The 57671-nt window shown below is 41.2% G+C and carries 55 protein-coding genes and 1 pseudogene (2 of these 56 only partly in view); 21 read left to right on the top strand and 35 right to left on the bottom strand.

Translation table 11 applies throughout. From position 1 onward, the window contains the following. The 7 genes from AACU32_RS08820 to AACU32_RS08790 form a co-directional block, all read right to left on the bottom strand. Positions 1 to 699, bottom strand: the start of a protein-coding gene (locus AACU32_RS08820; protein ID WP_339377673.1) for a two-partner secretion domain-containing protein. The gene continues 2823 nt to the left of window position 1, outside the view; only the first 699 of its 3522 coding nucleotides appear in the window; its start codon is at positions 697 to 699; the stop codon falls past the left edge of the window. 220 nt (positions 700 to 919) lie between these two features. Continuing rightward, the gene (locus AACU32_RS08815) at positions 920 to 1102 is read right to left on the bottom strand and encodes a hypothetical protein (protein WP_096599232.1); all 183 of its coding nucleotides are present in this window, start codon (positions 1100 to 1102) and stop codon (positions 920 to 922) included. Between the two features lie 67 nt (positions 1103 to 1169). Then, positions 1170 to 1346, bottom strand: coding sequence for a hypothetical protein (locus AACU32_RS08810; protein WP_339377672.1), 177 nt, complete (start codon positions 1344 to 1346; stop codon positions 1170 to 1172). Between the two features lie 792 nt (positions 1347 to 2138). Then, on the bottom strand, positions 2139 to 2381 hold the full coding sequence (locus AACU32_RS08805; RefSeq protein ID WP_096599231.1) for a hypothetical protein: 243 nt from the start codon (positions 2379 to 2381) through the stop codon (positions 2139 to 2141). Between the two features lie 384 nt (positions 2382 to 2765). Continuing rightward, positions 2766 to 3107, bottom strand: coding sequence for a winged helix-turn-helix transcriptional regulator (locus AACU32_RS08800; RefSeq protein WP_096599230.1), 342 nt, complete (start codon positions 3105 to 3107; stop codon positions 2766 to 2768). Positions 3108 to 3323: 216 nt separating this feature from the next. Next, on the bottom strand, positions 3324 to 7190 hold the full coding sequence (locus AACU32_RS08795) for a CHAT domain-containing protein (RefSeq protein ID WP_096599229.1): 3867 nt from the start codon (positions 7188 to 7190) through the stop codon (positions 3324 to 3326). A 330-nt stretch (positions 7191 to 7520) separates the two neighbouring features. Then, a complete protein-coding gene (locus AACU32_RS08790; RefSeq protein WP_339377671.1) occupies positions 7521 to 8213 on the bottom strand; it encodes a hypothetical protein in 693 nt (230 codons plus the stop codon). 647 nt (positions 8214 to 8860) lie between these two features. Here AACU32_RS08790 and AACU32_RS08785 point away from each other — a divergent pair. Beyond that, a complete protein-coding gene (locus tag AACU32_RS08785; RefSeq protein ID WP_096599227.1) occupies positions 8861 to 10768 on the top strand; it encodes a DNA polymerase III subunit gamma/tau in 1908 nt (635 codons plus the stop codon). Between the two features lie 272 nt (positions 10769 to 11040). Here the strand turns inward: AACU32_RS08785 and AACU32_RS08780 are convergent, their stop codons facing one another. The 3 genes from AACU32_RS08780 to AACU32_RS08770 all read right to left on the bottom strand — a co-directional run bounded on the left by AACU32_RS08780 (position 11041) and on the right by AACU32_RS08770 (position 13615). Next, positions 11041 to 11415 carry a hypothetical protein gene (locus AACU32_RS08780; protein WP_096599226.1) on the bottom strand — a complete coding sequence of 125 codons (375 nt, stop codon included), beginning with the start codon at positions 11413 to 11415 and terminating at the stop codon, positions 11041 to 11043. Positions 11416 to 11889: 474 nt separating this feature from the next. Further along, the gene (locus AACU32_RS08775) at positions 11890 to 13299 is read right to left on the bottom strand and encodes a glycosyltransferase (RefSeq protein ID WP_096599225.1); all 1410 of its coding nucleotides are present in this window, start codon (positions 13297 to 13299) and stop codon (positions 11890 to 11892) included. A gap of 163 nt (positions 13300 to 13462) precedes the next feature. Beyond that, a complete protein-coding gene (locus tag AACU32_RS08770) occupies positions 13463 to 13615 on the bottom strand; it encodes a hypothetical protein (protein WP_339377670.1) in 153 nt (50 codons plus the stop codon). Positions 13616 to 13958: 343 nt separating this feature from the next. Here AACU32_RS08770 and ebsA point away from each other — a divergent pair, with 343 nt between their 5' ends. The 5 genes from ebsA (at position 13959) to AACU32_RS08745 (ending at position 17156) form a co-directional block, all read left to right on the top strand. Beyond that, on the top strand, positions 13959 to 14333 hold the full coding sequence (ebsA, locus tag AACU32_RS08765) for a type IV pilus biogenesis protein EbsA (RefSeq protein ID WP_096599224.1): 375 nt from the start codon (positions 13959 to 13961) through the stop codon (positions 14331 to 14333). After that, positions 14326 to 14454, top strand: coding sequence for a hypothetical protein (locus AACU32_RS08760; RefSeq protein ID WP_339377669.1), 129 nt, complete (start codon positions 14326 to 14328; stop codon positions 14452 to 14454). The genes ebsA and AACU32_RS08760 overlap by 8 nt, the downstream gene beginning before the upstream one ends. Positions 14455 to 14644: 190 nt before the next feature. Then, positions 14645 to 15739: a phosphotransacetylase family protein gene (locus AACU32_RS08755; protein WP_096599223.1), complete on the top strand. Its 1095-nt coding sequence runs from the start codon at positions 14645 to 14647 to the stop codon at positions 15737 to 15739. A gap of 158 nt (positions 15740 to 15897) precedes the next feature. Beyond that, positions 15898 to 16401: a DNA recombination-mediator protein A gene (locus AACU32_RS08750; RefSeq protein ID WP_096599222.1), complete on the top strand. Its 504-nt coding sequence runs from the start codon at positions 15898 to 15900 to the stop codon at positions 16399 to 16401. A gap of 263 nt (positions 16402 to 16664) precedes the next feature. Continuing rightward, positions 16665 to 17156, top strand: a complete 492-nt coding sequence (locus AACU32_RS08745; protein ID WP_096599221.1) for a YajQ family cyclic di-GMP-binding protein — start codon at positions 16665 to 16667, stop codon at positions 17154 to 17156. 232 nt (positions 17157 to 17388) lie between these two features. Here AACU32_RS08745 and AACU32_RS08740 read toward each other — a convergent pair whose 3' ends face one another. Together AACU32_RS08740 and AACU32_RS08735 are read right to left on the bottom strand one after the other, a co-directional pair. Beyond that, positions 17389 to 18609 carry an NAD(P)/FAD-dependent oxidoreductase gene (locus AACU32_RS08740; RefSeq protein ID WP_096599220.1) on the bottom strand — a complete coding sequence of 407 codons (1221 nt, stop codon included), beginning with the start codon at positions 18607 to 18609 and terminating at the stop codon, positions 17389 to 17391. A gap of 93 nt (positions 18610 to 18702) precedes the next feature. Next, complete coding sequence (locus AACU32_RS08735) at positions 18703 to 19167, bottom strand: hypothetical protein (protein WP_096599219.1); 465 nt, start codon at positions 19165 to 19167, stop codon at positions 18703 to 18705. Positions 19168 to 19689: 522 nt separating this feature from the next. Here AACU32_RS08735 and AACU32_RS08730 point away from each other — a divergent pair. After that, complete coding sequence (locus AACU32_RS08730) at positions 19690 to 20391, top strand: tetratricopeptide repeat protein (protein WP_096599218.1); 702 nt, start codon at positions 19690 to 19692, stop codon at positions 20389 to 20391. A gap of 172 nt (positions 20392 to 20563) precedes the next feature. Here the strand turns inward: AACU32_RS08730 and AACU32_RS08725 are convergent, their stop codons facing one another. Continuing rightward, positions 20564 to 20977 carry a slr1601 family putative cell division protein gene (locus AACU32_RS08725; protein ID WP_096599217.1) on the bottom strand — a complete coding sequence of 138 codons (414 nt, stop codon included), beginning with the start codon at positions 20975 to 20977 and terminating at the stop codon, positions 20564 to 20566. 495 nt (positions 20978 to 21472) lie between these two features. Next, complete coding sequence (gene psaM / locus AACU32_RS08720) at positions 21473 to 21580, bottom strand: photosystem I reaction center subunit XII (RefSeq protein WP_096599216.1); 108 nt, start codon at positions 21578 to 21580, stop codon at positions 21473 to 21475. Positions 21581 to 21943: 363 nt separating this feature from the next. Between psaM and AACU32_RS08715 the strand changes: the two genes are divergently transcribed. After that, the gene (locus tag AACU32_RS08715; protein WP_096599215.1) at positions 21944 to 23197 is read left to right on the top strand and encodes an FGGY family carbohydrate kinase; all 1254 of its coding nucleotides are present in this window, start codon (positions 21944 to 21946) and stop codon (positions 23195 to 23197) included. A gap of 567 nt (positions 23198 to 23764) precedes the next feature. Here the strand turns inward: AACU32_RS08715 and srmL are convergent. The 8 genes and pseudogenes from srmL to AACU32_RS08675 form a co-directional block, all read right to left on the bottom strand. Beyond that, entirely contained in the window at positions 23765 to 24790 is a 1026-nt protein-coding gene (srmL, locus tag AACU32_RS08710) for a PheS-related mystery ligase SrmL (protein ID WP_339377668.1), read from the bottom strand. A 295-nt stretch (positions 24791 to 25085) separates the two neighbouring features. Then, a complete protein-coding gene (locus AACU32_RS08705; protein ID WP_096599213.1) occupies positions 25086 to 26753 on the bottom strand; it encodes an ATP-binding protein in 1668 nt (555 codons plus the stop codon). A 230-nt stretch (positions 26754 to 26983) separates the two neighbouring features. Further along, positions 26984 to 27160 (bottom strand): annotated as a pseudogene (locus tag AACU32_RS08700) (ATPase); the annotation flags it as partial. Between the two features lie 86 nt (positions 27161 to 27246). Beyond that, positions 27247 to 28452, bottom strand: coding sequence for an McrC family protein (locus AACU32_RS08695; RefSeq protein ID WP_096599212.1), 1206 nt, complete (start codon positions 28450 to 28452; stop codon positions 27247 to 27249). After that, positions 28434 to 30038: an McrB family protein gene (locus AACU32_RS08690; RefSeq protein WP_096599211.1), complete on the bottom strand. Its 1605-nt coding sequence runs from the start codon at positions 30036 to 30038 to the stop codon at positions 28434 to 28436. The genes AACU32_RS08695 and AACU32_RS08690 overlap by 19 nt, the downstream gene beginning before the upstream one ends. 89 nt (positions 30039 to 30127) lie before the next feature. Next, a complete protein-coding gene (locus tag AACU32_RS08685) occupies positions 30128 to 31096 on the bottom strand; it encodes an N-acetylglucosamine kinase (RefSeq protein ID WP_096599210.1) in 969 nt (322 codons plus the stop codon). A 111-nt stretch (positions 31097 to 31207) separates the two neighbouring features. Then, entirely contained in the window at positions 31208 to 32473 is a 1266-nt protein-coding gene (locus AACU32_RS08680; protein WP_096599209.1) for an MFS transporter, read from the bottom strand. 44 nt (positions 32474 to 32517) lie between these two features. Further along, positions 32518 to 32994 (bottom strand): GxxExxY protein, encoded by a 477-nt coding sequence (locus tag AACU32_RS08675; RefSeq protein ID WP_096607919.1) that lies wholly within the window; start codon positions 32992 to 32994, stop codon positions 32518 to 32520. 68 nt (positions 32995 to 33062) lie between these two features. Here AACU32_RS08675 and AACU32_RS08670 point away from each other — a divergent pair, with 68 nt between their 5' ends. The 3 genes from AACU32_RS08670 (at position 33063) to AACU32_RS08660 (ending at position 37179) form a co-directional block, all read left to right on the top strand. Further along, entirely contained in the window at positions 33063 to 36068 is a 3006-nt protein-coding gene (locus tag AACU32_RS08670) for a valine--tRNA ligase (protein WP_096599208.1), read from the top strand. A gap of 145 nt (positions 36069 to 36213) precedes the next feature. Beyond that, a complete protein-coding gene (locus AACU32_RS08665; RefSeq protein ID WP_096599207.1) occupies positions 36214 to 36609 on the top strand; it encodes a hypothetical protein in 396 nt (131 codons plus the stop codon). A 90-nt stretch (positions 36610 to 36699) separates the two neighbouring features. Next, positions 36700 to 37179 (top strand): hypothetical protein, encoded by a 480-nt coding sequence (locus AACU32_RS08660; protein ID WP_096599206.1) that lies wholly within the window; start codon positions 36700 to 36702, stop codon positions 37177 to 37179. A gap of 224 nt (positions 37180 to 37403) precedes the next feature. Here AACU32_RS08660 and AACU32_RS08655 read toward each other — a convergent pair whose 3' ends face one another. Then, the gene (locus tag AACU32_RS08655; RefSeq protein WP_096599205.1) at positions 37404 to 37727 is read right to left on the bottom strand and encodes a hypothetical protein; all 324 of its coding nucleotides are present in this window, start codon (positions 37725 to 37727) and stop codon (positions 37404 to 37406) included. Positions 37728 to 37948: 221 nt separating this feature from the next. Here AACU32_RS08655 and AACU32_RS08650 point away from each other — a divergent pair, with 221 nt between their 5' ends. Beyond that, a complete protein-coding gene (locus AACU32_RS08650) occupies positions 37949 to 38320 on the top strand; it encodes a zinc ribbon domain-containing protein (protein WP_096599204.1) in 372 nt (123 codons plus the stop codon). A gap of 81 nt (positions 38321 to 38401) precedes the next feature. On the opposite strand, the gene purT is transcribed toward AACU32_RS08650, so the two are convergent. The 4 genes from purT to AACU32_RS08630 form a co-directional block, all read right to left on the bottom strand. After that, on the bottom strand, positions 38402 to 39574 hold the full coding sequence (purT, locus tag AACU32_RS08645) for a formate-dependent phosphoribosylglycinamide formyltransferase (protein WP_096599203.1): 1173 nt from the start codon (positions 39572 to 39574) through the stop codon (positions 38402 to 38404). 21 nt (positions 39575 to 39595) lie between these two features. Further along, positions 39596 to 40093, bottom strand: a complete 498-nt coding sequence (locus AACU32_RS08640; protein WP_096599202.1) for a pentapeptide repeat-containing protein — start codon at positions 40091 to 40093, stop codon at positions 39596 to 39598. Positions 40094 to 40257: 164 nt separating this feature from the next. Continuing rightward, positions 40258 to 40602: a type II toxin-antitoxin system PemK/MazF family toxin gene (locus tag AACU32_RS08635; protein WP_096599201.1), complete on the bottom strand. Its 345-nt coding sequence runs from the start codon at positions 40600 to 40602 to the stop codon at positions 40258 to 40260. Further along, positions 40596 to 40841, bottom strand: coding sequence for an AbrB/MazE/SpoVT family DNA-binding domain-containing protein (locus AACU32_RS08630; protein WP_339377665.1), 246 nt, complete (start codon positions 40839 to 40841; stop codon positions 40596 to 40598). Before AACU32_RS08630 ends, AACU32_RS08635 begins: the two co-directional genes overlap by 7 nt. Positions 40842 to 40910: 69 nt before the next feature. Between AACU32_RS08630 and AACU32_RS08625 the strand changes: the two genes are divergently transcribed. From AACU32_RS08625 to AACU32_RS08610, 4 genes are all read left to right on the top strand, one after another. Next, complete coding sequence (locus AACU32_RS08625) at positions 40911 to 41057, top strand: hypothetical protein (protein ID WP_339377664.1); 147 nt, start codon at positions 40911 to 40913, stop codon at positions 41055 to 41057. Between the two features lie 43 nt (positions 41058 to 41100). Then, positions 41101 to 41388 (top strand): type II toxin-antitoxin system TacA family antitoxin, encoded by a 288-nt coding sequence (locus AACU32_RS08620; RefSeq protein WP_096599200.1) that lies wholly within the window; start codon positions 41101 to 41103, stop codon positions 41386 to 41388. Continuing rightward, complete coding sequence (locus AACU32_RS08615) at positions 41375 to 41869, top strand: GNAT family N-acetyltransferase (protein WP_096599199.1); 495 nt, start codon at positions 41375 to 41377, stop codon at positions 41867 to 41869. The genes AACU32_RS08620 and AACU32_RS08615 overlap by 14 nt, the downstream gene beginning before the upstream one ends. 218 nt (positions 41870 to 42087) lie before the next feature. Then, entirely contained in the window at positions 42088 to 43029 is a 942-nt protein-coding gene (locus AACU32_RS08610) for a DNA cytosine methyltransferase (RefSeq protein ID WP_096599198.1), read from the top strand. Here AACU32_RS08610 and AACU32_RS08605 read toward each other — a convergent pair. The 4 genes from AACU32_RS08605 to AACU32_RS08590 form a co-directional block, all read right to left on the bottom strand. Beyond that, positions 43026 to 44954, bottom strand: coding sequence for an ABC-F family ATP-binding cassette domain-containing protein (locus AACU32_RS08605; protein WP_096599197.1), 1929 nt, complete (start codon positions 44952 to 44954; stop codon positions 43026 to 43028). The genes AACU32_RS08610 and AACU32_RS08605 overlap by 4 nt on opposite strands. Before the next feature lie 71 nt (positions 44955 to 45025). Further along, positions 45026 to 45442: a DUF1824 family protein gene (locus tag AACU32_RS08600; RefSeq protein WP_096599196.1), complete on the bottom strand. Its 417-nt coding sequence runs from the start codon at positions 45440 to 45442 to the stop codon at positions 45026 to 45028. Between the two features lie 265 nt (positions 45443 to 45707). Next, entirely contained in the window at positions 45708 to 46556 is an 849-nt protein-coding gene (locus AACU32_RS08595; protein WP_339378672.1) for a prohibitin family protein, read from the bottom strand. 84 nt (positions 46557 to 46640) lie between these two features. Next, the gene (locus AACU32_RS08590) at positions 46641 to 46904 is read right to left on the bottom strand and encodes a hypothetical protein (RefSeq protein ID WP_339377663.1); all 264 of its coding nucleotides are present in this window, start codon (positions 46902 to 46904) and stop codon (positions 46641 to 46643) included. A 120-nt stretch (positions 46905 to 47024) separates the two neighbouring features. On the opposite strand from AACU32_RS08590, the gene AACU32_RS08585 reads away from it, so the two are divergent. After that, entirely contained in the window at positions 47025 to 48833 is a 1809-nt protein-coding gene (locus tag AACU32_RS08585; RefSeq protein WP_096599193.1) for an ABC transporter ATP-binding protein, read from the top strand. A 153-nt stretch (positions 48834 to 48986) separates the two neighbouring features. Next, positions 48987 to 49415 carry a beta-carboxysome assembly chaperone CcmS gene (gene ccmS / locus AACU32_RS08580; RefSeq protein WP_096599192.1) on the top strand — a complete coding sequence of 143 codons (429 nt, stop codon included), beginning with the start codon at positions 48987 to 48989 and terminating at the stop codon, positions 49413 to 49415. Positions 49416 to 49697: 282 nt separating this feature from the next. On the opposite strand, the gene AACU32_RS08575 is transcribed toward ccmS, so the two are convergent. The 3 genes from AACU32_RS08575 to AACU32_RS08565 form a co-directional block, all read right to left on the bottom strand. Then, the gene (locus tag AACU32_RS08575) at positions 49698 to 51269 is read right to left on the bottom strand and encodes a metallophosphoesterase (protein WP_096599191.1); all 1572 of its coding nucleotides are present in this window, start codon (positions 51267 to 51269) and stop codon (positions 49698 to 49700) included. 78 nt (positions 51270 to 51347) lie between these two features. Continuing rightward, positions 51348 to 51641: a hypothetical protein gene (locus AACU32_RS08570; protein ID WP_096599190.1), complete on the bottom strand. Its 294-nt coding sequence runs from the start codon at positions 51639 to 51641 to the stop codon at positions 51348 to 51350. Positions 51642 to 51705: 64 nt separating this feature from the next. Further along, positions 51706 to 53526: an ABC transporter ATP-binding protein gene (locus AACU32_RS08565; protein WP_096599189.1), complete on the bottom strand. Its 1821-nt coding sequence runs from the start codon at positions 53524 to 53526 to the stop codon at positions 51706 to 51708. A 473-nt stretch (positions 53527 to 53999) separates the two neighbouring features. On the opposite strand from AACU32_RS08565, the gene AACU32_RS08560 reads away from it, so the two are divergent. Then, positions 54000 to 54485 carry a hypothetical protein gene (locus tag AACU32_RS08560; RefSeq protein ID WP_339377661.1) on the top strand — a complete coding sequence of 162 codons (486 nt, stop codon included), beginning with the start codon at positions 54000 to 54002 and terminating at the stop codon, positions 54483 to 54485. Here AACU32_RS08560 and AACU32_RS08555 read toward each other — a convergent pair. Then, a complete protein-coding gene (locus AACU32_RS08555; RefSeq protein ID WP_096599187.1) occupies positions 54438 to 55871 on the bottom strand; it encodes a tyrosine-type recombinase/integrase in 1434 nt (477 codons plus the stop codon). The two genes, AACU32_RS08560 and AACU32_RS08555, sit on opposite strands and share 48 nt — an antisense overlap. A gap of 384 nt (positions 55872 to 56255) precedes the next feature. On the opposite strand from AACU32_RS08555, the gene tnpA reads away from it, so the two are divergent. Both tnpA and AACU32_RS08545 read left to right on the top strand, forming a co-directional pair. After that, complete coding sequence (tnpA, locus tag AACU32_RS08550; protein WP_096599186.1) at positions 56256 to 56660, top strand: IS200/IS605 family transposase; 405 nt, start codon at positions 56256 to 56258, stop codon at positions 56658 to 56660. Positions 56661 to 57101: 441 nt separating this feature from the next. Further along, positions 57102 to 57671, top strand: the 5' portion of a protein-coding gene (locus tag AACU32_RS08545; RefSeq protein ID WP_096607917.1) for an alpha/beta fold hydrolase. Its footprint extends 294 nt past the window's final position; only the first 570 of its 864 coding nucleotides appear in the window; the start codon lies at positions 57102 to 57104; the stop codon falls past the right edge of the window.

Below are 57671 nucleotides of genomic sequence, written 5' to 3'. Positions count from 1 at the left end.
ATTACCTCCGCTCATTTCCACATTTCCACCGACCAAAGCCAAAGTTTTCTGTGACTGTACCTGGAGTCCCACTGGCCGAGAGTTTCTCATCACCGAAAAGTTATTGTTATTGACACTGAGATTGTTTCCCGCTCCATTGACCTTGATGACACCTGTATTAGTTGGCCCATATTGCAACCCTAGCGGAAGACTCACTGTTAACAAAGGTGTTGCTTGAGGACTGCTAGCACTAAACTCACTACCATCAGTAAATCGGATACTGTTGGCTGTCGAACCAATAAAAGAACCACCTATATTTAGAGAAGCATTAGCACCAAAAACAATCCCATTTGGATTGATGAGAAATAGGTTAGCTGTGCCTATAGCGCGGATTAAACCATCAATATCTGAGCTAGAGCTACCAGTAACCCGGCTAATAATATTTTGAATATCTAGAGGATTATTGAAAGCGGCTATTTGCCCTTGTACTAGAGAAAACTGTTGAAAACTATGAAATAAATTATTCCCGGCTCTAGTGCCACCATCAATGTTAAAAGTCCCACCACTGGGAGTGACAATTGTATTATTTGGCAGAGTATTATCGGGAATAATTTGTGCAGTAGCGCTCAGTCCTATATTTACCAGCGACCAGAAAACAAGAGGTAAGCCTAGCAATATTTTGAAGTTAAAAATTTTGCTCTGTTTTTTCGTCGCTGACATAGTTTTTGCTGTTCTCTTGGTAGAAGATACCATCTTAACCACGGAGTAACTAAAATGTCTTGCTATATGCCAAAGCACTGACAACATAGCTCAAATATTTAAGCCCGCTTAGGCGGGCTTGGTTTCTAAATCTTCAAGATTGACGTGTCTTCTGTTTGAATTTTGCTTTGATTTTTGATTATCCTGAAGACAAAATTTAAGTAGCCGCTAAGTCCGAGACTTATTGCCCAGTTAGGTCAACAGTTCCACCGCTACCACCGCTACCACCTCCACCACCACTAGTCCAAGCACCTACAACCAATTCAGCTTCCTGGTCAGTTAATTCAGTCAAGTCTGATAGCTGAATAATTTTGCTATCTTGCTGATGCTTTTTAGGATTATTTTCTTTGGTTTTAGCCTTCATTTTTTACTGTTTCACCTTTACAAAGGTAATTTAAACTCTGCTCATTTTGAAACTTTACCAACCAAGATTAGGAACCCGGAGTACCACCTCCAGAACCACCTCCTAGAGAACTTCCCCAAATAAACACACCACCTACCACTAGTTCAGCTTCCTTGTCATTTACTTCAGTCAAGTCTAAGATCTGGATATTTTTGCTATTTTGTTGATGTTTTTTAGGGTTATTTTCTTTGTTTTTTGTTTTCATTCGTGCTGTCCAATAAACTGAATAATTAACCAATAGCTAAACTAAAAAGTCTTGACAAGACAAGTATTTTAGATGTTGAAACTCATTGGTAATACGTTTCAATTCTATATTGTTTAAGTTAAATGTATTTTGAAAATTAGTCAATGATTGACATTTAAACTTGACACTATTTTAATATTTGCCAGCAGTTTAATAATAAGTATTAATTCTCTCCGTACAATTACTAAAACTGTTAATGATTGCTGATAATGCCATTATCAAAAATAGAAATTCAATAACTTATTGAGGATAATTAACAGTATTTTTTCGTAACTTTTAAAGTTACTTTATCTAATTCAATTGTGACAATCTGTATTTGCGTGAAAATATCTATAGTATTCCTATTTGATGCACAGATATAGCAGTCCTAAATTATTCCTGAAACTTCAGATCCCCGACTTCTTGGAGAAGTCGGGGATCTGGATATTGCGAATTTTCACAAATTGTATAGGATAACTATACTTAGGTAATACACACCTGAAAATTAAGATTAAAGAGTAAGTCATTTTTTCAATAATTCAACCGCATTCCTCTAGCATTGAGCGGGAAAAATTGACTATTTTGGTTTTGATGATATTGCAAAGTTAGCTTTGCTGATGAGTTTTTGATCTCCCCCTATTTTCTCTCCCAAAAAAATAGGGTTGGGGTGACAAAGACATGATTAATAATTGCACGGACTCAATATCAATTCATGACCAAGGTTTGAACTTAAGATGAAGTTAATGTTGATATTGCTGACGAGGTAGCACAACCTCAACCACCAGTACCACCACCAGAGCCAGAACCACCAGTGCCACCAGAACCCCAACACGTTTCAACTAAGCCAATAATTTTCTGCACTAGAGTTGTAATACTATCTATCAGCGTTTCACTAGTAGAACCACCTATCACCAGTTCAGCTTCCTGGTCACTTAATTCGGTCAAGTTTGATAACTCCATAACTTTGCTATTGTGTTTCTGTGTTTCTGTCTGATTTTGTTTGAGTTTTGTTTTCATGTGTGATTGTTTAATCTCAGCAGATATATTTGATAAATTAACTATATTTTGAGTAATCGGCAAGTGTTGTTTTAATTTCTTGCTACAAATTTAATATTAAGCAGGGATTTGATAAAAAATATATCAGCTAACCGTATAATTACTTAGGGTGTGAATTTTTGATGATTATGCATTTTCCTGCGAGTCAAAATCAATAATTAATTTAGGTATTTAGCAGAATTAACAGTATTTTTTCGTAAATATTTCGAGTAACTTTATCCTAATCTCAGGGTAAAAAAATACATCTGAGTACTAAGGTATAGTGGTCTATTTCATTCATGTTCGTGAAGGAAATAGTTGTTAATCAAGAATTATTTGACTTATCAATGATGACTATTCATTAATTCAATGGCGACGTAGTTGAGAAGAATGTTTCACAGCCCATTCATGCATGGCGTTGAGAATTGGTTGGAGGCTTTTCCCTAAAGGCGTGAGTGAATATTCTACTTTGGGGGGGATTTGGGGATAAACTTCACGATGAATAATGCCATCATCCTCCATTTCCCTGAGTTGCTGAGTGAGCATTTTTTGCGTAATTCCGGGTAAAGCCCGCTGCAATTCGCCAAAGCGTTTTATACCTACGATTAATTCTCTAATAATTAAGACTTTCCAGCGTCCACCAATTACTTCTAATGTGATTTCTACTTCGCAAGTTAGTCTGGTATCGTTTTCCGCTTTAGGTTCCATAGATTTGTCATTTGTCATTTGTCATTGGTCATTGGTCATTAGTCATTGGTCATTAGTCCCCTATGTTTTGAAAAGTGTGGATTTAAGGAAGTCTTATCTCCAACGCCAGTTGCTTTAAGCCTCTTAGCCCCGACAACGCATTCGCTTAAATTTTCGCTTTATGCTTGGGTACTTTCAGACTTCAGACTTCAGACTTCAGACTTCAGACTTCAGACTTTATACTTCAGTTGACCTACCTGTAATTGTAAATGCTGCCCAATAATAAGGATGGCAATATAGCTTTTGCTCTGGCGGAAGTTTACTGCTTCTATACATTTGTGTTGCTACATGCGTCCTAATTCTTAAATCTTCGGGATGTAGATTATTCAGTAAATCTTCATACCATTTTGTTAATTCTCTCGCAGTTAGTTGTCTTAGCCATGCTGTAACTTCAGCTAAGGTAGTGGCTGTTGATTTATTTGGCTGTAGTCGTCGATAAAACTCGACGATTGCTAAATCATTGGCAATTGATTCTACTGTCCATAGTGTACTTACAACCTGGGAGACTCCTCCACACAGAAAACCATTAACTAAACTCACATATTCGCTAGTGATGGGATGATTGCTCGTAGTTATAGTTTCACAAGCTGACAGGTTAACTAGGTTGTAACTTACTAAATATTTTTGGCTGATTTCTTCTAATGTGAGTTTGTCTGCATCTGCTAATGCCAATTCTGATTTGTTTGGTTCACTAGAATTGTGAATGATATGCCCGGTAAAGTGAAATATATTGTATTCATCCTCTAAGGCATTCTGCACCTCAATTTTATTAGCTTGTGTCCCCTGGATACGGTAATGATTGGGGAAAATTTGGCTGATAATTTCGGCTTGCAGTTTGGCAAATTTTAGTTGAGGATAATCTGTGCTATGAGGATTTTCAACGCTGAGGAATAATTGAGTGTTTTTATCGCCTATGTTGGCAGATTTTCCTGTTAATCCTGTTTGCACGTTAGGTAAATAGCTAATAGTAAAATTCGCCTCAATATTTGACAACCCTGGTGAACCAGAAGTTGGGGAAAAAAGTACATGGAGGGGCAATTTTTGCAAATCGCGGTGGGGAATTAATATTAGTTGAGTAATTCCTTCAAGTTCCTGTAGAATTGTCGATATATTGAGAATATTTTTTAGCTCTAAGAGCCTTTGTTCCATATCCACTCGCCAGGAATGGTTGCTTTGATTTTGTTTATCTGAAGCGTGGCTGCAATATTCTTGATATTGTTGATTCCAATCTTCCAACCAAGATTCAAAAGCGATCACACGTCTCACTGCTTCAGGAAGGGGAACTTCATGCAAACGCATTGGGGTTTTGCCTAAGCTGAATACCCCTGTATCTTGCATTGGTGTAAATATGAGGATGGGCGAAGGAGCCTGATCTTTGAGAACGAATGTATGTAAAGCGGCTGGGCTAATATGCCAGTAAATAATTGCTGTTTGCGGATTGAGTAGTGGCTGAACTTCAGTATAGTTCAGTGAGTTAATCTCGTTTTGCCAACCTGACAGCAGCCAGGTTAAACAAGAATTTTTAGCGTGTTCGGCAATTTCCCAGGCTTCGACTACATCACCGTAATCGACAGCTAAATCAACTACTAGTTGTCTCAAGCCAGCAAATTTTAGAGCTAGCTGTTTTTTATTATCATCAGTACGGGTGGTATCACTGAGTAATTGTTGTAATAAGTTTGTGCTGTATTGTAGGAATTCTTGTGCTTGTGCTGTTTGTCCTAAACCTACAAGGGTTTTGATCAGGGATTGCAAAACTTCCAGATGCAACTGGGGAAAATCTTCACTCGTCAAGGTTAAGAGTGCCTGATTATACTCAGCTACGGCTTTTTGCCAATGAGTGCGAGTAACTGTATTTTTCTTACCGTGATCGTAATGAGTATTGGCGATCGCTAAATGCAATCTCCCCCAACCTTCTGGGTGAGTATCTGGGCGAACATATTTCAAGCCTGCTTCGTAGCTAGCTAATTTACCTTCATAGCCACTTTGCTTTAAGGCTGCATTGTTGGCTGTGATGTTAGTAAACAAACCCGAAAGGGCTTCAGGATTAACTAAATTACCAGCAGCTGTTCCGCGTCCAATCCAAGCTTCCCAGTAGTCAAGTTTAATTTGTAAAGCACTGTCATAGGAGGCGATCGCTTCTGGATATTTTCCTAAATAAAACAACGCTACTGCCTGATTGTACCAAGCTAAATGGAAGTCGGGTTTGATGGCTATAGCTTTGCGATAGGAGTCTATTGCTTCTTGACGGCGGCCTAAATTTTCTAAAGCTACGCCTCGGTTATACCAAGCTAGATAGAAGTCGGCTTGAATTGAGAGTGCTTTGTCCCAAGAGGCGATCGCTGCTGACCATTGTCCTAAATTAAACAGGACGACACCCCGATCGATCCAAACTTCATAGTAATTGGGTTCAATTTCTAAAGCTTTATCATAAGATGCGATCGCTTCTTCATGCTGCTCGCTAACACCTAAAGCGATACCTCGGTAATACCAATTTTCTGGGTCTAGTGGTTGTAAAAGTAGGGCTTGGTCGTAACTAGCAATTGCTTCCCATAATTGCCCTAACTTCATCAGTGCTAAACCCCTGCTAGACCAAGCTTCGGGGAAATCTGGCTTGATGGCGATTACTTGCTCGAAAGAAATAACTGCTTCTTCAAATTGGCCTAATTCACCGAGAATTCCCCCCCGGTTATACCAAGCTTTGTGGAAATCGGGTTTGAATTCTAGGGCTTTATCATAAGATGCGATCGCTTCGACCAAATTTTCTAAATGAAATAGTGTCAAGGCGCGGTTGAACCAATATTCATAAGCATCGGGTTTAATTTCGATGGCGGCGTTGTAAGATGCGATCGCTCCTGATAAATCTCCATTTCTCGCTTGCTGAAGACCTTGGTAAAACCAAGCTTGGGCGCGGTCGATTTTTGGTTGAGGAATTATTTGGGAACTATGGCGTTGGATTGCTAGTTCTGAAGCCAGTTCCTGAACTAAAGATGTACTTTGATCCAACCTGACTAACAACTCATCAAAGGCTTGGGCTACACTCGGCTCTAATTTTGTTAAAGATTTATCCCATGTCCCATCTGTTGATGATTCTTCTTTAACATCTTCTGCTGGCGAAGTTGAGCTTGTCTGGTCTTTGGGCGGAGTCAGGTTTGTGTGGTTTGTGGGCGCAGTTGAGCTGGTCTGTTGTTTTGGCGGAGTCAGGTTTGTGTGGTTTGTGGGCGCAGTTGAGCTGGTCTGTTGTTTTGGCGGAGTCTGGCTTGTTTGGTTTGTGGGGGGATTGAGGTTAGTAACTGGTGTTGTGGTTTCAGTTTCTTCTGCTTCCGGCTCAGAAAACAAATCGAATAAGTTAGCAATCTCATCATCTTCTCCTGGATCGAGAAGAGTTGCCCGCGTGGGAATTTCGGTATCTTCTCCTTGATACTCCCAGATAACTTCCCCTAATTTACCTGTCCATGTTTCCTCAACAGTGTTTATTTCGGGTATTGGCAGGATTTCCGTCTCATCTTCTTCGTCATAATCCCACAAGCGATCGCCCAAATTACGGATCAACTCCTGGCCTGGAGAGTGTGGCCGATTGTTTTCCGGTCTTGTGTTTTCCATCGTCACATGATGATCTAGCTCTTCAATTTCTTCATACCTTGTGGCTGAGTTACGCTTCAGCAAGCTTAGACCTATATCATACGCCAGGTCACCGATGCTGCCGATCCCCAGTTCGCCCAGCTGGATCATCCTTGCTGCTAACTGATGGTTAGGTGCAGGTGAATTTAATAATCTTTCACCAAAGCTCAACAGCCAATCTATCCAGCGCTCATCAGAGATGCGATGTTCCATGCGTTGCAGGTACTTCAGCGCCCATTGTTTGCCTCGTGCTTGTTGCACGCCTTCTAGCAACTGTGTAAACAACAGTTCTAAATCCGCATTAGTAAGTTCGGGTGGTGAATTTACCACCCCGTATCCCTTTGCTGCATTTACAGTTCTAGCTTTCTGGCTGCTAAAAGGATGCTGAAATAACTTTTTAAGCCACTGAAATAGACGCCTGAGCATCTTTCACACTCTTGGATTTTGTTTAACCTAGATTGTAGCCATCGTTGTGTTCAAAAGATCGCCAATTACGTAAAAAGCCACGATTAACCAGATGAAAAATTTGTGAAATAAGTCATCTCTTGATTGGGTCTGGGGTACTTATACTGAGTTTCGACTACGCTCAACTACCGCAAAGCCGTTCGCGTAGCGTCTCCCCTTGGGAGAAGAGAAGTATGAGGTATTGGGCATAGGGGATGAGTCAATAGTCACTGGATGGTTTCACTCAACTTGAATGAGCGAATGAGCAAATTTTTGGTAGTGGCACTATTGTTTTGCTTTTGGGCAAGAAAGTCAAGATTCTGTCTGTTCTATAGCCCCTTGATTAGCAGCATGGTACTGATTAATCAATGCTTGGATAATCACTTGGGGGTCGTTTGTTTCCAAACCGAGTTGTTGAGCAATTTGCTCTGATAAGGTTTCATCTTGCTGCATCATCCCAAACAACTCTTCTAAGGTAATGGTTTGGTAACCTTCCTCTGGGACATTCTCTGTTGTATCTGTTGTATCTGTTGCACTTGGTAAGAAGTCTTGATCTTCGGGTGGTGAAGCCCTGACAGCATCTGTCCCTGCATATTCCCAAATTGGCTCACCTTGATTGCGGGTTAACAGTTGCATCCCAATATCGTAGGCAACGTTTCCGACTTCGCCAACACCTAATTCACCCAGTTGTAGTAACCGCGCCGCTAATTCATTATTCGGTGTGGGTGCTGCTAGCAATCTTGCTTCTAAACGCCGTAACCACTCAACCCAACGTTCAGTTGGGATGCGATGTTCAATATTATGTAGCCACTTGAGTGCCCATGCTTGTCCCCGTGCTTGATGTACTCCTTCCAAAAGTTCGTTGAACAGAATTTCTAGATCTGTATCGGTAAGTTCTGGCGGTGGTTCTTTGGGCACATCTCTCCTATTTGGGGAGCGGTTGGGTTTCCCACCAAACAATCCCTGAAAAAACTTTAAGAGCCTCTGAATTAGCCGCTTAAGCATCTGCTGCACCATTGAGTATGATTTACCCTAAGATTGTAGCGATCGCACTTTACTATAGCTTTAATATTCCAGAAAAACTTTCTCTTGCTCATGCTACAACGCAAAACTTGAAGAATACTCTCAAGTAGAGTTTGGGTCTGGGTAGTTTACCAGATATGCCACCAATAGCTAAAAACCACGCCTGATTTCCGGGCAAGGACAACATCGACAGCAACAGGAAAAAACCAAGGCTGATGCCTCTAATTGATGATTTTAATGTATCAAATGTAACTTTTTAACTTTTAAACCCCGTCCTTGTCTGATATAATTGAGCTGTGACCACAGGTGAAACCCTCTGGGGTTCTGTACGAATGTAGCTGAAATAGTGTTATAAGAAAGCAGCTAAATTGAGAATCTAGCAACTGAGTAACAAAACCAATATAAAAATAGTGTACTAACTGTGAAACAGTAGTTAACAATTTGGAAACAATAATTTGGGTTTCCAAACCATTTTCTCATGGGAAGAAGCAAGAATACTCCTTGGGAGTAGGATTTGGTTAACCCTTGTTTAGTGCTGGACTCCCCGCCTTGCCTCACCGTTGAAGGCAATTTAAACCGAAAAATACCCCCATCGTATCATCCCAAACTCGACTGGGTGCTGCAATTTTATGTCTTACGAACCCCTGCACCACAAGTATCGCCCAAAGAGTTTTGCTCAACTAGTGGGACAAGAGGCGATCGCTACCACCCTCACCAACGCGATTCGCTCAGCCAAAATCGCTCCAGCTTATTTGTTTACTGGCCCCAGAGGTACAGGTAAAACTTCTAGCGCCCGGATTCTCGCCAAATCTCTCAATTGTCTTGAGAGTGGCAAGCCGACTGCTGAACCCTGTGGCAGATGTAATGTTTGTCAAGGCATTACTAAGGGCTATTCCTTAGATGTGATTGAAATCGATGCCGCCAGCAACACAGGTGTAGATAATATCCGCGAGATTATTGAAAAAGCGCAGTTCGCCCCTGTGGAGTGTCGCTATAAAGTTTATGTGATCGACGAATGCCATATGCTCAGTACCCAGGCATTCAATGCGCTACTCAAAACGCTAGAAGAACCACCGAAACACGTAGTCTTTGTCTTAGCGACAACCGACCCCCAGCGAGTATTGCCGACAATTATTTCTCGTTGTCAAAGGTTTGATTTTAGACGCATCGACTTAGAAGCGATGGTCAAGCATTTAAGCGCGATCGCTCACAAAGAAAACATTAATATTACCTTGGACGCGGTCACCTTAGTAGCCCAACTGGCCCAGGGAGGATTACGGGATGCGGAAAGTCTACTCGACCAATTAGGGCTATCATCGGGTGAAATCACACCTGACAAAGTTTGGGATTTAGTTGGAGCAGTCAGCGAACGGGACTTATTAGCGCTGTTAGATGCGATCGCCCAAGATCGAGCAGAAGCAGTTCTCGAATCTACCCGCAACATCCTCAATCGTGGTCGAGAACCACTGACTATTCTGCAAAATCTCGCCGCTTCCTACCGCGATCTACTCATTGCGAAAACTGCACCTAACCGCCAAGATTTAGTTGCTTGTACTCAGCAAACCTGGCAAGCATTAATTGAATTAGCCCAGAAGCTAGATACAAGTATTATTTTGACGGGACAGAAGCACTTACGCGAAGCCGAACAGCAAATTAAAAACACAACTCAACCGCGTTTGTGGTTAGAGGTGACATTATTGGGATTATTACCAAGTGCAAATATTCCCGTGCAAGCCGTCGTAAGCGCACAGCCGAGAATGAGCGCACCAGCAGTATCACCAAGCCAACCTCGTATCACCCCGTTACCCCCACCTCCCCCACCTCCCCCAGACAGTGTCACCGTTTATCAGCCAGCTGAGGCACCGAAGCCATCAAATCTACCTGTAGAACCAGTAACTACCGCATCACCTGCACAGGAGATTGTGGAAACATCAACAGCGGATTTTATTCAAATATGGCAGCAAGTTCTCAGTAATATTCAGCAGATACCTAGGCGAGAGTTGCTACGGCAAATGTGCCACCTGATAGAATTTGATGGTACTTACGCCCGTGTTGGCGTGAAAGCAGCATGGCATAAAAAAGTACAATCAGACTTGCAGATGATTACAGCTGCTTTCCAGCAAACTTTCCAACGGGAAGTGAAAGTGAGCTTAGAAGTCGGAACGCCCTCAAACTCTACTTCAGCGAAGAAAGACCCTCCAGCCAACGGCTCATCGATGGTTAAGCAGCCACCGCCCCCTAGTTACGACAGGCAAACTCCACCACCTGCACCAGTACAACCACAACCCACACCAGCACCAGCACTAGCAAAAACAGAGTCAGCAGCTAAAGCTAGCAGCAGTGTGCAAACTTTGCCGCCGCCCCCAGCCCCGACACCTTCTAATAATTGGGAAACTGATGAAGTAGCGATCGCAGCTCAGCGATTAGCAGAATTTTTCCAAGGAGAAGTCATCCGCCTATCAGATGATACAGTAGGCTTTTCTGACACTATGGTTGGCTCTGATTTGCTCGATGAATCAGATCTCGATGATGAGTAAAGAAGCCAAAAAAGCCAAAGTAGCTACACTGTCATAAACCGCCATACAAACTTTGGCAATCTATATAAGATGATGCGATCTACCAAAAGATTGTGGATGTCGTGCCCGTACTACTGTCGCATTATATTTTCAAAATAGTATTAAAAATTTAGGGTGGTATTAAACCCCTACAATTCATCTGTCATTCCTACAAAATTTATATTTAATTCTGACTTTTGACTCCTGAATGATATTGAGATAAATCTTAGTTTTATTTAAGTAATTGCTCGCGATTAAATTAGGATTGCTATATACAAAGATAGGCTGGCGACTACAATTACACTTACATAGAAACTAAAAAATATTTCTTGTCCACAAACCCCTACAAAATACTTTTTCTTCTTGATTGAAATCATCAGTATCAAATCAGATAATAGTAGTGACCAGATATAAGCTTGATGCCAGCAAGTGTTAAAACCGAAAGCTTGTAAAGTGAAGATACTCGTGAAGTAACAAGGCATCCCAAGGATAAGCAAACGCATTGGTAATCTGTCTTCAGGAGTAGCATCAGCAGCAAATATGTAGCCAAAAAATGCGAAACCTCCACAGATGTGAGCGCATATTCCAGCAAGGACGAGGCTAATCAGCTGAATCGATGAGATTGTCATAGTTTTTCATCAACCTCTACATTAATACAAATCCTTATAAAGATTTATAGAAATAGGCTCGTCTAATTGCTGTGTAACCTGCTTAACTAATAATTGATGATGTTTTCACGCCATACTAAAAAGCTAATAGCGCTTTGCTACAAACGAATATTAGATATAATATTCACTTTTACTTCATGATAAGAAAAGATTGTGAGGATTGGGTGAGTAAATAAGTAAATTGCGCTCAAAACAAAAATATTCATTTCCAAATGCAAAGCACGATAAATAGCAAAAATTCAGAGCGGCGGAAGCCACTCTGAACTTTATCCTCGTTTTGCTATAGAGTTAATTAGCACTCACAACTTATTACTCAACACTGCGGAAAGCTTGACTAATTTTGTGTCAAATCACAAAAAGATAAAAGATCGGAGGGAGCAGCAAAGACAAGAAGAATAATTACTCTTGACTCTTGACTCTTGACCCTTGACTCTTTTACGCTTTCTCCACACCTGTATGCACAGTTTTCACCCATTTCAGCCGTTTTTGCCGCAAGGACATCCGGGCGGTAGTACTGCTCATGACTACCAACCAGTGCAACATATATAAAGTGCCACGTATGGTTTGCAGCAGTAACAGTAAATATGTAGAAAACTGGAATTTTTGTCCTTGATGAATCCGCCTCAGACCGGTGAACATCCCCAGTATCGATAGGCTAACAGACAAGCCAGTGAGGGGGCCTAACATTGGTGGACGATGGCGGGCGATCGCCATTAATAAATCTGGGATTGTTGCTGTTGGTAAAATGTACATAATCAGCATAAAGCTGAGTAAATCCCAGGTTTTACGCACCCCTAAGCGGTTTTTCAACAGCAAATCCCAGTAATCCAAATAACGCTGATATCCACCTTCTGCCCAACGGTTGCGCTGATGCCAAAGTGCGATCGCATTTGTCACACCCTCTTCTTGTACTGCGGGTGAGAAAACACACTCAATATCCCAGTCATCTAGATGTAGGCGCAACGTCAAATCCAAATCATCAGTGATGGTTTCTTCGTTCCAGCCACCGCAACTGGTTAAGGCGGCGCGGCGGACAAATTGACCGTTACCGCGCAGTTCGCCAATCCCACCAAGGGCAGTCCGCTGTTGCTGAAAATAGGTATCCAGCGCCATTTCTGCCATTTGACCTTTTGTCCAAAAATTCTCTTTAGCGTTGGCGATCGCTTTTCGCACCTGCACCGCCCCTACTTTTTCTCTTTGGAACAAAGGTACTACCTGTTGCAACAAGTCTGGTGATACTTGGGCATCAGCATCAAAAACGGCGATAATTTCGCCCTTAGTCAGAGGCAAAACTTGATTCAATGCTCCCGACTTACCGCCAGTAGCTTGTGCACAACGGCGGAGGATCTTGAGTTGTTTGTATTCCTTGGCTAATTCTGTGAGTAACTGCGGTGTGCTGTCACTGCTGTTATCGTCAATGATCCATAGTTCGTACTTGCCATCTGGATATTCCAGACTGCAAAGACTCTTGACTAATCTGCCAATTACTGCTTCTTCATTTTTCGCTGACACTAAAACAGATACAGAAGGTAAATCTGGCTGCATTTGTTTTGGATGACGGCGGGGTCTGGCAAATACCACCTCCAAAGCGTGAATACCCAGAATAGTGGTTAGTCCCAGTACGAATATAAAACCCCAGGAAACTAAATGCAGAGCGATTGTGCTGCTCCAGACTATAGTCAAAACTAGAGCTGCTTTGCGTCTGCGTCCTTGAAACCGGAATGGTAGAAACAAAGGTTCTGTCTCTACTACTAATTCCTCGGTTGCTGAGAGGTCAGACAACAGAGAATTGAGCCCAGCAAGCTCATCATTAGAATCTTCTTCGGGCCAGAAATTCGCTGGCATAGGTTACTTGATTCAAAAACCACTATTGTTCTACGCCGATAAAGAAGCTGAGAATCAGGTAACACCAAACTGTACAACCTTGAGCTAGCCCTGAGATTGGCAGTAATTTTTTACCTTTTCTGACTCGATTGCGAGTCAGTAGAATTGCCCTTTAAAGACAACTCTAGTTTAGGTAGAGCGATCGCCAAGTAGCAACAGCTAGTTGTTGAGAGAAGTCACAATAACAGCATCTACCTCTAGATAGAAGAGATTTTTGATTGTTATTGCTCTCAGCTTCCATAAAAGCTAATGCAGCCCCATTGTACCTGACATTCACATATTTCTTAACAGTAACTTTATGGAATGGGCAGAAAACCCTAATCCCACAGACTCTGGGGTTATCAGCATAAGTAGGTGTTGTCGGGTTTGAGCAATATTAAACCCTTATTTCTTCTTAATTACCGCTCAGACACCGTTGTATTTGTCAGGTGGGCACTGCCGGCAAGGTCAAAATCAGGTTGTCGCAATACCCACCTATGAGCTTGACAGAAAATGTGTAAACCAGAAATTTTTGGGAATACTTAGTATTGAAACCTACTTAATCCCTTGATAACAGTAGGGTCGAGGAGTTCCCTACCTCTACATTCCCAGTCACTGTACCTTATGAGGAATATTTAACAATGTCTATTGAGCAACTCCAGCCAGTCAGTGCCCAACAAGCAAGTGTTTATCTACCCTACATTCAAGGTAGCAGGCGCAACTTCTTACCTTATGCCATCAGTCTTTACCAAAAAGGTTTTTTGGAAGGACAGCGCAAAATAGAAGCCAGTGACAATATTCCCTTTGTCGCTACCTGGAATGTTGCCAGTCTACCTTCAGACTTGACCCGTTGCCGAATGCAGTTTGACGGCGATGCAGAGCTAAGTTACGAAGTGATGATGGCCAGTTCTGAGTTTATAACTTATTTAATTGAATTGATGGACAACTATAAACGCAATCGCCTCACAGATTTCTCCCAACCTTTTTATCGCAAGCTGCTGCGTGTAGATGAGTGAATCTGCGATCGCCCTAGCCATTCCTGTAGAGAATAGGATCTTACTGTTTGTAGTCAGCTTTTTCAGTAGGGCTAAAGCGCAAGGCGCTTTAGCCCTAGATATTGAGAATGCAGCACCTTAAGCAGCGGATGAGGGGGGGGAGGGAGATGAGCGGTATGAGGGAAACTATTGACTAATGACCATTGACCACTGACCACTGACAAACAAAGCGCAATCAATCGGATTGTCACAAAGCGCGATCGCTAAGTTCGACCTAAAATTAGAAAACACCAAGCTGGGTTCTACTTCCTTTTGAATTTAGGAGTGCATGTGTGCCAAAATCCGCGAAATATTTGCTGATTGGATCAACTGAGACTTATAGCGGTAAATCTGCTACAGTTTTGGGTTTGTCTCATCAGCTAAAGCAAACAGGACTGGATATCTCCTACGGCAAACCTTTAGGTACAACTTTCAATGTATCTGTTGGTAACATCTTTGAGGAAGATGTCCAGTTCATTGCCCATAGCCTCAACCTGAGCGAAAATCGGGTTGCACCCACAATGTTGGCTTTGGATGAAGTAACTGTGCAAAAACGCTTGCTTGGCGAAGATAAAACTGATTATCAGCAGTCCCTAGTACAGCAATATTTGCCAATTTCCAGGGGAGATTTGGTGTTGCTAGAAGGGCCTGGTGATTTGTCAGAAGGTAAGTTATTTGACTTATCTTTGCCGCAAGTAGCTGAGGTCTTAAATGCCAGTGTGTTGTTAGTAGCACGCTACAAATCTCTACTTTCGGTTGAAGCGCTGTTATCTGCCAAGGAACGTATAGGCGATCGCTTGATTGGTGTTGTGATCAATGATATCCCTACCGAAAAATTAGAATCTGCCAAAAATATTTTGCGGCCGTTCTTAGAGCAGCAGGGAATTACGGTGTTAGGAATGCTACCAAAAAGTGAGTTACTACGCAGTGTTAGCGTGGGGGAACTGGTGAAACAGTTAAAAGCCGAAGTTCTCTGTGGTAGCGATCGCCTTGATTTAATGGTGGAAAGTTTAGCAATTGGCGCAATGAATGTGAACGCTGCTGTCAAATACTTCCGCAAACGGCAGAATATGGCAGTGGTAACCGGAGGTGATCGCGTCGAAATTCAGCAAGCGGCATTAGAAACTTCTACCCAATGCCTAATTCTCACAGGACAACTACCACCGCCTGCGTTTATCCTCAATCGTGCTGAAGAACTAGAAATTCCCATTTTGTCTGTTGATTTAGATACCCTCACCACAGTAGAAATTGTTGATCGCACTTTTGGACAAGTGCGTGTCCACGAACCAATTAAGGTAGAGTGCATTCGTCAGTTGATGAGCGAGCATTTTGACCTAGAACGCCTGTTATCCAAACTTGGACTCAGTCCAGCCGCCGCGTTACCTTAGGCAGGGGAGCAGGGGGGGACAAGGGGGACTATTGACTATTGACCAATGACCAATGACCAATGACCAATGACTATTAACAAGATCTAACTCAAGTAAGCTTCGCACTTACACTCTGTTTGGTAAAATATCTTGGTCGTTTAATCTCATTATGTTCATCTTTGAGCCAGTCAATAGACCTCATTAACCTCGATACATTAGCGCAAGAACTGGCGACAATCCAGCAAACAGGTTCTAAACGAATTGCCTTGCTGGGTTCCCGTCACGTCCCAATTACGCACCAGAATCTCATTGAAATGATGACCTATGCCTTGGTTTTATCAGGCAATCGGGTGATCACTTCTGGAGCTACAGGTACCAATTCTGCCGCCATTAAAGGCGCAATGCGGGCTGACCCTAATTTGTTGACGGTGATTCTACCCCAAAGCTTAGAACGCCAGCCCAATGAATCACGTCAGCAGCTAGAACTGGTAATGCACCTAGTCGAAAATCCTAGTAACGATAATCTGTCCCTTGCTGAAGCGAGTTACATTTGCAATAAGGAGATTATTTCCCGCTGTCAGCAACTCATTTGCTTTGCATTTCACGACAGTCGTACTCTGCTACAAACTTGTAAAGATGCAGAAGAACAGAGAAAAGTTGTCACACTTTTCTACTTTGACTAGCGTGAGGCTGGGTCGGCGTGAGTTTAGTTATTCAGAAGAAAAACTACAAATGGTTCATGGGTGATAGGTTCTGCTAATTGCCCATAACCGACAATTAATGCTATTTATGGATTTGGTTGATGACGTCATGACATCCACCTATTTTTGCTGCGCTTTAGGCTGCGATCGCAAAGGGGGGAATAGAGGATAGGCTAGTATAAAGACCGATTTATTCATACTTCATCCCTATTTCCGATCCAACATCCAAAATTCAACGATGCGCTATGGCTTCTAATTATTCCTTTGACATTGTGAGTGATTTTGACCGACAAGAATTGGTCAACGCCGTCGATCAAGTTGTGCGAGAAATCAAAGGCCGTTACGACCTCAAAGATACTGCAACTACTGTTGAGTTAGGTGAGGAAAGTATTGACGTTAATACAGACAGTGAGTTTACTTTAGATTCTGTGCAAAACATTCTTCGAGAAAAAGCTGCTAAACGCAATCTTTCTCAGAAAATTTTTGATTTTGGCAAAGTTGAATCAGCTAGTGGTAACCGTGTGCGTCAAGAAATCAAACTCAAAAAAGGTATCAGTCAAGATATTGCTAAACAAATTTCCAAATTGATTCGAGATGAATTTAAAAAGGTGCAAGCTTCAATTCAAGGTGATGCTGTGCGGGTAACAGCTAAATCTAAAGACGAACTGCAAGCTATTATTCAGCGTTTGAAACAAGAAGATTTACCTGTAGCTTTACAATTTACAAATTATCGTTAAATCTTCTGTAGCTTGTTGTTCAGATCCCTGACTTCTTGAAGGATACTGCTGGCGAATTAGGAGTAAGACCCCTCGCTTATCCCGAAATCCCGCCGTCACCTCCGGGTGCGGCTAATCGTACAAAGCCCCAGGCTTTCAGCCTGCGGGCGTTATTTCGGGTAAGCTAGAGAACAGTATTTGTTCAAAAATCAAATAGTAATCCGATATATATATGTAGTGTAGTTATGAAAAATTAAAAACTCTTCAAACCAAAGCTTTTGCGTAAAAATTCCCAACTTTTAATAGCTAACCTAACTACAAATATCTTAGAAAATTTTTCAAATTTGTAGTTAAAAAGTAAATCCATGATTTCATTAATATTCAAAAATTTTAGATAAGTGATTGACCTGTCCACTATCTTGTCACTATCAAGCAAATATTTCTTTAGTCCTAGTTTCTCGGAAATTATCCATTTTTTATAAAATATTTTGTACATTTCTTTTTGATATTTTTTAAAGTCTGAAGCTTCACCATTTAAATATTGTTCAATATATTTAACGGCTACTTCAGCACTACACATACCATGTCTAATGCCTTCTCCGCCTAAGAAATTCACTGTCGAGACGGCATCTCCAATAGCTATAATATTGTTGCTGTAATACTTATCCTGCAATCCCTGGCTATACTTAAGTGTTGCTCCATGAATATCGATAATTTTGTAATTTTTGGGTTGAATATAATCTTTGATAATCAGGTCAATATAATATTTTATCGGTTCTGCCTTTTGAATTGATTGATGCTGTGAATTTAATAATCCTGCACCAACTTTTAATTTATATTTTTCCATAGGAAATATCCAAGAATATCCTTTGGGCATCCATTTATGACCTAGGAAAAAAGTTAAGCGATCGCAGTGTTTTTCATAATCTTCTGGTTCTACTTCTAAGAGGTACTCAATTCCTGTCCCACTGTGGAATAATGGTTGAGCTTCTCCTTTGTTATATATGACTGCTCTAGATGGGCCAGTTGCATCAACTACAACTTTTGCTGCAACTTTTATCTCTCCTTCTTTTTTCGATTTAAAAACTAGAATAGTTTGCTCTGTTTCCTCTACTTTTCTCAGGTAAAAATACCCCAGCCAAACCTCTCCACCATTGGCTTTGACTTCATTGGCTAAGAATTCTCTTAATTTACTAAAATCTAAAACCGCACCCAGAGATTTTGGCGAATCCCAAGTTTCATTTAAATTGGTGGTGACAATTTTAATTCCTTGCCAATAACTACCGATAACTTCATCAGGTAAATCAAACTTAGCCAATGTTTCTATAGGAGTTCCAGCGCTAGAGAAGCTGTTTACAGAAAAGTTTGCATATCTTTCTACTAGCAAAACCTTGCGCCCAGCTTTTGCTAACAATCTAGCACAGTGTCCCCCAGCCGGGCCTGCACCGACAACTACCACATCAAAGTTCTTCATCCAAACCTCTACTAAATAATTAGTAATTGATAATACCCTAGCCTATGGGAACTCTAGGGTATTACGAATTACGAATTACGAATTACGAATTATTTAAAGAACTTTATGGGTGTGGGAGTGCTGTTTAACGTTATCTTCTTTGGTCACTACCCTAGCAGCATTTAGCACACGCTTGCGTTCAGTAGAGTAATTCAACTCTGTGTAGGTTGTACCCAAAGGAATGAGAGATTTGCTAACTTCACGCCGCTTATAGGTACGAGCGGCTGCAAATAGCCGTGTTACAAACTCATCTGCAAATTGAGCAGACTCTGGGAAGGTGCTTGGTGCTGAGAGTTGATCCCCATCCAGGATAGAGCCTAAAGTTGTCGCCCAAGCAAACTTATATGAAGTGGGAATCCCTTTCATTATTGCTTCTAAAGCCGCAGAGGGAATGGGTTCAATCACTTCTACTTGATGTACTTCTCCATCTTCCTTGACAAAGCAGGTTGCCAAGCCGATCACAATGTAATCATCAGCAGTTAAATCCGGGGACTCGGGGTAAGAAATTGCAATTGTCATAAGAAAATTTTCTCAAAACTTAAAAGTCAGATTAAGGAACTAGAACCTGGAACCGTTAGATGCGAATCTATAAAGAGACACGGCAACGGGGATCAACCTCATAGTTCAAGCTAGGAGATTCGCGCCGGAATTGTTGTTTTTCTTGACGGCTTCAGTCATTTGCTTCTTGAATAATTGCGCCTACAGGAAAACAGGGTTGCCCATTCTGAGCATTGCCGTGTTCCTGGGTGCTTTGCGTTATCTCTCATCAACGGCTTGTTGGCATTCTACCAAGTTGTCGCTCTCACTACCTGACTAGTCTTTGAGATTGATCTTTGGTTTTTCGGGAATTTAACCTGGGGATGAGGTATCTATGATGAGATTGGATCATGAATTGTTTGTATGAGATAAAGTTTTTCTATGGTTGTGGTTGTAATTATTTAGTAATTATAGACACCTGAAGAACTGACATATCAGACAAAATGGCAGCACAATAATAACTATATTTTGAATTCAAAAACCAAGTATATACGGCAGGACAATATGAGTAATAACTCCTATGTAGCTTTTGGAGATAAGCAAAATAACTTATGCGATTCAGTATCAAATCAAACTAAAAATTTCAAAGATGATTTAGACATAGAAGATGGTGATTTACGCTCTTGTGCCTTGAGATTGGCTCAGAGAGGAGATTATGGTGAGGCGATCGCACTTTTAAGCCAACTGATCCGCCGTCATCCGCAAAACGCGATTGATTACAACAACCGTGGGCTGATTTATTTTCAAAGCGGTGAAAGCCAAAAAGCGTTTTGTGACTATAACACAGCACTGCAAATAAATCCGAGTTTGGCTAGTGCTTATAATAACCGCGCCAACTACTATGCTGCTTGTGGCAAATTAGCCGCAGCGATCGCTGATTATGATCGGGCGATTGATTTGAATCCTAGCCATGTCCGGGCACGCATTAACAGAGGCATCACCTGGCGCGAATTAGGGCAATACGAAGAGGCAATTGAGAATTTTGATGTCGCACTGCTTTTCGGGCAGCTAGAAGGTCATATCTGGGCTGAGAGAGGCAGGACTTATCATCTTTGGGGTGACTGGAATTGTGCGATCGCTGATTATCGTCGTGCGTTGACTCAAATACCCGATAGAAAAGATGTTCCTGGTTGGCGCTTGCGTAGACAACTGGAAAATTGGTTAACTGAACTGCTATCTCCTGAACATCCTGATTCTGTAGATTAGTCCCTCAAAGGACTTGCAAATCTAATTTGTGAGTAGAGGATAGCGACCCTGTATAACTAATAGCTAATAAATATTAAGTAGTGCAGCTTGGCGACAATAACTATAACAGGCAATATCTCTTCTAGCTTCAAACGGTACTATACTCTAGTTTTTAGCCCCTAGTAGCTTTTGCTTAAGGTGATGACTCGGATTGGTTAGTTGCTTCTGCTTGATCCTGATTCATCAACACGATCTGACGCTGGGACGGGTCAAATCGGTAGCTTTGTTGTTGCATAATACTTTTGGCTTGCGAGGGATCGAAGTTGCGGCTGAATTGTCCTTGCAAAACATTCACACGCCCTTCCATCTGCTTGGTTTCAGTACGCATTTCTCGCAATTTGTCTTGCTGTAACCAGTGATAAGGCAAAAGTTGCATCAGGGCGGAAACTGCTGCTGCTGAAATTGCCAGATTAACTGCTATCTTGGCTGTTACTTCCACAGCCATTACTTGATGCGATCGCTGACGCAGATGGCGCTTTGGCCGAGGAACAACCCGGCGTTTTTGTATCGGTTGTAGCGGCTCTCTAGATGGTTGAATAGCGTTCATGATGGTAAAAAAGACCTCGTAAATTCAAGCAGAACAGCGCAAAAAGCCGATTAGTGAAGAATGGTAGATAGTGAGCCACTGCAGTGGACGGGTTCCCCTTTATCAAGCAAGTGGCGAAGCCGAAGGGCAGATCACAGAAGGAAATATTGTCAAATATTATACAGAATTAATTTCTTTATGCTCTGTCATATGGTAATCGCGTCCCTGGTTTTAAGTAGGTAGGAAAATAATAGAGCGTCAACTTTATCAAATTCCTGGCATTTGCGTGCAGGTATTCCTTCTGAAGAAAGTACTTCTGCCTTCTTAAGCCTTGATTTAGCTGCCATATTACTTCATTTTTCGGAAATTGCTACAAGTGTATTCACAGCCAAAAAAGAAACCTGGCATACGTAAGTAGCCAGAGTCGAACACTTACTTGCCTAAAGCTACAAGTGTCGATCAAAGTTACTCACTCATGCCAGGCTTCTTAGCCCAACAACTGTGTCACACAGTAGCTTATTTGTAAAGTTCTGTGGCTAAACGCCAAGCCAAAACACCTGGAATCAAGGCCACAACCAAAGCGATGTACACTTGAGTATCTGAGAGAGATGTGACAGCAAACATGAGAGTGTTAGATATAGGCATGGTTGGAAACCTCCTAAACTCAATACGTTTTAAATAGTTCGTTTACTACTTTTCCCTGTTTTGCCAGGTTTGTGGAATATCTTGTTACAAGATGCAACAAAAGCCGCGATCGCTCCGTAGTCATTCGTTATTCTTTTTAAAGAAAATATATCAATCTATGGACTAACGCTGGGTGTCTGGCGATTTGTCGTTGAGGCTGTCAATGGTCAATGGTCAATGGTCATTGGTCATTGGTCATTGGTCAATAAATTCTAGACTCTGGACTCTGGACTCTTGACTCTTGACTCTGGACTCTTGAGAACCCTAACCTGGATTTATTGTGCCAGTTGTGTAACTAAATCTATGGATTTATTTCTGGGGATCGACTTTGGGACATCTGGCGCTAGGGCGACGGTGATTGACGCTGAAGCTAGCATCCAGGCAGAAATGAGGTATCCTTGGGAAATTTCCGCTGATTGGATAGATGTATGGCACAAGGCTTTATGGACGCTGTTAGCCGCCATTCCAGAACCACTGCGGCGAGGAATTAAGGCGATCGCTATTAATGGGACTTCTTCCACTGTCTTGCTGATAGACGCAGCTGGAAACCCACAAGACGCACCTTTGCTTTATAACGATTCACGGGGATCGGTGATGCTAGAGCAGTTGAAAAGTATCGCCCCGGAGAATCATACAGTAGTCAGTGCTACTTCCAGCCTTGCCAAACTTCTGTGGATGTCACAGTTACCGACATTTACAGAAGCTAGATATTTCCTGCATCAAGCAGATTGGCTAGCATTTCTGCTGCATGGACGCTTAGGTATTAGCGACTACCACAACGCCTTAAAACTGGGTTACGACGTGGAAGAGTTGAAATACCCCCAATGGCTGGAAAATTTGCCAATCCCAATTCAGCTACCTGAAGTTTTACCGCCTGGAACACCGATTGGGGAATTACGCCCAGAAATTGCAGCTAAATTTGGTTTGCGCCAGGATTGTTTAGTTTGTGCGGGGACTACAGATAGTATTGCGGCTTTTCTGGCCAGTGGCGCAAAATCACCAGGGGAAGCGGTGACTTCCTTGGGTTCGACACTGGTATTAAAACTATTGAGTCGTACTCGCGTTGAAGATGCGCGATATGGAATTTACAGCCATCGCTTAGGTGATTTGTGGCTAACTGGCGGTGCTTCTAATACTGGGGGTGCAGTGTTGCGGCAATTTTTTACTGACGCTGAGTTAAAAAGCTTGAGTAGTGAGATTGATGCTACCACAGCCAGCGAGTTAGATTATTATCCCTTGTTGAAAGCAGGCGATCGCTTTCCGATTAACGATCCCAATTTACCCCCACGCTTAGAACCACGCCCAGATAATCCTAGGGAATTTTTACATGGGTTATTAGAAAGTATTGCCCGCATAGAAGCGCGGGGGTATGAATTATTACAGCAAATGGGCACAGATAACTTACATCGCGTTTATACGGCTGGTGGTGGTGCAGCTAATAATACTTGGACTGCTATACGTGGAAGGTATTTAAAAGTCCCCGTAGTTTCCTCAGAAAATACGGAAGCAGCCTATGGAACAGCGCTTCTGGCGATGCGGGGGGTGTTTGATAAGTAGGGCGGTGCAATTAAACATAACTGGCGAGGACTGTCATTTGTCATTCTTACAAAGTTCTGATCGGAGGAAACCTCCGCTCAGACTTTGCGCTTTGTCATTTGTCATTGGTAAGGGTTTCAAGCCAATTTACGTTTCGTAACATAGTTTGGTTTTTTTCCACCGACTTACTTAGTATGAACAAAAGGGACAAGGAAGATAAGGAAGACAAGGGAGACAAGGAAGATAGGTGTTTGTAACTCCTAAACGGATTGCTATATCTGTTTTCTTTTCTCTAGGACTTACGCACACTCTACGAACTCTTGGCGTTCTTGGCATCTTCTCTGCGAGACGCTGCGCGTTGGCGGAAGCCTCTCGCAGAGAAGGCGGTTCAATAAATTAAGGTTTTTGGTAATTTTTGCGTAAGTCCTATTCTCTTCTCTGTGCCTAATAAGGTTAAATCAATTATTATTGAACCGCAGAGGACGCAAAGAGCGCAGGGGAAAAAACAGATTTTATCACTCTCCTTGAAAGAAATGGAGAAATTAGCTTTGTTACCGCCTCACCGTGTCTGTTTGTCCCCGTGTCTAATTACTCGCCTTGATGAATTTGTTGATAAACCCAATCCCGCAGAATATTGGCTTTTTGATGAGAAATAGACGCATGAAGACTCCTAAGAGTCATCCGTACCAGCAGATTTTTTTGATGGGGATTAATACCTAAACGTTGAATCGCTTTTTGTGGAAGTTGCGGGTAAAGAGTTTCGCTTAATATTTCCACAGATTCTAATAGTTCAGCTTCATTGCCTAAAACTTTTAGTATTTGTTCACAAATATCTTCTAAATCAGTATCTATCCCAGTGACAATAGACATATCTCGGCTGATACTTGGTTTATTAGATACCTGATTATAGGTTTCCAGGTTCGTCATCTGGGCAGCTATTTGGGGATGGGTGTTTCGCAATAAGCGAATATCATCTATCCCTTTTACTAACATCACCAGACGATCTAATCCCCAACCAGAAGCTAAACCTGTATAGCCTCTTTTAAGTAAATTAGGGTGAATTTCTCCACATTCTCCTACCTCAATCCAGTTACCATTAACTAACACTTCAATTTCTAAACCATTGCAGGTATATGGATGTGATGTTTCATTTAGGCGATAGGAAACACCGGGAAGAATTGAGTTGAGAATAACAGTAATTAATTGAATTAAAGCAACTCTGGCTAATTGTTGATGTTGGCTAATTAACCATACATCCATTTGATGGGGTTCCCCGACGTGACGCTTATCCACCACATCCCGGCGATAACAAATACCGGGGTGGAGAATGAGTTGTTCCCCGTGTAAGTGAGGAAGTAACTCTGGCATAATCACAGTGGTATGAGTTCTGAGTAGCCTACCGTCACTGAGGTAACGGGTGTATTTGGCGGAACGGGATAAACTTTCGCTGGGAATATACAGCTTATCGTAGTTATTGGCGATCGTCGTGATGGGAGAAGAACGCCAAATTGTTGGTTCAGGATAACCGGATGCTTGCAGAACTTCGGCTATTTTGTAGACGATTAGATTAATGGCGTGAATACCATTCGCTGGGTTCGTCAAGTCCGGCTTCAAAAGTCCAGATGGTTCATTTTTTGCCTCTTTTGAAATTACTTGTATTATACTTGTAACATAATACCGTGAATTACTCCATCACCCACTTGAGTGATGATGATAACTCTTATATAGAAAATTAGATCCCCGACTTCTTTGAGAAGTCGGGGATCTGGACAGCGCGAATTTTCACAAATAATATAGGATTGCTATATGCAAAATTAGATTAGTTAGTATTGCTGGAGATTTCTGGAACTTTCTGATTGCCAGGATTTGAATAGAAAATATAAAATCTAACACAGGTTTAACTTGTTGCTCAAACAGGTTTAACTTGTTGCTGAATGGGAATCTGAATCAAAAATTCTGTTCCTTCCCCCAGGGTAGAAAAACATTTGAGCTTACCAGCATGTTTTTCGGTGATGATTTGATAACTGATAGACATACCCATACCTGTACCTTTTCCCACAGGCTTGGTTGTAAAGAACGGATCGAAGATGCGTTGCTGAATCTGTTCGGAAATACCAATTCCGTTGTCGGCGATCGCAATTTCAACCCATTGGGTATCGATAGCTGATGTGCGAATCGTAATCTGACTGGGTTTGGCTTTAATTTCTGCAACTGTTCGCTGAGTATTATTTTCTTCCATTGCATCGATGGCATTGGATAAAATATTCATAAAAACTTGATTGAGTTGCCCAGCAGAACACTCGACTTGGGGCAAGGTACCATAGTCCTTAATTACTTCAATTGCTGGATAATGTGATTGGGCTTTCAGGCGATGTTGCAAAATCAGCAATGTACTATTGATGCCTTCATGAATATCCACAGTTTTAAAATCGGCTTCATCCATACGCGAGAAATTACGTAGCGACAACACAATCTCACGAATGCGATCAGTTCCTATCTTCATGGAATCAACAACCTTAATCAAATCTTGCTGCAAAAACTCCAGGTCAATTTCATCCGCTTCAGCTTGAATTTCTGGTGGAGCCTTGGGGTAAAACTTCTGGTAAAGTCTGATAAAGGCTAAAAGACTATGTGCATAGTCTTGAAAATGAGTCAGGTTGCCGTGGATAAAATTAACTGGGTTATTAATTTCGTGAGCAACGCCAGCTACAAGCTCTCCCAAACTCGACATTTTCTCACTTTGCACCAATTGCAACTGAGCTTTCTGGAGGTTTTCTAAGGTAAGTTGTAAATGCTGGGTTTGCTCCTTTAAGCGAGCTTCTGCTTGCTGTAGTTCTGTAATTGACTGTTCCTTCTCTTGAGCATCGGATTTCATCTTTTGGGCTAGCTGATGCCCATAAAACGTCACACCACTAACCATGAGCACCATTGCGCCTGCGATCGCCAACTCATACTGTCGAAATACATTGGCGGCTATTTGTTGTTGCTCCAAGAGATGCTGCTGAATCTGGCTCACATTCCGGCGAAATCTCGCCAGCGCTTTATTGACTTGATGATATTTACGATCCATCGTTGCCATGCGTCTGCCAGCCATTTCCGGCTGATTCTGGCGAAAATATGAAAAAATTAGTTTGGCTTCAGCAACCATTTCTGTTGTTGCTGCTTCCACCCCAGCCAAATCTTTGAGTAAATGTGTTGCTTGTGCTGGATCGACCTGAGTTTGTAGCTCTTGTCTAACGACGTTAAATTTCTTCTCAAATATATCCTGGGCAGATTCTAATCTCTTTGACTCCAACCTGACATCCTGTGAATCGAAAACATCATTTCCCGGGGCATTGACATCTGCTAGAAGTTGACCTAGATCAGAATAGGTTTCCAGTCGCGCAGCCCACTCATGATTTACCACAAGAGACTGAGTATAAATGTTCATTATCTTGTGGTTGAGGTACAGACTGCTTGAGACGGTTAGTAGATCAAAGGCTGCTAGAGCGTAGTAAACATACTGCCACTTGGCTATTGATAACCATTGAACAAAAGTGGGAAACTTTTTTTGCAGAAATATTACTGATGTTTGCATGGGAATTCCACATCTGGCTAGTCAAGAGTAGTCATAAGTAATCCCACAGAATTATTTACACAGAAGTTTCTACCCAGAATCAAAGTTTAATGTCTTAATTTTCTGTAAACGTGTGTAATAAATTGTGTTTAAATACTTACAATTAATTCTTCCCCAACTATCCATAATATGAACAGGTACGCGATCGCACTCTTCACTCCTCTCTGTGTTCTCTGCGCCTTTGCGGTTCCTTAAAAATTCTTTCCTGCTAACTTCTGCAACGCCAATAAACCCGCACCATAAGCGGGTTCATGCTTAGGAAACATCACTTTTACTTGAGGAAACTTCTTAGCCAGAGATGCGGTAAACTTGTCATGCATCTTGGATTTACCTTGCCACACACTTCCTGTAGTCACTACTTCTAAAATTGGGCGATCGCAAAGTGAATTATTGCATCACTCAACTGGGTGAGTTTGAAGGGAAATGCGGTTTTTTGGTGAAGAGTTAGAAAAACTCACCGTAAAGGCGCAGAGAAGAGTTTGTTTAAGAATGTTTGACCAGCGCGATCGAGGTTATCATCTAGTGAAAAGGTAAGACTACGGACTTGAATATCGTTACTTTTAATATTTAGTGACTGTTTCAAATCAACTGGATATACCAAGAAAGCTTGTTTACAATTGGTTGTGTTAGCGTAGCTAATCATTTGATGAATATCGCTATTTGCCGCTTTTTCAGGAGATTTATATTTTGTATCTAAAACTGCTAATGGTTTGCCAGTAGCAGCATCACAAAGTAAGATATCTAAAATAAATTGCCGATTTTGACCAACTTCTATTTGATGCTGTTGTTTAAAACAATAGCCTTGTGGCGCATTTTTCTTCAACCATTCTGCAACAAAAAGCTCATATAAATGTGCCATGTCAATGAGAAAAGGTAAAGTTTTATGATTTCCCATGTCATGACTTGGGCTACTGTTATCTAAAAAGAATCGGCAGAGAATATGTAATATTTGATAGTCTTCATTCAGGCGATTATATTGTCTGTCGATACAATCTTCTGCACGATAAGGTTGTGGTGTTACTAATCCTTGGAGAGCGTGATAAGCTTTTCTTACTGTTGGTGATACTCTATCTGAACACAAACCACTGTGACCAATAATATAAAGTGTCCAAGCCAGAATTTGGTTTTCTGCAACATCAGCAGTATGTTCTTGGTAGTGACATTTGAGTTTAACATCCCAAGGCTTTTGAATTAGCTGTTGCATATCCAGTCGTCCTCTTACATAGGCAAGCTGCTGTGTTTTAGGCAAGTAAGTACGATATAATCCTTTACGGCATCGCGCAATAATTTTCTGGGCTAATAAATGAGCCAGATAATTATAAAATTCTTGCAAAGATTCGCAATCCATCAGCCCATCAAGAAAGCGAAAATCCTTCAAATTATAGGCATATTCCAGCATATCGAAGAGGTTTTTGATAGGAACTTTGGGATTGATTTTTAAACCAAAGTCAGGATTTACAGGAATATAACCAACCCATCCTTTAGATTTAAGCCGCCACTGATGTCTTGTTTTGTAGCTAGGAAATTCTATCTCTATTTGCGTTTTATATTTATCATATAATTCCTGTCCTACCGAGTCTGGTATATCTTGATATGTAAATAGCTTCTCTTGATATTCTGTTATTTCAATAATTCTGTGTTTTACTGGGTTTCTGTCCATAAATTTTGCTTAATTGTATCCCAGCGAAAATTTTCTACCTTCTCTATCTGGTTAAAAAAGTATTCTTCTAAATAAGGTTCAATTTCCATACGCCAGATGTCTTCAATATCTTCGCGTAGATTATCTGTTAAAAAGAAGGAAATACCAATTTCATAGTTTTTATCGGCAATAACTTGATTTAATTGCTGTAGAATATTAATTAATCCCTCTACTGCAACACCTGTTTTTTGGTGATAACGTCGCAATACATCATAATTTGGGCGAAGTTCAATAAATGCAAAGCGACGACGAAGCGCATGATCTATGAGGGCAATAGACCTATCTGCTGTATTCATTGTGCCAATAATACGGACATTTTTTGGGATGCGAAAGGTATTACCGCCAGCTAAAGGAATTTCTTTATCACGATACTCTAGCAAATACATCAATTCGCCAAAAACTTGAGCTAAATTTGCACGATTTATCTCATCTATGATGAGGACACAAGTGTCTTGACAAAATTCTGCTTTTTTGCAAAATTCTAAAAAGCGTCCAGGAACAAGTGGGTATGTTAATTTTCCATCTTCACTTTGGGGACGGATACCTTGAATAAAGTCTTCATAAGTGTATGATGGATGAAATTGCACAATTTCTAAAAAACCATCACCACCACCAATTAAATGTTTAGCAAGATGTTCAGCTATAAATGTTTTACCTGTTCCGGGTGAACCGTATAAAATTACTTGTCTTTTTCGATTTACCGCACGTATCCAGCGTTTTATCTCTATATCTTCAATACCTATGTTGTCAGAAAATTGATTCAGGGTATATCTGGGTTTTAAGTCATACATTGAAAAATATTTAACTAATGACCGAGCTGCGTGTTGAATTTTATATAATTGTTCTAATTGTTCAAATTCATCATTATTATTTTCATTGTATAGACATCTTATATCTAAAATTTTATCATATACGTGTGTTCCTAAAAGTGCAGTTTTATATATAGGGAATTGATAATCTTTGTTTTCGTAATCATGTACCTCAGCTAAATTAAGTAAATTATTAATAATTGTTTTTTCAATAATTTGTTCAGCTTCTATTTTTTGTAATGTATATTCATCTTCATATTTTTCAAGCTGTTGTTGTCTAAATTCTTGTATGGCTTGCAACATTATTGAATCATAACTTCTATCTAAGAGATCCAAAATTCCTTGCCCTAAATCCATCTCAACAAAATGCAGTAAATTATCTGAGTCAATTTCTGAATTTAAAATTGGTAGGATTTTATCTATATATTCAATTATATATTCGTCAAAATAAGCGCTATTTTTAATATTTTCTAACCAATCAAATAAGTAAACTTCAACATAATATTCCCAGCAATCACCACCAACTAATTCTAAAAATAAACTGACAATAGCACAAAAGCGCAGAAATACTTGCCAAAATTCTTGTTGATTTGAATATGTTGCAAGTCCAGCTTCAATTATTATTTCCCATGCTTCCCAAATTAGTTCTAAAAGTTCCCATTCTTGGTCACATCCTTCAGTAGTAATTCGGACTGCATAAGCTACATCAGCCCAAGTAATAGTATTTTTTTTTATCATATCGAAGATGATATAAAAAACTTAGCTCATATTTAAACAAGTTGAGACTTGCTTTCTATCTATGGTTCCCTTCATCAGCGCAACAATTACTACTCTCCCCTACTTAACTTCTGCAACGCCAATAAACCCGCACCATAAGCAGGTTCATGCTTAGGAAACATCACTTTTACTTGAGGAAACTTTTTAGCCAGAGATGCGGAAAACCTCTCATGCATCTTGGATTTACCTTGCCACACACTTCCTGTAGTCACTACTTCTAAAATTGGGCGATCGCTAAAAATTTGCTCAATCACTGTGGCGGTGGCTGTAACCAAATATTCTACAGCATCGTCAATAATTTTATTCGCTACTTCATCACCTAAAGCTGCTGCTAAATCTACAATTTCTGCTAAAGCAGCTATTTCGGTAACTCCCCACCCCCGCTGATATATTAATTCCACTAAAGTTTCTAAACTAGACAATTCTAGATAAACTTTGAAAATATCTATCAAACTCGTTTGTTTCCCACTGCCATCATAAGCTTTCAATGCTGCCTGTACACCCGCAATAGCAATTTTATAGGCGCTACCTTCATCTCCTAAAATATATCCCCAGCCACCAACGCGCTTGGTAACTCCTTGATGATTTCGCCCGAAAACTATCGAACCTGTACCTGCGGCTGTGACAATTCCCACATTATTAGCAATCCCACCAACTAAAGCAATTAAAGCATCATGACAAATGACAATATTAGCTGCTGGTAATGCCCAATTGATTGCCAAAAATTCACTATTTTGTAATTCTTTGACTACCCCTTTTACTACTTCAATATCTTCTGCACGTCCCACACCTGCTAAACCTAAACAAATCGCGGTAATTTTTATTGGCTTCGTGATATGTATAGCTTTATCTGTCGCCGCCATTATGGCAAATTCAATTGATTGTCGCGCTGCGTCAATACCTATACTTTGATAGTTAGATGCGCCTGCTTCCCCACGACTAATAACTTGGCGTGTTTCATCCATTAAGACACATACAGTCTTGCTACCGCCGCCATCAATTCCTAAAACATAATTCATGGATAAATTCAAAACTCGCTATTTTATTTACTTTCTAAAGGCAGAGGGTACACTTCGACTTCTCTGCGAGACGCTACGCGAACGCTCAGTGTCCCTTTTCCCTGTTAATTTTTAACTAGTGGGAGGCTTAACTGGTTCTTTTAATGGAATGAAAAATATAGTAATCATCCCTGGAATAGTCAGCAAACAAACCAAAACAAAAAATAATGGGTATCCCACTGCTTGTTGAATTGTACCGCTAATTGCCCCTGGCAACATCAGACCTAAAGCCATGAGTCCAGTAGATATGGCGTAATGAGAGGTTTTATATTCACCTTGACAAATATACATTAAATAGACGCTAAAGGCTGTAAAACCGAGTCCATAGCCAAATTGTTCTAAGGAAACTAGGGGATAAACTAATGTTAGTGATGGTTTAGCATAAGCCAGATATACATAAAATAAGTCAGGTAAATTCAAGGCTAAAGCCATAGGAAAAAGACATTTTTTTAAGCCATAGCGAGAAATTAACATTCCTCCTAAAATCCCGCCAATAATTAGAGAAAGTACGCCAAAGGTTCCGTAAATCAAGCCAAATTGTTCGGTTGAGACAGCTAAACCGCCTTTTTCTAGTTTGTCTAGGAGAAATAACGAAGCTATCTTCAACAGCATTGCTTCACCTAATCGATAAAGTAAGATAAATGCTAAAATAGCAACTATTTTCTCCTGGCGAAAATAGGTTTGAATAATATCTACAAAAGGTATCTTTTCCGCTTCGGCTTGTGTTTGGCGGGGAGTATCTGAGTCTGGTAAAGGTAAAATGAAGCGATGAAAAATAAACAAGATAGCAAAGATGACGGCGGAAAATCCTAACGATATAGTCCAACTTAAAGGAATATTATTGAGTGTGGTTTCTAATCGCCCAGCTAAAACCACTAACAATCCGCTACCAAATAATACGGCGATGCGATAAAACAGCGAACGAATACCAACAAAGAAAGCTTGTTGTTCGGGACTTAATGCCAACATATAATAGCCATCTGTAGCTATATCATAGGTTGCAGAAATAAATGCTCCGACTGTTAAGGCTGCTAAGGAGACGAAAAAGAAATTTGGGAGTTGTAAAGATAAAGCTACTAAACTTAAGCAACAAAACATGGCAAATTGGGTGACTAATATCCATGTTCTTTTTGTGGCGTAAATATCTACCACTGGCCCCCAAAACATTTTGATTACCCAGGGGAGGTAGAGAAAACTCGTCCAAGCTGTGATTTGGTCGTTGTCGATGCCGAGTTTTTTGTAGAAGATGACGGAAACGCTGCTGATGATGACGTTGGGGACACCTTCAGCGAAGTAGAGAGTGGGGATGTAAGTCCAAGGGGAGGTTTGAGGTTTCATAGAATTAAGGAACCGCCAAGTACGCCAAGAGCGCCAAGAGAAGATTAAGAAGATAGAATAATACGTTTGATGCCGTCTTTGAGGAGATGGACGTTAAAGTTTATCAGGAGGGCGAGGGGAGAGTTAGTAATTTTCAGATATGAGAGTACTTTTGCTTCATGGATTGGGGCTAGATTCTGGACAGCTTTTAATTCTAAAACTAGACAGTCCCCAATCAAAAAATCTAATCTACCTATACCTACTTCCTGTCCTTTGTAAGTGACTGTTACCGACTTCTCACATTCATAAGGTATACCACGGGTTAAAAATTCTATAATCAACGCCTGCTTATACACCTCCTCTAAAAACCCTGGCCCCAATATCCGATGTACCTCAATCGCCGCCCCAATCACAGCATAAGCGAGCCTGTCCACTTCCTGACTTGGCTCTCTTCTCTTGGCGTTCTCTGCGTCTTGGTGAAGCAGTCGCAGTCTTGGCGCTTTGCGTCGATTGCGAACTGCTGAACCCGAAGGGCGGTTCATTTCCATAAATCCCCCTTCATCCCTGTGGCAAAATTTATTAGAGTCCTTCCAAACTTAGTTTTCCCCGCATGACCGCAACTATACCTAATCTCCCTAGTCTCTACGAACCGTTCTCCACAGAAGCCAAATGGCAAAAATTCTGGGAAGAAAACCAAGTTTACAAAGCCGACCCCAATCACGGCGGCGAACCTTACTGTGTTGTCATTCCCCCACCCAATGTCACCGGTAGTTTGCACATGGGTCACGCCTTTGAAAGTTCCTTGATTGATGTACTGGTGCGCTACCACCGGATGCGGGGTCGTAATACTTTATGGCTACCGGGAACTGACCACGCCAGCATTGCTGTACACACTATGCTAGAAAAGCAACTCAAGAAAGAGGGTAAAACTCGCTATGAGTTGGGGCGTGAACAATTTTTAGACCGCGCTAAACAATGGAAGGCGGAATCGGGCGGGTTTATTGTGAATCAGCTACGCCGCTTAGGTGTTTCGGTGGACTGGTCGCGGGAAAGGTTTACCCTGGATGAGGGTTTATCGCAAGCTGTAATTGAAGCGTTTACTCGCCTGTATGCTGAAGGCTTAATTTATCGCGGAGAGTATTTAGTTAACTGGTGTCCCGCTTCCCAGTCGGCGGTGTCGGATGTGGAGGTGGAAAATCAAGAGGTTAATGGTAATCTTTGGCACTTCCGCTATCCCCTCAGTGATAATTCTGGTTATGTGGAAGTAGCGACAACTCGCCCAGAAACGATGCTGGGTGATACAGGAGTAGCAGTTAATCCCAGTGATGAGAGATACAAACATTTAATTGGGAAAACCGTAACTTTGCCAATTACACAACGGGAAATCCCGATTATTGGCGATGAATTTGTCGATCCAACTTTTGGTACTGGTTGCGTGAAGGTGACTCCAGCCCATGACCCCAATGATTTTGAAATGGGTAAGCGTCACAATCTACCGTTTATTAACATCCTGAATAAAAATGGTACTCTCAACGCTAATGCTCTTGAGTTTCAAGGACAAGACCGCTTTGTAGCCAGAAAGAATGTGGTTGCACGCCTTGAGGCAGATGGCTTTTTGGTGAAGATAGAAGATTATAAGCATACTGTTCCTTATAGCGATCGCGGTAAAGTTCCGATTGAACCTTTGCTTTCTACTCAGTGGTTTGTGAAAATTCGCCCCTTAGCAGACCGGGCGCTGGAATTCCTCGATCAGCAAAATTCCCCGGAGTTTGTCCCTCAACGCTGGACTAAGGTTTATCGTGATTGGTTAGTGAAGCTAAAAGATTGGTGTATCTCCCGTCAGTTGTGGTGGGGTCATCAAATCCCCGCTTGGTACGCTGTCAGTGAAACGGGCGGACAAATAACAGATACTACCCCCTTTGTCGTCGCTAAAAACGCTGAGGAAGCTTGGGAAAAAGCTAAAGCACAATTTGGCGAAAATGTCCAGCTTGAACAAGACCCAGATGTTTTAGATACCTGGTTTTCTTCGGGACTGTGGCCGTTTTCGACTTTGGGCTGGCCGCAAGAAACTCAGGATTTAGCAACTTACTACCCCACGACTACCTTAGTAACGGGCTTTGACATTATCTTTTTCTGGGTAGCCAGAATGACGATGATGGCGGGTCACTTTACGGGAAAAATGCCATTTCATGATGTTTACATCCACGGATTAGTGCTGGATGAAAAAGGTCAGAAAATGTCGAAGACTAAAGGTAATGGCATTGACCCGCTATTATTAATTGATAAATATGGCACTGATGCCCTACGTTATACCTTAGTTAAGGAAGTGGTAGGCGCTGGTCAAGATATCCGGCTGGAATATGACCGTAAAAAGGATGAGTCGCCATCGGTGGAAGCTTCCCGCAACTTTGCCAATAAGTTGTGGAACGCCGCCCGGTTTGTGATGATGAATCTGGATGGTCAAACGCCGCAACAATTAGGTCAACCACTCGCCACAGAATTAAGCGATCGCTGGATAATTTCGCGCTACCATCAAGTTATTAAACAGACGATTAATTACATCGATAATTATGGTTTAGGTGAAGCTGCAAAAGGATTGTATGAATTTATTTGGGGTGACTTCTGCGACTGGTATATTGAACTGGTGAAATCTCGTCTGCAAAAAGATGCTGACCCAGCATCGCGGCGAGTAGCACAACAAACCCTAGCTCACGTTCTGGAAGGAATTTTAAAACTGCTTCATCCTTTTATGCCCCATATCACTGAGGAGATTTGGCAAACTCTCACCCAACAACCAGCAGATTCCCCGCAAACTTTATCCTTACAAACCTATCCCCAAGTGGATAGTAACTTAATCAATCCAGAAATTGAAGCACAATTTGGGCTTTTGATTGACACTATCCGCACAATTCGCAATTTACGCGCCGAAGCGGAGATTAAGCCCGGAGCAAAAGTGACGGTGAATTTGCAAAGTGAAAACCCAAGAGAACGGGAAATTCTCACTGTCGGACAAGCCTATATTAAAGATTCGGCTAAGGTGGAGACTTTAACCATTGCTGATAAGTCTAATCAAGCAACAGTTACTCCCAAAAAACCTCTCAAGGGTTTGAAAACCATAGGCTTAATTATCGTGGCGATTGTCTTGACTCGGTTGGCTTACAGTGTTACCAATGCAATTGATGAAGTTCCCCTAGTTGGAACTTTCTTTGAAATCGTAGGTCTGGGTTACACAACTTGGGTTACTAGCCGCTACTTACTCACAGCGCAATCTAGACAACAGTTGTGGTCAAAGTTGTTCTCGCCAACAACAGACAAACCTCTACAACAAACACAATCACAGCCTGAGTCAGCAGAAAATTCCATTGCTGGTGTTGTGGGTACAGTCCAAGTCGTCATTCCCCTCAAGGGTGTGGTGGATATTGAAGCAGTACGCGCCAAGTTAGAGAAAAGCCTCAGCAAAGCCGAAGCGGAAGCCCAATCTCTAACTGCAAGGTTAAGCAACGCTAACTTTGTCGATAAAGCGCCAAAAGATGTAGTCCAAACTGCGCGAGATGCTTTAGCAGAGGCGCAAAAACAAGCAGAAATTTTACGCGATCGCCTCCAGGCGTTGCTGTAGACATCGCCTGCGTGGTTTAGTATAGCTGCAATGGATAATGGGTAATTAGGATTAATTTACCCATTACCAGTTAAACTAACCGAAAAATTAAAAATCAAACATCAAAACTAAATTTTGAGTTTTGAATGGGAGCAAAGTTACACTCATGCTATATCTAGCCCAAGTTAATAAAAACGAATTTTTAGAACAGTATCAGTTGCGCTTGTTGGCACGTCAAGAAGCCGACAATCTTTGGGCGCTGATTCCAGAAGAGACGGTAATTCTTTTAGGAAGAGGTAACACCATGAGCGAAAAATTACTGGTGTTAGTCGAACTTTCCTCGACAGGGGATATAGAAAGATTAGAAGAAGCCACCAATTGGGTATTACATTTAGTACAAGCCTACCTGTCTATTGGTATAACCCCAGATTTTTTACAACAGGAAGCCGAAAGAGCAGAACATTGGAGACAAGCCTTGACATTGCAAAATCAAGATTTAGCCCGTCGTTCTTTAGAGTTGGAAGCCCGTCGCGAACAAATTCAAGCCTTAAATTCTGATTAATTTACCCATGACAAGTTAAACTAACCGAAAAATTAAAAATCAAACATCAAAACTAAATTTTGAGTTTTGAATGGGAGCAAAGTTACACTCATGCGATATCTAGCCCAGGTAAATAAAAACGAATTTTTAGAACAGTATCAGTTGCGCTTGTTGGCACGTCAAGAAGCCGACAATCTTTGGGCGCTGATCCCAGAAGAGGCGGTAATTCTTTTAGGAAGAGGTAACACCATGAGCGAAAAATTACTGGTGTTAGTCGAACTTTCCCCAACAGGGGACATAGAAAGATTAGAAGAAGCCACCAATTGGGTATTACATTTAGTACAAGCCTACCTGTCTATTGGTATAACCCCAGATTTTTTACAACAGGAAGCCGAAAGAGCAGAACATTGGAGACAAGCTTTAACATTGCAAAATCAAGATTTAGCCCGTCGTTCTTTAGAATTGGAAGCCCGTCGCGAACAAATTCAAGCTTTAGAAGAAAGTCTGAAAAAAGAAAAGAATGGCTCCCATAAAAACGATCAGGAGCAATGCGATTTTGTTAACTGTCCCCAAAAAGAGAGCGATCGCTAATCTTAGTTTTTGCATGTATAGTCAATATACGCACATCAGATATGCGGTTTATAACTATAATCAACGCTCAAGGTAGCGATGAGATTGCGAAACCTTTTTATACAACAAGACTCATAATTAAGACCAATTTTTCCACTTTCAGCATTCTTTATTTTGACTTTTGCCTTTTTGTACTAGCTTTCAAACCTTGCTTATGTAGTTTACCAAATAGAAAAACTTTCATTCTATTTAGACTTATCTTCAAAGTCTGTTAATGCGCAAGCAAACTCTCTAAAAGATGTTTTAATTAAAACCTCTTTCATTCCTCTTTCTAAAGCAGAATCACGGATCAGGTCTGATAATTCCAGGAATAATAGAGAAATCATAAAACGATCTTGGCGTTCAATTTGTTTCAAGCAAGACGAGATAAACTCATACAACTCGGTTTTTCTCGGTTTGGTTTCTTCTTCCCACAATTGAAAAGCTAACCTAAAAGTTTTCAAGCGGATCTCGTTAGTATTATAGGACGCATCTTTGTAGCGAATTGATACGCGTTGGGGCATTTCCATAAATTTTAACAAGGAGACTCATTATAAAGTCTTCTTCAGTTTTATCTTGACTTATCCGGAGAAATGGAATTAGGGACTAGGGGCTAGGGATGAGGGAGACAAACAGACACAGGGACGCTCTGACGGGGAGAATAACAAAGTGCAAAGAACAAATGACTAATGACTAATGACTAATGACTAATTAGCTACAATCAAAATGTTTACTTATTGATGCTGAAGTTGTGCCTACTGTATCTTGTCCCCGCTGTCATCAAGCTATAGATAATCAGGCTATTAATTGTCCTTATTGTCGCATAACTCTTAAAGCTTACGGTCATCCTGGTATTCCATTGCACCGTGCTATTGGCGACGAGTATCTATGTGATAGTTGCACCTATCACGCTGACGACACTTGCAATTTTCCTCAACGTCCCTACGCCAAAGATTGCACCCTTTACCAAAATATTGCAGAGAGTAAATTACAGTCACAACCGCAGCTTGATAATCAAAGCTTTGGTGTAACTGTGACAAATTGGATTAAACGCAATCAGGCGTTGCTGTTGCTACTATTTTTATTATTCATCTGTTTACTTATTGCACTTTCAACATCTTAAGTCAGTTGTCAGTTGTCATTGGTCATTAGTCATTTGTCCTCCTTGTCCTCCTTATATCCCCCCCTTATTCAAGAGAGAAATTCAGGAAACTAATTTAATTTTACTGGCTGCTCTCGTGGCTTTTTCTCGTGCTTCTTGGACATTCGCACCTTTAGCCAAAGCTACCCCCATGCGCCGATAAGGATGGGAACTTGGTTTACCAAATAACCGGATATCTATATCTTTTTCTGATAAAGCATCTGCTACACCAGTAAAAGCAATTGAATCTGATTTTTCTGAAGCTAAAATTACCGCACTAGCTGATGGAGCGAATTGTTCTATATTAGGAATAGGTAAGCCTAAAACTGCTCTTAAATGTAGTTCAAATTCATTGAGATTTTGGGAGATTAAGGTCACCATCCCTGTATCATGTGGTCTGGGAGAAAGTTCGGAAAAAATTACTTCATTGTTGGTAATGAAAAACTCAACACCAAAAATTCCCGCACCTCCCAAAGCATCGGTGACTTTTTTGGCAATTTCTTGAGATTTTAAGATTTTGGCTTCAGAAATACCTGCTGGTTGCCAAGATTCTTGATAATCGCCTCTTTCTTGACGATGACCGATAGGAGGACAGAAAATTGTTGGTGCGTTCCACTGTTTAATTGTGAGTAAGGTAATCTCAATTTCAAAGTCAATAAATTCTTCAACAATTACCTTTTGGGTATCACCACGAGAATTAGCGATCGCATAATTCCAAGCCTGCTCAACTTCATCCTTATTCCGGATTACAGACTGACCTTTTCCAGAGGATGACATCACTGGTTTCAGTACATTAGGAAACCCAATTAAATCAGCAGCTACTATCAACTCCTCTAGAGAATTTGCATAACCATATCTAGCTGTTCTGATCGCTAATTCCTGATTGGCTAAGTCCCGAATTCTGTCACGATTCATTGTGTAGTTAGTAGCCGCCGCAGTAGGGATGACTGTTATTCCCCGTTGCTCAAATTCCAACAGTTTTTCGGTTCTGATCGCTTCAATTTCTGGTATAATTAAATCTGGCTGATGTCTGCTCACTATCCTTTCTAAATCATCAGCACTGAGCATAGAAATCACTTCCGAGCAATCAGCAACTTGCATCGCCGGCGCATTGGCATAACGATCAACGGCAATTACATAATTACCCAGGCGTTGAGCAGCAATGACAAACTCCTTGCCTAATTCTCCCGCACCCAAGAGCATTAATTTTTTAGGTAATTTAATCGAATTATTCATCAATCTCATATGATTTGGCGTTTAATTATCATCTGCTGAAGTGCTAAACATAGCACCACGCAGTTGTAAATCTTTACGTTGTTGATGAGATAAACCTATACAATTACCCAACTGACAATTATCTACGGAAGCACCTAACCAAATCGTCTCATTTAAAGTTGCACCGCTTAAATCTGCATTTTGCAAATCGGCTCTGGTAAAATTAGCAAATAACAGGTCTGCATTAACTAAACTGCTACCTTGTAAGTTTGCACCTGATAAATTACCGCGAATCAAATTTACTGCGTCTAAATTTAAACCAGATAAATCTGCACCGCTCAAATTAGGAAACTTTAGCTGACTGGGATTGTTGAAAAACCGGATTATACAGTGTATATTCGCTTCACTAAGACGGAGTTGAGTTAAAAAATTATACCGAGCTATACCTAATTGCTGGAGAATTTGCAGCCGTTGTCGTGGAGTTTGTTCTAAGAAATGAATAGCGCGATCGCGTAACTCTGGAGTTGGCAGATTGAGCATAATTTTATTAATTTTGATGAGTCCGCAGTCAAATATAGAGTAAAGTTAATAACTTTATATTAAAAACTAAAATGATGGTATGTAGTCCACCCTTTTTTTAGAGGATGGGGGGTGATAGTTACAGCTATAATTGAGCGATCGCAAGAAAGAGAAGCGCACAACTGTCAGGTGAGAAGCGGCTCTAATCTGGCGATAACTTCATCAATCAACTCAGTGGGCGCTTTTTCCACAAAAACAGCTTTTCTAGCTATACAGTCAACGGCTCTAATCTGATCTACTAATATTACGCCGTAAGTCTGCATTTCGGCTGGTAATTCTACTTCAAAAGGCCATCCCTTTTTGCGGCTAGTTATGGGACAAACTAGCACAATATTTGATATTTGATTATATGCTAATGGCGAAATAATCATAACGGGACGATAGCCTGCTTGCTCACTCTCTGTACGGGGATTGAGTTCCAATTGGATAATGTCACCACGGTCGGGGACGCGCCCATCGATTTTTACCAAGTCTCTTCTCCCACAGGTTCGCCCCAATCCACCTCATCATGCTGCATATCTGGGGTGATATCTTTGAGCAGTTCATCCAGAGTATACTTGGGTCTTGCCGGAGATAGAATAATCTTATTTCCCTCGGTGGAAATGGCAACTAAGTCTCCTGGTTTTAATCCAATCTGCTGAATAATAATTTGCGGGAGCCTGATTCCCAGAGAGTTACCCCATGTGCTGATTTTTTGGGTGACCATCATTGAAAATTACCATAAGCGTGTTTATACATTGAGTATACCGCCGATTGTTGGTACTTTGATGCTAACCTCGTGAGACAGAAAACAAGAAGCGATCGCCCTGCTAGTTTTCTCTTTCAAGCGATCGCAGTTTCAGGAGTTATTGAGTATCAAGCGATCACCGGATTTGCTCCCATTGAGGATGGCTTGAATAGACCAGGATCTACGGTGCCAAAATGACACCACGGAGTTATAATTAAGAGAACATGAGGTTTAATTCTCCATGTCTAATACACACGAAAATACAGTTCGGATCACAGCCAGGATTCCTGTGAGTATTCAAGAAACTCTCCAAAAAGCGGCAGAATTATCTGGTGCGACCTTGAATCAGTTTATGATTCAGGCAGCGTTAAAAGAAGCAAAAAAATTGATAGAAGATGAACGAGTGATTATTTTGACACAAACTGATGCTGATACAGTATTTAGCCTGATTGAGAATCCTCCTTTACCGAATGCAAAGTTAAAAGCAGCCTTGAAAAAGCACAAGGGATTTTTTAGTGAGAACCATTGAATTGCTGAGTAAGCAGCATGATCGAGATTGCTTTGACTGTGGTAATGAAGCACTAAATCAATTCCTTAAACAAACAGCAAGACAGCATATCCAAAAAGGTATTTCCCGTACTTTTGTCCTAGTTAATACAGAACAGCCAGAAATCATAATTGGTTTCTTCACATTGACATTGTGTGAAGTGCGTGTAGAAAAATTTCCAGCGAAATTCCTCAAGAAATACCCATCTAAAGTTCCTGGAGTAAAACTGGCAAGATTAGCAGTTGATCGAGCCTATCAGCGACAAGGAATTGGAGAAGTTTTGATGATTGAGGCAATGCAGCGTGCTTTAATTGTTGCAGACAATGCGGGAGGGATTGGTCTATTTGTTGATGCAAAAGATGAAAGTGCAAAGACTTTCTACTCTCGCTATGGTTTCGTAAGTCTGGAAGATGCGTCTTTGGAACTATTTTTGCCATTGTCAGTAATTCAGCAAATACTGTAATCACAACAAAATATGAGTACGATTGATCGCCCTGCTAGTTTTCTCTTTCTTGCGATCGCAGTTTCGGGAATTATTCAGCATCAAGCGTAGACACAAAGTGGCTTGTCGTACCCTACGGGAAGCAAGCTACGCGTAGCGTCTCGTAGAGAAGACATCGCACTTTACAAACGGGTCTGTTTGATTAGTATATTAACAACTCTAAGATTGATTTTTTAGTAATGATAACAGTAGATTTATTTGCTGGTTGTGGGGGATTATCACTGGGATTTCAAAATGCTGGATTTGAGATAGTTGCTGCTTTTGATTGCTGGTTACCTGCGGTTGCAGTTTATCGAAAAAATTTTTCACATCCTATATATGAACAAGACTTATCAGCCGATGAAGTATCTACATTCATTGGGAGTTTGCAACCAGAAATAATTATTGGCGGCCCTCCATGCCAAGATTTTTCCAGTGCTGGTAAAAGAGATGAAAGTCTTGGTAGGGCAGATTTAACTGTGAATTTTGCGAAGATCATTTCTGTTGTCAAGCCGAATTGGTTTGTGATGGAAAATGTTGCCAGAATCGCCAAAAGTCAAGCTTTAAAGTCTGTCTTAGAAATATTTAAAAAAAGTGGATATGGTTTAAGTTCCACAGTTTTGAATGCAAGTTATTGTGGAGTTCCCCAAGCCAGAAAGCGGTACTTTTTAATTGGTGAACTTTATGGAAAAGATGATGCTTTAACTAATTATTTGCATAAAAATCAGTCACCTAAACCAATGACAGTTTTTGATTATTTAGGTAATGATTTAGGTGTTGAGTATTTTTATCGCCATCCTAGAAGCTATAAAAGAAGGGCTATTTTCAGCATCTACGAACCTAGTCCCACAATTCGGGGTGTGAATCGTCCCATTCCCAAAACATATCAAAAGCACGAAGGGGATGTATGTGATATTAACGAATACTTGCGCCCTCTAACTACAATTGAGCGCAGTTACATTCAAACATTCCCAAAAACGTTTCATTTTCAAGGAAATAAATCAGAACTAGAACAAATGATTGGTAATGCTGTTCCTGTGAAACTGGCTGAATATGTTGCTTGTTGTATCCTAGAATATATTCAAGACCAGTCTAGAAACATTACAAATTACCTGCCTCACCTTCAGTTAAAACTATTTTAAGACTCCATCTCGGCTAATTCTAACCATCTTTCAGTCGCTGTATCAATCGCTTGCTTCAACGCTTCTACTTGGTCGTACAATTTTTGTACTTGGCTATAATTTCCCGACGGAACATTCAATAAAGCTTTCTCTGCTTCGGCTTTCTCTGCTTCTAACTGGGCAATTTTCCCTTCCAATTGCTCAAATTCTTTCTTTTCCCAATTTGAAAGTCTGCGCCGCTGTTTAGTTTCTGAATCTTTGGGTTGAGATGCAGGTTTTTCTACCTCTACCTTGTTGGACTTTTCTTTATTAACAGTTTCTTGCTGTGCTGCTTCTTCGGCTTTTTTATAGTCAAGATAAACTGAGTAATTACCGGGATATTGACGCAGCACTCCACCTGCTTCAAAGGAAAAAATGGTGTCTATAGTCCGGTCTAAAAAGTAGCGATCGTGGGACACTACAATTACACAGCCGGAAAAGTCTTCTAAATAATCTTCTAGTACGGCTAATGTCTGCACATCCAAATCGTTGGTCGGTTCATCTAAAATTAACACATTCGGTACGCTCATAAGTATGCGCAACAAAAATAACCGCCGTTTTTCACCACCGGATAGTTTATGAATTGGTGCATACTGCTGATTACCGGGAAATAAAAATCGCTCCAACATTTGCGAAGCTGTAATTTTCGTCCCATCTGCTATTTGGACAAATTCGCCTTCTTCTTTGATGTAGTCAATCACGCGCTGATTTTCGTTCAAAGCTGTGAGCAATTCTTCTGAATGTTGGTCAAAATAACCGATATGAATTGTCGTACCAATTTCTACATTACCGGCATCTGGCTGCTCTCGTCCGGTAATCATATCCATTAATGTGGATTTACCTGCACCGTTACCACCAATGATGCCAATGCGGTCTTCGGGACTAAATTCGTAGGTAAAATCTTTAATTAAGGTGCGATCATTATAGGCTTTAGAAATATTATTAATTTCAATAACTTTTTTGCCAATTCTGCGGCTAGCTGTAGAAATATCGACTTTACCGTTAGCTTGTTTAAATTGAGTTTCTCGCATGGCGTGAACGCGATCAATTCTGGCTTTTTGTTTGGTACTGCGGGCTTTGGGGCCGCGTTTAAGCCATTCTAATTCCCGCCGTAATACCCCTTGGTGTTTTCGTTGACTACTGATGGCAGATTCTTCAGCTAAGGCTTTCTTTTCCAGGTAATATGAATAGTTACCTGTATAGGTGTAAATGTCACCTCGGTCAATTTCAATAATTCGATTGGTGACACGATCCAAAAAGTAGCGATCGTGAGTAATCAAAAATAATGCACCTCGATAGCGGTTTAAATAACTTTGCAACCATTCCACAGAAAGCGCATCAAGATGGTTTGTTGGCTCATCCATGAGTAAAACATCTGGTTCTGATAGCAAAGCTGTTGCTAAGGCAATTCGCTTACGATAACCTCCAGATAATGTACCGATGATGGCATCAAAGTCAGAAATCCCTAATTTTGTCAGGATAATTTTGGCGTTGGTTTCTAATTCCCAAGCGCCTGTTGCATCCATTTTTTGCATTACCACTGAAAGCCGCGACATTAACTGACTATCTTCGGGATAGTGAGCTAATTTATCAGAAAGTTCTTCATATTCCCGCACCAAAGCCATGTGTTCGCCACTATCGGCAAAAATTTGCGCTAAAACTGTGCGATTTTCGTCTAAATCTGGCTGCTGGGGTAGGTAGATAACTTTGGAACCAGAGTTAACTAAAATTTGCCCGCTATCAACTGGTTCTAGACCAGCAATCATTTTTAAGAGAGTTGATTTACCAGAACCGTTAGTACCAATTAAACCAACTTTATCAGTAGCATCTAAGCTAAAGTTAGCATCTTTTAATATTTCTTTGATGCCAAAGTCTTTCTTGACTGATTGTAGGGTAATAATGCTCATAAAAGTTAGTAATTGGTTCTGCAAATTGATTTCCTAGGTAAGGCATTTGCCCTACCTAGCACCGCCAAATTTTAGACAAATAAATCCAGAGGTAAATGTCCATACATTTCGTTGATTCCCCCAGGATTGTGAGATTGACAAGAAACTAAAACACCACGATGATGTCCCGCATAGGAATCGATATAACACAAACCATTCTTGCCATTTAATTTGATATACACTGGCCCTTCAATGTGGGGTAAGTTGCTCGGTACTTCATAACCCAAAGCATGGGTATAAGTTTTCATCGCCAGTTTTCCGGCTTCTGCTGTATCAGCACAAATACCCAAAATTTGGTAATCGGAAAGACTGGCGATGAGAATTAACGCCCGCCTCACTGAAGCTTTTTCTGAGGGCTTGAGGATGGGAGCTATATCGAGACAGTTGAATTTATTGAGAATTTTTCTGGAATCTTCAGCTGTGAGATTGGGATGATTAGGAGTTGACATGAATCTAGTTGATTGAGTTTCTGGGTGATGATTTGGGATCTGAATTGGAAATTGCCTACTATCCTAAGATGATTTACTGCGCTTGGCGTGTCATTTGTTATTTGTCAGTTGTCAGTTGTCAGTTGTCATTTGTTGTTGTTCTGGTTTAATGCTCCGTACCTTTGTGCAGCAACTGCTTTGCTTTCGTTCCGAAAGTTGTAGCAAGTGGCGTGGTAGTCTCAATATATCTTTACAACTCCCTACTGACTACTGACTACTGACACAATTAGGGCTGATTTTGAGTATTACCTAGATTGAAAATAAACGGTACGCTGCTTTTGGCGTCATTACCCATAACTAAAACGTTTGGCATTTGCGCGCCGCCAGTTTTCCAAGCTTCGATTGCTTCTTTTTGCAGTACTAATTGCCCACCTTGGGCTTTGAGGGTTTCTGCCAAGAGCCTTTGAGCCTCTGCTTTACCTTTAGCACGATTAATTTCTGCTTGTGCTTCTTGTTCTGCTTCTCGCGCTACATACACTGCTCGTTGTGCCCGTTGTTCAGCAATTTGTTTTTCTTCCACTGCTCTGGCGAATTCTGGGGAAAAAGTCAAGTCAACTACACTAGTATCCAGCACGATTATGCCATATTTGTCTAAGCGATCGCCTAACGCATTGTCAAAGTCTTCCTTCAATTCGCTACGTTTGGTAATTGCTTCTTCTACAGTTCTTCTCGCCGCTGCAATTTTAAATGCTTCTTGGGTTTGGGGGGCAATAATTTTCGAGACAATATTTTCTAAAGTCCCTTGTTTTCGTCGCACCTGAACTACCTGGATAGGATCAAGGCGAAAGTTAATCGCAAATCGCGCTGATAAATTTTGCAAATCCTTGGTAGAACTTTCTGCTGGCACTTCAAATTTTTGCACAGTTAAATCATAGACATCAATCACGGAAATTAACGGCGGTTTTAGGTGGATACCTTCCAGTAAGGCTCCATCTCTGGCTTTACCCAAGATACTGATCACTCCTGCTTGTCCTGGGTTAATAATGATAAACGAATTTAGGCCGATACTCACCAGTATTGCTAACAAAACCCCTAAAACTATAGTTTGCCAATTGGCAAATTGCTGATTTTTCAAGTGTTCATCTCCACAAGCAACTCCTGTATTATCATGCCATTGGGCATTGGGCATTGGGCATGGGGCATTGGGCATTGGGCAAGCTTAAACTTTCAGCTTAAAAGTCTCGTTAATGGAGCTAAAAGCCTGGTTAATGGAGCTAAAAGCCTGGTTAATGGAGCTAAAAGCCTGGTTAATGAAGCTAAAAGCCTGATTAACGGAGCTAAAAGCCTGGTTAATGGAGCTAAAAGCCTGGTTAATGGAGCTAAAAGCCTGATTAACAGAGCTAAAAGCCTGGTTAATGGAGCTAAAAGCCTGATTAACGGAGCTAAAAGCCTGATTAATGGAGTTAAAAGCCTCAAAAGGCATTATTAATTCACAATACAGGTTGTCTCCCTCAACTCCCCACACCCCCCACACTCCCCACACTCCCCACACTTCCTCATCACCTCTCGTGGTAATATCAATTGCACGCGACTGAGACTAACTGTGGCTACAGTATCTAAATCTCATCAGGTATCAAGAAAGCGTAGACATGCGGTGCATCCCCTCCAGCGTCTGCTTGACTATGGACATCAGTATCGTCAACAAATTTGGCTAGCTACTGGTGCTTCGATTTTAAATAAACTTTTTGACTTAGCACCTCCAGCATTGGTAGGAATTGCTGTAGATGTGGTAGTTAAGCAGCAGGATTCACTCATTGCTCAATTCGGCATCAAGGATATCTTTAAGCAATTTTTGATTCTATCTTTAATCACTGTGATTACTTGGATACTCGAATCTACTTTTGAGTATCGCTACAAGTTGATTTGGCGTAACTTGGCGCAGAATATTCAGCATAACTTGCGTTTGGATGCATACAATCACCTCCAAGAGTTGGAATTAGCTTATTTTGAAGAACGTAGCACTGGCGGTTTAATGTCCATCCTCAGTGATGATGTTAACCAATTAGAGCGGTTTTTGGATGTGGGAGCTAACGATATCATCCAGGTAGTCACGACTATTGTAGTAGTTGGCGGTGGCTTCTTTATTTTGGCTCCCAATATAGCGTGGATGGCAATCATACCTATACCCTTTATTCTTTGGGGTTCGGTGGCTTTTCAGAAATTGCTAGCACCACGTTACGCTGATGTGCGGGAAAAAGTCGGGTTACTCAATGGACGGTTGTCTAATAATCTTAGCGGCATCACGACGATCAAAAGTTTCACGTCCGAAGATTATGAGTCGGCTCGGGTAGCGGAGGAAAGTAGTGCCTATCGCCAGAGTAACGTAAAAGCGATCGCACTTTCTGCGGCTTTTATCCCTTTAATTCGGATGCTGATTTTATTCGCTTTCACCGTATTGCTGCTATTTGGGGGGATGGAAGCTGTCGCCGGGAGAATCTCTGTTGGCGCTTACAGTTCCTTAGTATTTTTAGTCCAGCTGTTACTCTGGCCTTTAACTAGATTAGGGGATACCTTTGACTTATATCAACGGGCAATGGCTTCTACTAATCGTGTCATGGATTTATTAGATACTCCGATTGCTATACATACAGGAGATATCGCCTTACCTAGTGATGCCGTCAAAGGCGAAGTAGAATTTAAAAATGTGACTTTTGCCTATAAGGATAGATTACCAGTAATTAAGAATCTGTCTTTGCAAATAAAAGCAGGTGAGACAATCGCCATTGTTGGTTCCACTGGTTCCGGGAAAAGCACCTTAGTCAAACTTTTGTTGCGATTGTACGAATTGCACACCGGCAATATTACTTTGGATGGTATTGACCTGCAAAATTTAAACTTGCGGGATTTACGCCGCTGTCTTGGCTTAGTCAGTCAAGATGTCTTTTTATTTCATGGTACGGTGGCGGAAAATATTGCTTACGGCAGCTTCGATGCTACAGAACAACAAATTATCATGGCAGCGAAGATAGCTGAGGCACATGAATTTATTACTCATCTACCCCAAGGGTATGAGACAATCGTCGGGGAGCGAGGACAAAAGTTATCTGGTGGACAAAGACAAAGAATTGCGATCGCTCGTGCAGTCTTGAAAAATCCGCCCATTTTGATTTTAGATGAAGCTACCTCGGCGGTAGATAATGAAACAGAAGCCGCAATTCAGCGATCGCTCGAACGGATTACAGTCAATAGAACTACAATTGCGATCGCTCATCGTCTTTCCACCATCCGCAATGCTAATTGCATTTATGTGATGGAACATGGAAAACTAGTAGAATCCGGAACCCATGAACAACTGCTAGAGGAAGATGGTATTTATGCTAGTCTCTGGCGTGTACAATCAGGTTTGAGATAAAAGAACCTCACCCCTCAATACGGTTCGGTTAAGGGGGAAAGGGAAAAGGGAAAAGGGCCCATTCAAACCTTTCCCCCTTACCCCTTAACCTTTTCGCTTTCCCAAAAGGGAGGGGAGAATTACGAATTACGAATTACGAATTACGAATTATTTATGTTTTTTGGTAGTACTCAACCGGAATCAGCAGATAACAAGTGGCGTCGCCAGTTGGATAGATTTGTCAAAGAAAATCAGCCAGAATTAGCGGCGCTGTTTTGGGGATTGTGGTTAGAAAATGGTAAGAGTCAAGGTACTATTGGCATTGATTTGCAACCAGCACCCCATTTTGTCTACTGTCCTCAAGATGAGATTGAGAAATTAAATGATAAGGTTGAGAATCGCCTTCAGGAAATTTTGGGAATTGTCGCCAATCATCAACCGGAAAGAGAAGTGGTGATGATTGGTATTGGTAAAGGTGAAATTAAATTAATTCAGTTTGCACCCGAACCAACACCACCTGATTGTTTTGCACAAGTTGGGAAAGATGTTGATGGGTTATTGGAATTGTTGGAACAGCGGATGCAAGAACAGATTGTTATATAAATAGATCCGCGCTATTGTCGGGTTTAGCACTGCTAAACCCCTACGACAGATATGTTTTTTCCATGATTTATATTTATACCAATTCTGTCTGAAGATGCGCTTAATTATCTTAGGAAAAAAACGAACCGCCAAGTACGCCAAGTACGCCAAGAAATAAGAGATTAAGAGAATTTGGCAAAGCTAACAAAGAAACGGTATTAGCTATTTCCTATCAATTACCAATTTGCGCTGTAGGGGCGGGGTTTCCCCGCCCTCTGCGAGTATTAAGAAATATCCATGAAATCATATAACAAATGGATCGAATTCACTGCTAAACCAATTTTCGCCGACGCGCTCTGCTACTAGTGGTCTGATGGTAAATTTAGGTGGGTTACCCTCATGGACATCAATCCGCACGCAGGAATAAGCAAGCTGCTTTTGAAAACCGTAGCCTTGGCGCCCAACATATAATAGTGAATCTGCGACTTTGCGAGTGGGGCTACCAGGAATCTCAGTGAAAGTCTCTAGTAATTCAGTTCCTTCTGTTCGCTGACGGCGGGGACGACGACCACTCCCACCGGAGATAATATAATTGATGTGCGAGTCAGCGTAACCAGTGTCAACGGTGCGTAGGTGTTCTAGACAGTGGGCATGGCCGCTAAGAACTAAGTCTACTATGGGACGTTCTTGGATTTGGTTTCCCAGAGTTTGCGCTACTTCCTCAAACACCCATCGCAGACGGTGACGCACTGCTAAAGTTTGTGCTTGATGCCATTTCGTGGCTTCGGTAACATAGGGAGGATGGTGGAGATAAATAATCCGTCCCCGAACCTCAGAGTTATTCCAAGATGCAATCAGCCTGTTACGCAGCCAGTCTAGTTGTTCAAAGTCAATAGTTGCTGGTGTATGGGATGCGAGTTGTTTTTCAATGTCGATTTTCACCTCATTAATTTGGTCTAATTTGGCACTGAGGTCATCGAGTTGTTCCGCATCATCGGGGTTGTCTGGATTTAGGCGATCGCTCGTTTCTAAAATCTGTTCTTCTTCTCTATCTATTTCCTGGCGGCGCTTTTGCAATTCCCGCCGGGAAATATCACCCGCTTGGGTTGTCGGTAAAGGCGAAGGTTGGTTAAACGTATTGGAATCGAGCGCGAAAAAATCTATACCACCGTACCTAAAAGTGTAATAGCGGTTGGGTAAACGGGTAAAAATTCCCGGTTCGTAGGCTAAACAGCGCCCTGTATCAGTTTTGGCGGTGTAGTGACTGTCTAAATGCTCCTTTAATTCCTCAGGGGATGCGATCGCCGTGAGATAATCGAGAAATGCCCGTGAATATGCATCTCCTTGATTGGAACCGTGCCAACCAATTTCAAAATCCTTATAGCGTAACATCCGCCGTAGCCGCAGCGTACTGCCTGTCAATAGACGATACATCAAAGGGACATCATAATAATCATGATTGCCCAGCACCGGCAGAAACGGGAGATTAAACACCATGCGATCGTAGGCTATATTTTGGGGATTTTCCCCACCTACAAGAAATTCTCGGTAAGGTTCGATAAAATTTGTCGGGTAATATTCATGGGAACCCACCACATAAATTACATCCCCTGTGTGTAATACCAAACTGCATTCGTCTTTGTGCTGAAGCATCAATTGTGCAACTTGGCGTTGGGGGTGGTGTCCATAATGGGACTTGGTTCCACTATCACCGATTACCATAAAAGAGAATTCTTTTCTATCATTTTGGCGATCTTCAATTACCATACTCGTTTGGTCGATTCCCCGTTGCACAATATTGGGGTTCAGCCATCGCACCCTTTCCTGCATCTTGTGAATTTTCACAGGAATTGGTGGTTCGGATATCAATTTCATTAGTAATTACTCCATAATTTTGTCAGTTGTCAGTTGTCATTTGTCATTTGTCATTGGTCATTGGTCATTGGTCATTGGTCATTGGTCAAAAATTAGGCTTAAAGGTGCAACCTTCAGGCTTAAAACCGCAAATTCCGACATCAAAGCTGCAACGTTCGGGTTTAAAACCGCAAATTCCGACATCAAAGCTGCAACATTCTTGTTCCAAACCGCAACGTTTAACCTTAAAGCCGGAACATTCTTGTTCCAAATCGCAACGTTCAGACTTAAAGGTGCAACGTTCTTGTTCCAAACTGCAACGTTCAGGCTTAAAGGTGCAACCGACCTGTTCCACGGTGCAACTTTCACCTTCAAAAGCTCAAAAGACATCATAAATTCACAACGTATTATCAAATTATCTCTTCCTTCTGCCTTCTGCCCCCAGCATAGCTGCCTTCTATTGATAACCCGCAGCTTGTAACCAGAAAAGCTTGGCATACTGTCCCCCAGTCTGCAACAATTCTTCGTGAGTTCCCTGTTCCACAACCTTCCCGGCTTCAATCACCATGATGTTATCTGCCATGCGGACTGTGGAGAAGCGGTGAGAAATCAAAAATACCATTTGATTTTGGGTGACGGTACGAAAATGATTGAAAATGTCAAACTCAGCTTGCGCATCCATTGCTGATGTTGGTTCGTCTAATACTAAAATATCTGCCCTAGTTCGCATAAAGGCACGGGAGAGGGCGATTTTTTGCCACTGTCCCCCCGAAAGTTCTTGTCCTCCCTTGAACCAACGCCCAAGTTGAGTGCTAAAACTATCGGGTAATTGCTGAATAAATGGTTCCGCCATGCCTTTTTGGGCTGCATGTTGCCAGCGATCGCTATCATCTAAATATTCGACATCACCAACGCCGATATTCTCCCCAACTGTGAACTGGTAACGGACAAAGTTCTGAAAAATCACACCAATCCGCCGCCGCAATACTTCTATATCCCATTCTTGCAAATCTACACCGTCAAGAAAAATCCTCCCTGAGTCTGGGGTGTAAAGTCGGGTGAGTAATTTAATTAAAGTCGTCTTCCCAGAACCATTTTCACCGACGATTGCCAGTTTTGCTCCTGGTTGTAAATGTAGAGAAATATTGTTTAATGCAGGCTTTGTGCTTCCGGGATAGGTAAACGAGACATTTTCAAACCGAATTCCATCTTGGGGATTGACACCGATGGTAACTGTACCCCAAGGCTGTGGCGCTTCTGCTTCCAGGAACTCGTAAAGAGTAGAAAGATAAAGGTTATCTTCGTACATCCCGCCAATAGAAGTTAAAGCACCGGCAAAAGTAGACTGTCCTTGGCGGAAGACGGTGAGATACATCGTCATATCTCCTAAAGAAATCTTACCCAGGATAGTTTCGATGACAATCCAAGCGTATGCTAGGTAAAAAGCTGTGGTACTTACCAAACTGAGAAGATATCCCCACAGTCCCCGCCGCAGAGTTAAATCGCGGTCTTCACCATAAAGTTGATGGAAAATATGGCGATAACGGCGCAGCAGCATTCCCCCCAGTTGATAGAGTTTGATTTCGGTAACAAAGTCTTCTCGCGCCAAGAGATTTTCTAAATAATGCTGTTGACGAGTTTCTGGTGCGCGCCAACTAAAGAGGCGAAAAGCTTGGGTAGCAAATTTAGTTTCGGCAATAAATGCAGGCATCGCTGCTACAATCAACACAATCACTGCCCAGACAGAAAACTTCACCAACAAAATACCGTAAGTCACCAATGACAGGGCACTTTGGACTAAGCCAAAGGTGCGCGTTACCAAAGAAAGCGGACGTACTGAAGCTTCCCGCCGCGCATTTAGGAGTTTGTCATAAAATTCCGAGTCTTCAAAATACTTGAGATCTAATGTCTGCGCCTTTTCCAAGATAAGTACATTCACGCGCTGACCAAGTAGCGCCCTTAACAGTGATTGACAGATCGTCAATCCGCGCTGAGTACCCGCCAATAACATCACAGCGATCGCTTCTAATGCTACATACAATAAAGCATGAGAAATATTGCGATCTGCACCCGCTTGCGCCGACAACACCACCGCATCGACAATTAACTTGCCGATATAGGCGATCGCTGCTGGTAACAGACCAGCCACTAAAGTTAAAGTAGCAAGAATAATCGTCAAACTACGGCTAGTAGTCCACACCAAGCCAATAGCCCGTCCGCTGTAACGGAACACTGACAGTGATTGTCGCAGAGCCTTTCGTGTCTTTTTAGTCTTCATTATGACCGCTATAATCGCCAGCAATGGCTTTTAAGTCTCTCAGTAGCGTGTTTTGCTTATTTAAAGTCTAAACCTACTTAAAAGCTTTCCTAAGGAGTATACAGGCATAGCCGATTTACCTTTCTACAAGAAAACGTCTTTCTTACACCTTAAGCTGTCAGAAAAACTTTTTCTATTGCCTTTAACCTCAGACCTGCTAACTATCCGATTGCTTGCTTCTGTCCAGCTTCTCTTGTATTGCATCGCGGCAGAATTGTGCAGGGTCGTCTTCTGCTTTAACCACTTCCTTCATGTCCTTAGTGTTAACTAACATGAGTAGATGGTAGTTATGTTGACTAAAATCACAGTTTTGTAGTGATTTATATTACATAAATATTCAAGCAATAATAGTATTAATACATAAATAGAAATACTAAAAATAAAGGGTGTAAAGTACTAAAGTCTACTAATGACTGATTATATAAATGCTTTTTTTGAGGCTCAAATCAAGACATCCATTATTATTTATCGGACTTAACTCATTTTGTATATCATTACTAGTTGCATTAATTCATGCTGCATTTACAATAAATGTTTTTTTTGCTATTGGAGGGTTAACTTTATTTTCATCAGGTGTATTATTACATTTTAGAAGTAAAGATATAATTAAAGCCCAACAAGCTCTCTTAGTGGAAACAAACCAAATTGAAGTAATACCAAATAATCAAAGAGATATTTCCACTAATGGTGGCAATTATATTGAAAAAACAGGAAGAGATTATATTGAGGGAGATTCTATTGGACGAGATTCTGTCACTAAAAATATTAAAAATATTACTCTTGGAGATAAGAAAGTAAAAATTGATCCTAATTATATTGTTGAAACATTTGATGATTTTAGAGAGATTTTGACACAAAGTATCACTCAAAGTTCAAACGCATTGCAAGCAATATTTCATTTGTTCAAGTTGTTCTTGTAGCTTCCTAACCATCTCCATTAATTCTCTGTTCTGTGCTTCTAACGCCTCAATTCTTGACTGTTGGTTATCAATCTGAACTTCAGAGAACTGTTGCTGACTAAAAGGTATTTCAGGGTTAATACCCTTCATAAATATCGCCTCATCCTGATAATGCTTGTTACTTACATCTGGTTTGTGTCCACACATATAACAGACAATCTTTTCAGGTATTCCTAAGTCATGTATGGCGTGGTTAATAAATGTGTGGCGCGTATTATATGGACTGAGGTATTTAGTGAGTTTACCTTGACTGATTAACTCAGGGATGATGCCTTTGTATTTTTGTTTTTTATTCCCCATCCATGCTCTACGAAAGGCAGTATCATCTATAATTGTTCCTCTTTTACTTTTAAACACTACATCGCTAGGTTCACCTTGAGGTATTGATTTCAGTAAGTTCCACAATTCCCCATCTTTAGGCATAGGGAACTTTCTAACCTCATCACCTTTGTAAGTTCTGTCATTTTTCAATGGGTAGAATTTTTTGGTACGTCTATCATAGGTAAACCTAATATATACTTTCTCTTCATCCCACTTAACATCATTCCACCTTAATCCAACAACTTCACCAGTTCTGCAACCAGTTAGAAATTTGAATTTAATAAAATTGTACCAATGAGCTATGTTTTGCGTAGACTGAATGTACTCAAAGATTATCTGTACCTCATCCCATGTATAAGCTTTTGACTTATCTGTGGTATCGTTGTCTGTTTCAATTTCATTTTGTGCCTTACCTCTAGCACCTACTCTCCCTATTTCTTCAGCCATGCCATCATAGGGATTATGAGATAATAACTTGCTTTTCATTCCTAATTGATAGGCTTTTGAAAGATTAGAGAGTAAGTCTTTAACGGTTTTTTGATTCCTATTTTCTACCAACCAATTTCTGATTTTTAATGCGTCCTCAGACTTGGTAGCTTCAATTGCTGACTTGAGAAAGCTCTTGTATTGTCCTTGAAAAAAATTGTTATAAACACTTTCTCTCAGCTTTTTTTTCTTGTACTCACAGAACATATCCCAGACTTCTAGTAGGGATAACTCAGGCTTAGGTGGTAACTGGTCATTAGCAGTGGTAGCACCTTTTTTAATTTCTAGTTCGCTAACGATACCGTACTTAACCAGAGTCTCATCAAAACAACCATCCTCCAGATCCATTGTCATGCGTTCAGCTATCCGTTGTGCCTTAGCCATGTTGGCTTCATTAGCCTCCATACCCAAAGCTGGTCTAGGTTGCTTGCCTCCAAAGTACTGTCTTGGCAGTCTAGCTTTAATCCTGCCTTTCTCTATATAGATGGCTACCTTACCTTTAGAAGTCTTCCCGGTCGGTGTTTTAGCTGAACTAGTCATGATGTTCAGAAAATGCTCAAATGAGTAAAAATGATTTATCACATAACCGATATATGAGCATTATACATTACAGTCTTTATTATTTTTAATATCGCGCAAAGGAGGGCGATCGCTGGGCAATATCGATATCAATAGTTTTCGCGCCAACCCGATATACCGCCCGCACCCTAGAAGGGTGGGGCTAACGGTACAAAGCCCACCTTCGTGGGCTAATTTTCTTCAGCCCACGTACGAGGAAGTCGTTCCCGTTCCCCGAAGGGGTTCCCGCAGGGTAGGGTAGGTGGGCTTCGTTTATTTAGCTACAGGCTTGTAGCCTGTGGGCGTTATTTGGGCATAGAGGGAGGGAAATATATATTTGTTGATCAATATGGCAAATTAAGGGCAATGTCGAGGAATTTTACGCAATTATATTTGCATTGTGTGTGGGGAACTTGGGATAGATTACCGCTAGTAACTAAAGATATTCAAGAGATTATTTATGCGGCGATCGCTAAACAGTGCAGCGACTTAAAATGTACCCTTATAGCCATTGGTGGTGTTGCAGATCATGTACATCTTCTGACAAATTTTCCACCTAGCTTAACTGTGTCTGAACTCATAGGCAAAGTCAAAGGACGTTCTTCTCATCTGATTACCCATGAAATAAAAACCAATTCTCTGTTCAAATGGCAAGGTGGTTATGGTGCATTCACCGTCAGCAGCCAAAATATTCAGCAAGTAGAAAATTACATCAAAAATCAAGCCACACACCACAATCAAAAAACTCTTGTTAACGACTGGGAACTTTAACCATCTAGCCCACGCAGGTGGGGTAAGATCTCTCACTTATTCTGACATCCCGCCGTCACCCATACATGGATACGGGGCTAGAAATGCTTTTCAATTAAAATCTCTCACTTATTCCGACATCCCGCCGTCACCCATACATGAATATGGGGCTAGAAATGCTTTTCAATTAAAATCTCTCACTTATTCTGACATCCCGCCGTCACCCTGGAAGGGTGCGGCTAATCGAACAAAGCCTGCCAAGGCAGGCTAAGAAATTCAGCCTGCCTTGGCAGGCTTCGTATCGATAGCCCCAGGCTTCCAGCCTGCGGGCGGTATATCGGGTTAGCGCGAGAACTGTTGCAATCTGTATTCACCAACAGTATCCTACCCACGGTGCAAGCATTTTTCTTTTCGCGATAACATATAAGCGCAAAGCTTCTATCTGTGGGTGGATATGTAATGATGCCTATACGTCAAACCTTATCCAAGTCTGACATTCAACTGTCTTATTTAGAGTGGCACCAAGGACAAGAACCCTTATTACTATTACACGGCTTAGCTGACCATGCCCTAGTGTGGTCTAGCTTGGGGGATTATCTAGCCGCAGATTACCACATAGTTGCCCCAGATATGCGCGGTCATGGCGAAAGCAGTAAGCCGGAAGATGATTATAGTTTTACAAGTGCGATCGCGGATTTAGAAGCCCTCATGGATCGTTTAGGATGGTCTAGTGCCCATGTTGTCAGTCATTCATGGACAGGGAAATTAGCGGCGATTTGGGCCAGACAAAATCCCGAACGGTTGCGGAGTATGATTTTGGTAGATCCCATCTTTATTTGGAAAATGCCCAGCTACTTCAAACTGACTTTTCCCTTGTTGTACCGGGTTTTACCTTTTCTCAAAAGCATGGGGCCTTTTGCCAGTTATGAAGCCGCCGAACAACAAGCGCAACAGTTAAGCCAATATCAAGGATGGACTGACTTACACCAAAAAGTCTTTGCAGGGGGAATTGAACAAAAACCTGATGGTAGT

Origin of the sequence: Calothrix sp. NIES-2100 (assembly GCF_963875285.1) — a bacterium.
GTDB lineage: Bacteria > Cyanobacteriota > Cyanobacteriia > Cyanobacteriales > Nostocaceae > Aulosira.
The sequence above is the reverse complement of the archived record's forward strand: the minus strand, read 5'-3'. Positions and strand labels throughout refer to the sequence as shown.

What these genes read in the sequence shown, in the direction of transcription:
- AACU32_RS08815 (WP_096599232.1), bottom strand. Translation starts at nt 1,102, where the DNA reads ATGAAGGCTAAAACCAAAGAAAATAATCCTAAAAAGCATCAGCAAGAT.
- AACU32_RS08810 (WP_339377672.1), bottom strand. Translation starts at nt 1,346, where the DNA reads ATGAAAACAAAAAACAAAGAAAATAACCCTAAAAAACATCAACAAAAT.
- AACU32_RS08805 (WP_096599231.1), bottom strand. Translation starts at nt 2,381, where the DNA reads ATGAAAACAAAACTCAAACAAAATCAGACAGAAACACAGAAACACAAT.
- AACU32_RS08800 (WP_096599230.1), bottom strand. Translation starts at nt 3,107, where the DNA reads ATGGAACCTAAAGCGGAAAACGATACCAGACTAACTTGCGAAGTAGAA.
- AACU32_RS08795 (WP_096599229.1), bottom strand. Translation starts at nt 7,190, where the DNA reads ATGCTCAGGCGTCTATTTCAGTGGCTTAAAAAGTTATTTCAGCATCCT.
- AACU32_RS08790 (WP_339377671.1), bottom strand. Translation starts at nt 8,213, where the DNA reads ATGCTTAAGCGGCTAATTCAGAGGCTCTTAAAGTTTTTTCAGGGATTG.
- AACU32_RS08785 (WP_096599227.1), top strand. Translation starts at nt 8,861, where the DNA reads ATGTCTTACGAACCCCTGCACCACAAGTATCGCCCAAAGAGTTTTGCT.
- AACU32_RS08780 (WP_096599226.1), bottom strand. Translation starts at nt 11,415, where the DNA reads ATGACAATCTCATCGATTCAGCTGATTAGCCTCGTCCTTGCTGGAATA.
- AACU32_RS08775 (WP_096599225.1), bottom strand. Translation starts at nt 13,299, where the DNA reads ATGCCAGCGAATTTCTGGCCCGAAGAAGATTCTAATGATGAGCTTGCT.
- ebsA (WP_096599224.1), top strand. Translation starts at nt 13,959, where the DNA reads ATGTCTATTGAGCAACTCCAGCCAGTCAGTGCCCAACAAGCAAGTGTT.
- AACU32_RS08760 (WP_339377669.1), top strand. Translation starts at nt 14,326, where the DNA reads ATGAGTGAATCTGCGATCGCCCTAGCCATTCCTGTAGAGAATAGGATC.
- AACU32_RS08745 (WP_096599221.1), top strand. Translation starts at nt 16,665, where the DNA reads ATGGCTTCTAATTATTCCTTTGACATTGTGAGTGATTTTGACCGACAA.
- AACU32_RS08740 (WP_096599220.1), bottom strand. Translation starts at nt 18,609, where the DNA reads ATGAAGAACTTTGATGTGGTAGTTGTCGGTGCAGGCCCGGCTGGGGGA.
- AACU32_RS08735 (WP_096599219.1), bottom strand. Translation starts at nt 19,167, where the DNA reads ATGACAATTGCAATTTCTTACCCCGAGTCCCCGGATTTAACTGCTGAT.
- AACU32_RS08730 (WP_096599218.1), top strand. Translation starts at nt 19,690, where the DNA reads ATGAGTAATAACTCCTATGTAGCTTTTGGAGATAAGCAAAATAACTTA.
- AACU32_RS08725 (WP_096599217.1), bottom strand. Translation starts at nt 20,977, where the DNA reads ATGAACGCTATTCAACCATCTAGAGAGCCGCTACAACCGATACAAAAA.
- psaM (WP_096599216.1), bottom strand. Translation starts at nt 21,580, where the DNA reads ATGTTTGCTGTCACATCTCTCTCAGATACTCAAGTGTACATCGCTTTG.
- AACU32_RS08715 (WP_096599215.1), top strand. Translation starts at nt 21,944, where the DNA reads ATGGATTTATTTCTGGGGATCGACTTTGGGACATCTGGCGCTAGGGCG.
- AACU32_RS08705 (WP_096599213.1), bottom strand. Translation starts at nt 26,753, where the DNA reads ATGCAAACATCAGTAATATTTCTGCAAAAAAAGTTTCCCACTTTTGTT.
- AACU32_RS08695 (WP_096599212.1), bottom strand. Translation starts at nt 28,452, where the DNA reads ATGGACAGAAACCCAGTAAAACACAGAATTATTGAAATAACAGAATAT.
- AACU32_RS08690 (WP_096599211.1), bottom strand. Translation starts at nt 30,038, where the DNA reads ATGATAAAAAAAAATACTATTACTTGGGCTGATGTAGCTTATGCAGTC.
- AACU32_RS08685 (WP_096599210.1), bottom strand. Translation starts at nt 31,096, where the DNA reads ATGAATTATGTTTTAGGAATTGATGGCGGCGGTAGCAAGACTGTATGT.
- AACU32_RS08680 (WP_096599209.1), bottom strand. Translation starts at nt 32,473, where the DNA reads ATGAAACCTCAAACCTCCCCTTGGACTTACATCCCCACTCTCTACTTC.
- AACU32_RS08675 (WP_096607919.1), bottom strand. Translation starts at nt 32,994, where the DNA reads ATGAACCGCCCTTCGGGTTCAGCAGTTCGCAATCGACGCAAAGCGCCA.
- AACU32_RS08670 (WP_096599208.1), top strand. Translation starts at nt 33,063, where the DNA reads ATGACCGCAACTATACCTAATCTCCCTAGTCTCTACGAACCGTTCTCC.
- AACU32_RS08665 (WP_096599207.1), top strand. Translation starts at nt 36,214, where the DNA reads ATGCTATATCTAGCCCAAGTTAATAAAAACGAATTTTTAGAACAGTAT.
- AACU32_RS08660 (WP_096599206.1), top strand. Translation starts at nt 36,700, where the DNA reads ATGCGATATCTAGCCCAGGTAAATAAAAACGAATTTTTAGAACAGTAT.
- AACU32_RS08655 (WP_096599205.1), bottom strand. Translation starts at nt 37,727, where the DNA reads ATGGAAATGCCCCAACGCGTATCAATTCGCTACAAAGATGCGTCCTAT.
- purT (WP_096599203.1), bottom strand. Translation starts at nt 39,574, where the DNA reads ATGAATAATTCGATTAAATTACCTAAAAAATTAATGCTCTTGGGTGCG.
- AACU32_RS08640 (WP_096599202.1), bottom strand. Translation starts at nt 40,093, where the DNA reads ATGCTCAATCTGCCAACTCCAGAGTTACGCGATCGCGCTATTCATTTC.
- AACU32_RS08630 (WP_339377665.1), bottom strand. Translation starts at nt 40,841, where the DNA reads ATGATGGTCACCCAAAAAATCAGCACATGGGGTAACTCTCTGGGAATC.
- AACU32_RS08620 (WP_096599200.1), top strand. Translation starts at nt 41,101, where the DNA reads ATGTCTAATACACACGAAAATACAGTTCGGATCACAGCCAGGATTCCT.
- AACU32_RS08610 (WP_096599198.1), top strand. Translation starts at nt 42,088, where the DNA reads ATGATAACAGTAGATTTATTTGCTGGTTGTGGGGGATTATCACTGGGA.
- AACU32_RS08605 (WP_096599197.1), bottom strand. Translation starts at nt 44,954, where the DNA reads ATGAGCATTATTACCCTACAATCAGTCAAGAAAGACTTTGGCATCAAA.
- AACU32_RS08600 (WP_096599196.1), bottom strand. Translation starts at nt 45,442, where the DNA reads ATGTCAACTCCTAATCATCCCAATCTCACAGCTGAAGATTCCAGAAAA.
- AACU32_RS08590 (WP_339377663.1), bottom strand. Translation starts at nt 46,904, where the DNA reads ATGCCTTTTGAGGCTTTTAACTCCATTAATCAGGCTTTTAGCTCCGTT.
- ccmS (WP_096599192.1), top strand. Translation starts at nt 48,987, where the DNA reads ATGTTTTTTGGTAGTACTCAACCGGAATCAGCAGATAACAAGTGGCGT.
- AACU32_RS08575 (WP_096599191.1), bottom strand. Translation starts at nt 51,269, where the DNA reads ATGAAATTGATATCCGAACCACCAATTCCTGTGAAAATTCACAAGATG.
- AACU32_RS08570 (WP_096599190.1), bottom strand. Translation starts at nt 51,641, where the DNA reads ATGATGTCTTTTGAGCTTTTGAAGGTGAAAGTTGCACCGTGGAACAGG.
- AACU32_RS08565 (WP_096599189.1), bottom strand. Translation starts at nt 53,526, where the DNA reads ATGAAGACTAAAAAGACACGAAAGGCTCTGCGACAATCACTGTCAGTG.
- AACU32_RS08555 (WP_096599187.1), bottom strand. Translation starts at nt 55,871, where the DNA reads ATGACTAGTTCAGCTAAAACACCGACCGGGAAGACTTCTAAAGGTAAG.
- tnpA (WP_096599186.1), top strand. Translation starts at nt 56,256, where the DNA reads ATGTCGAGGAATTTTACGCAATTATATTTGCATTGTGTGTGGGGAACT.